Consider the following 41,145-nt stretch of genomic DNA (forward strand, 5'->3'; position numbering starts at 1 on the left):
GTTCGTCGATGGCAAGGCCACCGACATGGTGCAGCAGGCGCTGGAGTTCTGTGGCCAGTTCACCCGTGAGCACGAACAGACCCAGGCTTTCTCCAAGGCCCTGATCGACAACGGCCTGCTGGTCGAGCGCAACGCCACCGTGCGTACCCCGGATGGCCGTGAGTTCAACCTCAATGGTTTCCAGGTCGTCGACGTCGAGAAGTTCGTCGCGCTGCCGGAAGCCACTGTGGTCGAGTGGCATCGCAGTGGTTGGCTGGCGCTGATCCACCAGCACCTGATGTCGCTGGGTCGCTTCAACGACCTGACCCGTCGCCAGGTCGAGCGTCTGGCGGCCTGATCAGGCCCCGGGCATGGCTTCCGCAGCGCGGGAGCCATGCCATTGCTGAAGGACGCGCAACAGGCGTCGCGCATCGGCCCAGTCGGGTGTGGCGTCGCGACCCAGCTCCCACAGGTCGCCCGCCGTGTCCGCCTCTACGGCAGCTCCGTATATCTGCAGGGCCCCCTGAAGCCGGTGCGCGTGATGGCATAGGTCAGTGGCACTGGCGTCATCGATGGCCTGTTCGATCCGCAGCAGCTCGTGGCCGATGTCCGTGATGTAGGCGGCGTCGCCTGCGGCTGTGCCCATTGCGATGGCCTGTCCGGTCGCCGGCAGCTCCAGCGCCCGCAGCAGTGACTCAAGCTGTAGTGGCTTGGTCAGGGTGGCGTCGAACCCTGCTTTCCGGCAGCGCGCCACATGCCGACGATCACGGCGTGCCGACAGCGCGATCAGTCGCAGTGGGGCACGCGCCTGCCTGCGCAACTGCATGGCCAGCGCATAGCCATCCATGTCCCCGAGCCCGATGTCGAGCAGGATCACGCTGCGCGGTCTCACGGCCTGCTCGGCAAGCGCGCTGGCGGCGTCGCCAGACGCGTGTACATCGGCACCCAGGCGGCGCAGCTGCTCGCTGATGACCCGGCGATTGAGGGCGTGGTCCTCCACCAGCAGCAGCTCAACCCCGCCCAGCGGCGTTCCCGCGCCGGCGCTGGCGGTTGACGTGACCTTGGCCTTGGCGGGGCGTACCGGCAGGCGCAGGGTGAAGCGACTGCCGCGCCCGGGGACGCTGTGTACTGACAGGTTGCCGCCCATTGCGCGGGCAAGCGCATGCGCGATCATCAGTCCCAATCCGCTGCCTCCGCGCTCCTTGCCGTCTCCGCCCTGCTGGAATGGCTGGAACAGCACGGTGAGTTGCTCTGCAGTGATGCCGATTCCGCTGTCGATCACATCCAGCATGAGCTCACGAGGGTGGTTGCCTGGCGTCAGTTGAAGGCGCAGCTCGATGCCGCCGACGTCGGTGAACTTGAGTGCGTTTCCCAGCAGGTTGTCGATGATCTGGCGCAGTCCTTCCGGATCGATGGCGACAATGGGGCAGGGCTCGGGGAGGCAGTCGAAGCGAAGCGCCAGCCCGCGCTGCCGAGCCTGGGGACGAATTGCATCCAGCGATTGGCGGCAGAGTCGTGCAATGTCGCAAGGTTCTACGTGCGGCTTGAAGGTGCCGCTGGCCAGGCGTGAGAACTCCAGCGAGCGGTTGAGCAGGTTGCGCAGCGAGGAGCCCGCGGCATGTGCAGCCGCCAGCGCTTCTCGCTGCCCCATGGGCGCCGACGGCTGGCTGAGCAGGTCGATCGAGGCAAGGACTGCCTGGGCCGAATTGCGCACCTCGTGGCTCAACATGCCAATCGCGCGGGCGCGGGCACGGTCTTCAGTACGCAGGCGCCTGTGCCAGGCATGCCACAGGAACGGGGCGACTGCCAATGCGGCAGCCAGGGCCGGCAGCCACTGCGGGGGCAGCTGACGCATCCAGTCCAGGACGTGCTCCAGCGAGGCGGGGGCCGCCTGTTGGGCCCATAGCTGCAACAGGCCGGCATGTTCCTCCAGCGTAATGTCGTGCAATGCCCGCTCGATGCGCTCCAGCAGCTGGCGATCTTCGTGGCGCGCAAGCAGGTGCAGGTCGGTGGAGAAATCGCTGTCGAAAGGCTGCAGGTGCAGGTGCCCGGCGAAATGCCGACGGATCAGGGGCCGCAGGGTCGTTTCCAGGCCGATTGCCAGATCGGCGGTGCCGTTTTCAACAGCTGCCAGCGTGGCGTGCCGATCGGCCAGGTGCAGCAGGCGGACGTGCGGATGGCGCGCGGCCAGCCATTCCGCATACGGCCCCCCTTCGAGCACGGCCAGGACCTGCTGGTCCAGTTCCGTGATATCGCGTGGCAGGCGTTCGCCGCTGCGGCCGGCGAGCATCGTCTTGCCACCGCGGAACGTGCTGGATGCCACCAGGCTGGGGCAGGGTGGCTGCAGGTGGTTGCCAATCACCAGTACCAGATCCGCTTCGCGTCTGCAGACGGCAGCCACCGATGCGCCGGTGCTGGGATGCTGGTGCTCCTGGAACTGCAGCTGCGAACGCCGTGCAACCAGATTGGCGTAGCCATGGGCCAGGCTTGGCAACGTCGTGCCGCCAGCGAGTGCAGCGGGTACCGGGTGCAGCGACGGCGTGGTCGCCACCCGGACTTCGCGCCCCGGCCCCCATTCAAGTGATGACGCATCCTCGGCCGACGCGGCGGGAAGCAGGATGAGCGCCAACAGCAGGAGGGTGGATGTACGCATTCGATCGCGCATCTTCACGGTGATTCCAGCTGCTGCCGCATGGCGTAGATCTCGGCATCGTTGCGCAGCCCGAGCTTGCGCAGGGCCGCAACCTTCTGTGTGCTGACGGTCTTGATGCTGCGATGGCGGCGGAGCGCGATTTCCGAAACGGTCAGGCCCGCCAGCAGGAGCTCCAGTACTTCGCGCTCGTTGCGGCTGAGCTCTTCGCAGTCTCCCGGCAGCGTGCAATCGGGTGGCAGTCGCGGAAGGCCCTGCGATACGCGCACGATTGCGTCCGAGAGCATCGGCAGTGGTTCGGCCTTGCTGACCACGCCACCGACACCAGTGGCGATAAGCTGGTTGATGTGGATCGAGGGTGAAAGGGTCGCAAAAGCGAGCAGGGTGACGCGAGGAAAGTGCTCGCGCAGCAGCGGGGTCAGCTCGGACGCGCTGCGATCGTCGCGGGCCAGGGTCAGATCGATGATCGCGACATCCACCCGCATCTGCTGGAGGCTGTCGATGAGTTCGTCGCTGCGGGCGTGGCTGGCGACGATACGGAAGCGGGCGTCGCGGGAGAGGTGCAGGGCAGTGCCGCGACGGACGACTTCGTGGTCGTCCAGTAGTGCCAGTCGCAGCGGGCGCGGGGCAGGAAGTCCATTCATGCGCAGGGAGGTGATCGGCGCCCATGGGGCGTGATGACCATTCTGGCGCTGCTGTCGCGGCGAACATCGAAATTGCTTGATTTTTGCGAATATTCCTAAGAAGTGATTCGCTGCATCCATCGATTCGGAGCTGTCAATTGATGGGATCGAATGCTACCGGACGGATTGCGGCACGCGCCGCAGTCGGCGGATGTCGTAGCCCATCTCGGCGATGCGCTGCACGGCCTTCTGGTAGTCGCCGTCGGACACCTGCGGCGTACGCGCCATGTACCAGACATAGTCGCGCTTGCTGCGCGCCACGATGGTCTGGCGGTAGTCGTCATCCCGCCAGGCGATCACGTACTCGGCCTGGATCGGCCAGATGAACTGCATGCCCCAGATCGCGCCATTGCCTTCCTTCTCGACACGGCCAATGGGGTGCATCGACTTCTGCGGCGCATCGAAGCTGCCCTTGCGATAGGTGAAGGTGGTCTGGATGCGCCCGTCGGGCTTCAAGGCATAACTTTCCACCGCATCGTAGGCATCGCGTTCGGGCCAGGACGGAATATGGGCGATCACGTACCAGTCGCCCATGAAGCGTGGCACATCCACCGACGGCGCACGCGGAAGCGGCCGGGTGTCGCTGGAGGAGCAGCCCGAGCCGAACAGGCCGACTGCGATCAGCGGAAGCAGCGAGAACATGCGCATGGGGCACCTCAGCGGGGTCGGAACAGATAGTGGGCGACCAGCCACTGCTGGCCGTCGTCGTAGCCGAACAGTTCGGCACATGCCATCCAGAACATCCGCCAGCGCTGCCACCAGACCTTCGCTGCAGCCTGGCCGTAGGTGGCGACCAGCACCGGCATCACTCTCTCGCGGGCTGCATCCTGGTTGGCCAGCCAATGCTCGGCAGTGCGCTGGTAGTGGGTGCCGTCCAGCAACCAGCGTTGATCCAGGCGCAGGTCGCGCTGGAAATGCAGCAGCGTGTCGGCGGCCGGCATCAGGCCGCCGGTGAAGAAGTGGCGGCCCATCCAGTTGTCGCCGCCGTCTGTCTCGAACGGGTACATCAGTGTGCGATGGGCGAAGATGTGCACGAACAACGCGCCATCCGGTTTCAGCCACCGTGCGATGCCTGCCAGCAGGCGCTCGTAGTTGCGTACGTGCTCGAACATCTCCACCGAGACACAGCGGTCGAACCGGGCTGTCGGCAGATCAAGTTGGTTGACGTCACAGGTCAGCACCTCGACGTTGTCCAGGCCGCGCGCCTGGCACTGCGCCATGATGTGCTGGCGTTGGCTGTGCGAGTTGGAGACGGCGGTGATATGCGCCTGCGGGTAGCGTTCGGCCATCCACAGGGTCAGTGAGCCCCAGCCGCAGCCCAGCTCAAGAATCTGCTGGCCATCGGCCAGTCCGGCGCGCTGGCCGTACAGTTCCAGCATGGCGTCCTCCGCCTGGTCCAGCGTTTCGCGCCCGGTGGGGTAGTAGCAGCTGCTGTACTTCAGTCGCTTGCCCAGGCAGGCCTGGAAGAAGGCTGCCGGCACTTCATAGTGTTGGCGGTTGGCTGCGTCGGTATGCAACGCGAGCGGGCTGTCGGCCAGCTCGGCGATGCGCCGGCTGAATCGTGCCGATTGGCCTTCGATGCCACCCTCGCTTTCCTCATGCAGGCGCTGCGCGCACAAGCGGCGGATGCCCGCACGCAGCGCCGCATCGGGGACCAGCCCGCGTTCGGCCCAGGCGATCATCCCGGTTTCCGCATCTTCGGCTGGGTTCAGTGACGGGATCGCGCTCATGCGGAATGCTCCTTGGAAGAACGGGGAAACCAGGGAAAGAACATCGGTGTACTGCGCTGGTAGGCGCGATAGTCGTCGCCGCGGCTGCGCAGTGCCTGCTTCTCGGTGAATGGAATGCCGCTCAGATAGCGCAGGAACACGTACATCAGCAGCGGGCCGGCCCAGGCCAGCCACCACAGTGGCGAGCCGACCGCGAGCAGGACATAAGTGAACCAGTGCAGCCACTCGAAGAAGTAGTTGGGGTGGCGGGAATAGCGCCAGAGTCCGACGCGGCAGGTGCGGCCCCTGTTCGCCGGGTCGGCGCGGAAACGCGCCAGCTGGCGGTCGGCCAGGCTTTCGCCGCCGACGCTCAGCAGCCAGACCAGCGCTGCGGCCACCACCCACAGGGTCAGGCCGGCCCGAGGATTGGCAGCCACCGCCACGAAGGGCAGGGCGAACAGGACGATCAGCAGCGCCTGCGCCATGAAGAAGCCGAAGATCTTGCCCTGGTGGCCGTGCCAGTATTGGCGCAGGTAGCGGTAGCGTCCGTCCTCTTCTTCGTGACGGACCCGGTGCCACAGATGCAGGGCGAGTCGACTGCCCCACAGGCCGCCGAGCACGCCCAGCGCGATCCGCGGCATCACCGCACCGTCGCCCAGCAGCGCCAGCAACAGCGCCGAGGCGCCCACGCCCTTTGCCCAGAGCACATCGACCACGCCGATGTTGTGGTGGCGGCGCTGCCAGGCCCAGCCCCAGCTCATCACCAGTACGGCGTACAGCAGGACCCACATCAGATTGATCATGACGACGCTCCTGCGAAGGGCGGCTGCGGGATGTGCATGCCGCGACGGGCGGTCCGGCACAGCAGGGAAAGCGCAATGCTCCAGCCCGCGCCCAGCACCAGCAGTCCTGGCCATACAGGATCCGCGAACCGCACTGCGTCGAAACCGCGTGCGGCAGACAGATAGGCCAGAGGTGCCAGCAGCAGGCCGAACAGGGCCGGCAGGGCCGGGTGGTGCTGCAGGAAGCGCATCGACGTGGTCAGCGTCATCGCGAACGCCGCCCACAACGCCATGATCCACGGCGGTGGCGCCCAACCCAGTGGGGCCGCCGCGTAGCGCACCGTGCCGCTGGCGGCGGCACTGGCGTCGACCAGCCATGCGCAGGCCAGTGCCAACATCAACAGCCGCAGATCCAGCCGGGGGCGCGGTGAGGTCAACAGCTGGCTGCCGATGTAGAGCGAAGCGGCCAGTAGCGCGGGCCACTGCCAGCCGCGGCCCGCGCCGGCCACGGCACACAGCCAGACCAGCTGGTTGCCGAGCAGATTGGCCCAGAAGCGATGCATGTCAGTGGCTGCCGGTTGCAGCGAAAATGGGCCGGTGGTCCGGACGGGCCAGCAACAGATGCGAGACGCCGATCGAACGTTCCAGGAAGCCACCCTCGCAATAGGCCAGGTAGAATTCCCACAGCCGGCAGAAGCGCGCGTCAAAACCCTGCGCCTGCACTGCCGGCAGCTGGGCCAGGAAACGTTGGCGCCAGGCGCGAAGGGTCAATGCGTAGGAGTGGCCGAAATCCTGCTGGGCGATCAGCTGCAGGTCGCTGGATCGGCTCTTGGCGGCCATGATCGCGTTGATCGATGGGATGAAGCTGCCCGGGAACACATAGCGCTTGATGTAATCGACGCTGCGCCGGGCCTGTTCGTAGCGGTGGTCCTCGATGGTGATGGCCTGCAGCAGGGCAACGCCATCAGGCTTGAGCAGGCGCTGCAGCGTGGCCATGTAGGTGTCCAGGTATTCGGCGCCGATCGCTTCGATCATCTCGATCGACACCAGCTTGTCGAACTGGCCCTGCAGGTCGCGGTAGTCCTGCATCAGCAGCGTGACCTGGTCCTGCAGGCCCGCCTCCCGTACGCGCCGGGCGGCCAGCGCATGCTGTTCCGCAGAGATGGTGGTGGTCGTGACATGGCAGCCATAGTGCCGGGCGGCATGGACCGCGAAACCACCCCAGCCGGTGCCGATTTCCACCACGCGGTCGCCGGGTTTGAGCTGCAGCTGCTGGCAGATGCGGTCCAGCTTGCGCCGCGAGGCCGATTCCAGCGGTTCGGACTCACTGGCGAACAACGCCGACGAGTACATCAGGTCCGGCGACAGGAACAGGGCAAAGAAATCGTTGCCCAGGTCATAGTGCGCGGCGATGTTGCGGCGGCTGCCCTCACGGCTGTTGCGGCGCAGGCGGTTCCAGCCCCGCAGCAGCCAGCCACCCACGCGGGCCGGGCCACGCTCCATGCCGTCCAGCAGGTCGCGATTGCGTACCAGCAGCCGGATCAGTGCCACCAGATCATCACAGTGCCATTCGCCCTGGATGTAGCTTTCACCTGCGCCCACACTGCCTTGCGCTGCAACCTTGCGATAGAACCCTGGGTCATCGATGGTGACGGTGACATGCAGTTCGCCACGGGCATCGCCCAGCCAGACCTCGCCCAATGCGTCACGTACGCACAGGCGACCGTCGCGCATGGGGGCAAGCAGGGCCAGCAGGCGGCGGCGCAGGAGCGCATCCAGGGCGCCGGGGCGCGGCAGGGCGACCAGAGGGGTCATCGAGTTCATCGTGGTTTCTCGGCAAGAGCAGGGTGGTCGTGCACGGGGTTGCGTTTCATCCACAGCCGAAGTGCATGCCAGTGGATGGCGGCCACCACCTGGGTGGTCATCAGCGGATAGCAGGCCAGCACCCGGGCCAGCCCACGGCCGTTCAAGGCATGTCGCTGCATGGCCTGGGTGGCATCAAACTGGCGCACCCCGTCGCGCCAGACCTGCATGTGTACGCGCAGGTCCTGGTCCGGGCGGTTGAAGCGCCAGTCGTAGCGGCAATCCATCGGCATGAACGGCGAGACATGGAAGCGCTTGTCGAACTGCCAGCGCAATGACGCCCCTTCGTGGAGGGCCGTGGCGACCGGCAGCACATAGGCGTGCCGTTCCTTCCAGGGGATATTGGTGATCTCGGCCACGATGCAGTCCAGCGTGCTGCCATCGGCCTGGTAGCAGTAATAGAAGCTGACCGGGTTGAAGACATGCCCGGCGAAGCGGAGATGGGTGAGCAGGCGCACCGGACCGGCTGGCCGGTAGCCAAGCGTGCCCGCAGCGTGATCGCGCACCGCATCGGCCAGCGGCCGGGCGGGATCACCGAAGTAGTCGCTGCGGCGGAACTCGGCCAGGTTGCGGCGATTGACCGACCACAACCAGCGCCCGGCGAACACAGTGTCGAGTTCATCCAGGTCGAGCAGCAGCTGCGCGATGGGGTAACGGAATGCATGCGGATGCGGATGATGCCGGCGATGCATCACCTGCCCGATGTAGAGCGCGCTGGCACTCATGCCGCCACCTCATCCGAGGCGGATACGTTCCGATGTGGAGCGCAGGCCTGCAGGGCATCGACCACGTGGCGGGCACTGCGGATGCCATCCTCGTGGAATCCCCAGCCCCAATAGGCGCCTGCAAACCATGTGTGGCGGCGGCCCTGCAGTTCCGCCCAGCGCTGCTGTGCGCGCACTGCAGCGTGGTCGTGTACCGGGTGCGCGTAATGCAGGGTCCGCAGCACCTTGGCCGGATCGATTGCCTCGCTGCGGTTGAGGGTCACTACCAGGGGGATGTCGCCCGGCAGGCCCTGCAGCAGGTTCATGCAGTAGCTGACCGTGCAGGGCGCCGCGCGATCCTGTGGTACGTGCGCGTTCCAGGCCGCCCACGCCTTGCGGTTGCGCGGCAGCAACGACGCATCGGTATGCAGCACCGCTTCGTTGGACTGATAGCGGATGGCGCCGAGGACCTCACGCTCGACGGTATCTGCGTCGGCAAGCAACGCCAGTGCCTGGTCGCTGTGGCAGGCCAGGATCACTTCGTCGAAGGCCTCCACGCCGGCGCTGCTGTGCACGCGTGCACCCCAGGGCATGCGCTCGACCCTGCTGACCGGGCATTGCAGCCGCTCATGCACGCGCCAGCGGCGACGCAGCGCATCCACGTAGCGCGTCGATCCCCCGCTGACCACCCGCCAGCTTGGCCGCCCGGTCATCTGCAGCATCTGGTGGTTGGCCATGAACTGGGCCAGGTAGCGCGCCGGGAACGCCTGCACGGTGGCCGTCGGCGAGGACCACAGCGCGGAGGCCATCGGCAGCAGGTGCTCGTCGATGAATGCCTCGCCATAGCGCTGGCTGCGCAGGTAATCGCCGAGCGTGGGGCCGTCTTCTTCGGCCAGCAGCAACGGCGCGTCGCGATAGAACCGGCGCAGGTCGGCCAGCATGCCCCAGAAGCGCGGCGATACCAGGTTGCGGCGCTGGCAGAACAGCCCATCCAGCGAGGTGGCGTTGTACTCCACGCCGCTGCGCTCACTGTGCATGGAGAAACTCATCGTGGTCGGTTGCGAGGCCACGCCCAACTCGTCGAACAGCGCCGACAGCAAGGGATAGTGCTGGGGGTTGAAGACGATGAAACCGGTATCCACCGCCATGCCTCGGCCCGCCACCTGCACGTCGTGGGTATGGGTGTGGCCGCCGAGGTAATCGTTGGCCTCGAACAGCGTGACGTCGTGCTGGCCATCCAGCCACCAGGCACTGGCCAGCCCCGCGATACCCGAGCCGATGACCGCGATGCGCATCTCAGTACCTCGCCTTGGCCAGAACCCACTCGGGGATGGGCTTGAGCCCTTTGACCAGGCCCAGCGCCGCCATCGCGCGCAGTCCGTACCAGGTCAGGTCCACCTCCCACCAGCGGAAGCCCTGGCGCACGGTGCCGGGGAAAAAGTGATGGTTGTTGTGCCAGCCCTCACCGAAAGTGAGCAGCGCCAGCCACAGGTTGTTGCGGCTGTCGTCGCGGGTCTCGAAGCGGCGGCGGCCGAAACGGTGGGCCAGCGAATTGATGGTGACGGTGGCGTGGAACAGCACGATGGTGGAGATGAAGAAGCCCCACACCAGCAATTGCGGGCCCGTGGTGTGCAGGCCAGGCGCCCAGCGTTCCAGTGCTGCACCCAATGCATACAGTCCGACGGCCAGCAGCACGGGAATGGCGGTATCGAAACGGTCGAGCCAGCGCAGTTCGGGGAAGCGCGCCAGGTCAGGTACCCGCGACAGATCGGTCGCGAATGCCTCGCGGGTGAGGAACCAGCCCATGTGGCTGCGCCAGAAGCCGCCTTCGCGCGGCGAATGCGGGTCCCGTGGCTGGTCGGCATGCCGATGGTGGTGGCGATGATGGGCGGCCCACCACAGCGGGCCGCGCTGCACGCTGGACGCGCCGATGACTGCGAACACGAACTGCACCGGACGCGATGCCTGGAAGGTGCGGTGCGAGAAGTAGCGGTGATAGAACGCCGTGATGGCGAACATGCGCACGGCGTAGAGCGCCGTGGCCACGACGACCGCCGTCCATGACACGCCCACCCAGATCACCGCGATGCAGGCCAGGTGCATCAGTGCAAAGGGTACCGCGCGCACCCAGTCGATGCGTCCTGGCTGTTCGCCGGTGGTCTCTGTGGCGTTGCTGGTATCCACCCACCGCTGCAACGTACGCAGCAGGCGCCAGCGTCGACGGGGGAGGGGCGCTACAGAGGCCATGGCGGATCTCGGCGGGTGTCGTGTCTTCCTTTACGCAGCAGGGTGCGCAATGGATGCGCCACTTCGAACTGAATTTCGCTTCACCTGGGCGTCACGGCGCAACGCTCGGCCAGGGGCTGCGCCCACGCCTGTTGCCAGTCACCTGCCGGTCGCTCGGCAGCTGGCGAGCGGAAGCGTACCGTCACCTGCGGATAAGTGCCGCGCGCATCGCGCAGATTGCTGGTGCCGCGGAACTCCAGCAGGCGACGGTCGGCCGTGGCGTAGACCAGGACCAGGCGCGGCGCGATGCCGCCGTACCAGGTGTCCAGGCTGACCTCGATGGCCTGGGCGTCGATGCCCTGCCAGCGTACCGGGCCGATGCGCCGCACCTGCACCGGGAAGTAGCGCTGGCGTGCAGGCACCAGGAACGGCAGTGTGATGCGCTCGCCGCGCAGCAGCGCCGGCCAGTGCAGGCGTACTGCGGCATCAAACCCCGCATCGATCACCGCGTCCGCCGGCTGTTCAAGCCGGCGCCTGCGCAGCTCACTGGCGGCATCCTCCTTCCATGCAATCGACACCGAGTCGCCAGCGGCGTCGACCTCGGCGGTCTGGCCGCTGCGGCGGTCCTCCAGCGAATATCCCCGTGCCTGTGGGCGGGCGCTGGCGGGCAGATGCTTGCGGGCGAAGGGTTGGCCATCCGGGCACTGGTACAGCACCCAGCGCTCGGCGCCCTCCGTTGCCTCGCGTCGCCAGTGCACTTCACGGTAGAGGAGGTCGCCCTGCGCGGAGGTGGCCACGCCCTCGCTTCGCAACCAGGGTGCCGCCAGCGCGGCTTGGGGCAGGCACAGCAGCAGCCAGGCAGTGCGCATGGGTCTTCATCCGGAAGAGGAGGGCCCAGGTCATACGGCGGGGGCGGCCGGTTGGATGCGTCGTGCCGTCTGCATCCAATTGCTGCCCCTGCGCGTACAGAGGACAGACCTTCACCCGCCCGCCGCGAACCCGGATGTACCCTGACGCCGCCAGCACACTCCTCAACTTCGATAGCGCACGCACCGTGTCCAGTTCCCAGCAGCCGAGCAGCGAGCCGACGAACTGGGCCGGTGACATGGACGGCGTGGCGCGCCTGCGCGACCGCGACTGTTTCATGCGGATCTATGACTACTTCATGCCGCGGCTGTGCGTGTACCTGCGCGGCCTGGGTGCACCCGACGGCGTCACCGAGGAACTGGCCCAGGAATGCCTGCTGCGCCTGTGGCTGCGGGCCGCCGACTACGATGCAGCCCAAGGCGCCCTCAGTACGTGGCTGTACCGGATTGCGCGAAACCTGCATATCGATCGCATCCGTCGCGAGCGCAGCTGGATGCAGGTGCAGGCAGCGGTGGAGGACGCTGCCACACTGGATGTGATCGAGCGCAGCAGTGCCGAGCAGTTCGCCGACCAGGCACGTCTGCGCCAGCGCATCAACGAACTGCCCGCGGTACAGGCGCGGCTGGTGCGGATGTCCTATTTCGAGGCCAAGAGCCACAGCGAGATCGCAGAGGCGCTGGGCATGCCGCTGGGAACGGTCAAATCGCACCTGCGCCGCGCCTTTCTGCAGCTTCAGGCCAAAGTGGGAGGTGCGCTGTGAATCCGCACCACCATCTGCACGAATCGACCCTGATGAGCTATGCCGCCGGCGCGCTGCCGGCGCCGTTGAGCATCGTCGCCGGTGCCCATCTGGAGCAGTGCCCGCATTGCCGTCAGCGCCTGCGCGACGCCGAAGCGATCGGCTCGGTGCTGCTGGAGCAGACCCAGCCACCTGCAGCGGAGACGCGACGCGAACAACTGCGCGAGGCGATGCTGATGCAGCTGGCCACGGAAGCGCCGGTGCCCATGGCTGGGGTCGCACGTCCCGTGCCGAAGGAGCGCCCTGAGGCCAATCCGGACCATCTGCCTGCATCGCTGCACCCGTACTTCGGCGCCTCGCTCAGCGACCTGCGCTGGCGCTGGATGGCGCCGGGCGTGCACTGCATCCGTGCAGAGCAGATGCCTTCGCTGATCATGCTGAAGATCGCCCCGGGCAAATGCCTGCCCATGCACAGCCATGGCCGCAGCGAGCTGACCCAGATCCTACGGGGTTCGTACAATGATGCGCTGGGGTTGTTCGCGCCGGGCGACGTGGCAGATCTGGACGAAGACGTGGAGCATCAACCGGTGACCGCGCCCGGTGTCCCCTGCATCTGCGTGTCAGCGCTGGATGCGCCGCTGGTGTTCAGTGGCTGGCTGGCGCGGAAGATCCAGCGTTTCGTGAAACTCTAGCGGGGACGACGATGGCCGGGACGGGCGCATTACGGATTCTGTTGACCGGTGCCGCAGGCCTGGTCGGGCAGGGTGTGGCGTTGGCCTGCCAACGCTCACCACAGGTGTCCCGCCTGACAGCGCTGGTCCGCCACCCGGGAAGTCTGAGCGGCGCCGGCAGCGAACTGATCGTTCCGGACTTCCTGCGCATCCAGGACCGGTCGGATGAACTGGCCGGGTTCGATGCCTGCTTCTACTGTGCCGGGGCGCCACCTGTTGGCACGGCAGAGGCCGAGTACCGACGCGTGACCCTGGACACCACCCTGGCGGTGGCCCGTGCCTGGGCGGCTGCGAATCCCGAAGGGTGCTTTCTGTATGTATCCGGTGCCGGCGCGGACCCTCGGAGCCGGCTGATGCCGTTGAGGATCAAGGGCGAGACCGAGGTCGCATTGCACGGCCTGCCGGTGCGCACCGTGATGCTGCGCCCGGGCGGTGTCAGGCCGGTCCCGGGCACCGGCACCCGTCATGCCCTGTTGAAGCCCCTGTACTGGGGCGGTGCGCCGTTGATGAAGCTGGCCAGCGCGATTGCGCCATCGCTGATGACCAGCAATCTGGCTCTCGGTCAGGCGATGATTGCACTGGCCGGCAGGGAGCATCCGCCGGCCACGGTGGAGTGCGCGGACATCAACCGGATCGCCGCTGGCCTAGGCGATCCGGCCTCCTGAGCTCAGTGCGGCGCGGCCTCCAGCGCAGTGCGTACCGCCAGCGCCAGGTCACTTCGCGTAAACGGCTTCGGCAGCAGGGCAACCGCGCGTCCCTGGCTGCCCGCCTGATCGTGGTCACGTGGATAGCCCGACGTGAACAGGACGGCGACTTCCGGCCAGCGTTCGCGGACTTGACGGACCAGCTCCCAGCCCGACATGCCGGGCATCACCACGTCCGAGAACAGCAGGTCCACCCTGGTGTCGGGGCGCTCCAGCAACCGTAGCGCGGAGGGGCCATCGTGGGCTTCCAGCACGCGGTAGCCGAGCAGCCGCAGCGAATCCACCGTGTAGGCGCGGACATCGTCGTTGTCCTCGGCCACCAGAATGGTTTCCTCGCGCGGCGAGTAGTCGGCCAGGCCGGTCTGCGGGGTGCGTGTTTCGCGGGGCAGGGTCAGCGGCGAGCGCGGAAACATCATGGTAATGCTCGTGCCGCCGCCTTCCACCGAATCGATCAGCACGTGGCCGCCGGACTGCTTGACGAACCCATGCACCATCGACAGTCCCAGCCCGGTGCCGCGGCCGACCTGCTTGGTGGTGAAGAACGGTTCGAACACCCGGGCCAGGGTGGCCGCGTCCATGCCATGGCCGTTGTCGCGCACCCGCAACATCACGTACTGGCCTGGTGTTGCATCCGGGAACAGGGCAGCGTAGTCGTGGTCGAGGTGGCTGTTGTCGACCTCGATCACCAACCGCCCGCCGTGCGGCATCGCATCGCGGGCATTCACCGCCAGGTTCAGTACGGAGGCCTCCAGCTGGCTGATGTCGATCTCCACGCACCAGATGTCCTCGGCGCTGCGGATCTCCAGCTGCACCAGCTCACCCAGTGCACGCTGCAGCATGTCGTGCATGTCCAGCAGGCGCTCGTGGAGGTTGGCGGCCTGGCTGTGCAGCGGCTGGCGTCGGGCAAACGCCAGCAGGCGCTGGGTCAGGCTGGCGGCACGCCCGACACCCTTCAGCGCGTTGTCCAGCGCCCGGCTGACCATCGCCCCGGCTTCCCCCGCGCGCTCATTCAGCAGCATGGCGTGCTCGACGTTGCCGGAGATGACCGTCAGGATGTTGTTGAAATCATGCGCGATGCCGCCGGTGAGCTGGCCGACCGCCTCGATCTTCTGTGATTGGCGCGGTGCATGTTCGGCCTGGAGGCGCGCCGTCGTTTCCACGGCCTCGGAGACCACGGCGGTGACCACGCCTTCGGCATCCAGCAGCGGGCGGAACGAAAAATCGAAGCTGCGCGGCCCGGTCGGGAGTTCCAGCTCCAATGAATGCAGCGAACTACGGCCCTGCACGGCTGCACCGACGGCCCGATTGATCAGCGCGCCGATGCCATCGGTTGTGGCGAACCAGAGCGATTCACCGAAGCGTTGGCCAAGCACGTCCTTCTTTTCCGCCAGCACTGCGGCCAGTGACGCGTCATTGGCATCCACCACGCGCCCGGACAGATCCAGCAGCATCTGATGCTGGAAGCTGGATTCGAAGATCGCCTGCAGGCGCCGTTTGCTGGCGCGCAACTCGGCCGTGCGCGCCTGCACCTGCTGCTCGAGCAGCTGGTTGTCCTCGCGCAGGGCCAGCTCGGCCTGTTTCAGCTGCGAGACGTCGCTACCCAGGCAGATGTAGCCGGCCACGCTGCCGTCGGCCGCATGCTCCGGTACGCAGTCCATCTGCACGAATCGTGATTGGCCGCTGCGGTGCACCAGTTCGACCTGGAAGCTGGTGCGCTCGCCCTGCAGTACCCGTTCCAGGCTCGGCAGGGCGTGTTCGAAGGCGGAAATGCCGCTGACCTCGCGCGCTGTCCGGCCCAGCAACTCGGCCAGGCTGAATCCATGCCAGTCCAGGAACGCCTTGTTGGCGAACCGGTAGCGATGCGCGTTGTCGAGCTGGGCGATCAGCGCGGGTACGGCGTCGGTCACCTGCTGCAGCTGCGCCTGGCTCTCATTCAGCGCAGCCTGCGCATGAAGCAGCTGGTTGCGCTCATGGGCTTCCTGGCGGGCGCGGCGAATCGCATCCGGCAGGCGCTGCAGGCGCTGCTTGACTACATAGTCGCGCGCGCCACGGGTCAGCGCCTGCACCGCCAGCTCTTCGGTCAGCGTGCCGGAGACGAAGATGAAAGGGGTCTGCGGAGTCCGCTCGCGTGCCAGTGCGAGGGCCGCATCGCCATCGAATCCGGGCAGCACGTGGTCGGCGAGGATCACGTCGAACGCACGGCTGTCGATGGCCTCGATGAACGCGTTGCGGGTCCACAGGCGCTCGGCCTCGAATTCCAGGCCGGCACGCCGCAGCTGTGCGGTGATCAGCTCCGCATCAAGCGCGCTGTCCTCCAGCATGAGGATGCGCAGGCGCTCGCTGCGGCGCGATCCATCACGCATTGTTGTGCTGCCCCGAGCCATTGGGCCGATGCGGTGGTGGCTGGTTGGTGATGCCCCAGAACATGCCCAGCCCCTGGATGGCGTCGAAGAATTCCTTGAAGTCGACCGGCTTGACCACGAAGGCATTCACGCCCAGTTCGTAACTGCGCACGAGATCCTGTTCTTCGCGCGAGGAGGTCAACATCACCACCGGCGTGCTGCTCAGCTGCGGGTCGCCACGCACCTGTTCCAGCACCTCCAGGCCATTGACCTTGGGCAGCTTCAGGTCCAGCAGCACCACCACCGGGCCGCCGTGCATGGCGCCGGCGAACTTGCCTTCGCAGCGCAGGTAATCCAGCGCTTCGGCGCCGTCGCGTACATGGATGACATCGTTCAACAGCTGGCAGCGCGCAAGCGCGGCCATCGTCAGCTCTGCATCCTTGGGGCTGTCCTCTACCAGGAGGATCGGCCGCAGGTCCCTCATGGGTGTTCTCCTGTGAAGCGGGGTAGGGTGAAATGGATCGTGGCGCCCTTGCCGGGCTCGCCCTCGGCCCAGGTACGGCCGCCATGGCGGCCGATGATGCGGCGGACATTGGCCAGGCCGATGCCGGTGCCTTCGAACTCTTCGACGTGGTGCAGGCGCTGGAACACGCCGAACAGCTTGTCCACGTAGCGCATGTCGAAGCCGCAGCCGTTGTCGCGCACGAAAAAGTGGTCTTCGTCGTCGCTGCGGTCATGCCCAATCTCGATCATCGCGTGCTCGCGCTCGCGGGTGAACTTGATTGCGTTGGCCAGCACGTTCTGCCAGACCAGGCGCAGCATCGTCGGATCGGCTTCGACCTCCGGCAGCGGTGCGAGCGTCCATTGCACGTCGCGGCCGGCGTAGTCCAGGGCCAGGCTCCGGCGCACATCCTCGGCCAGCGCGGCCATGTCCAGCCGCACACGCCCCAGCGTGGAGCGCCCCATCTGCGAGAAGCCGAGCAGGTCATCCACCAGTGTTCCGGCGGACTTGGCCGATTCCACGATCGTGTCCAGGAAGCGGCGCTCGGTCTCGTTGAGGCGTTCGCCGGCGGAGCTGCCCAGCAACTCGGAATAGCCCACGATGTGGCGGAAGGGCGCGCGCAAGTCGTGGCTGACGGAGTAGGAAAACGCTTCGAGTTCCTTGTTGCTGCGAAGCAACTGCTCGTTCAGTTCGGCCATTTCCTCGGCCTTGCGCAACACGATATCGACGATGGCCGTGCGCATCTCGTGTGCCGCGTCGCAGTCAGCGTCACTCCACGGCAGGCTGCGTTGCTGCACGGTCTCCTTCCAGGCCTCGAACGAGTTGCGCGGGGAAAGCGCCACACCCGGTGCTGCTTCCTTGCGGGGATCGCCACCCCAGCGCACAGTGCGCACCACTTCCGGGCGGAACCACATCAGGTAACTGTCATGCAGCTGCGAAATGGACACCGCCAGCAGGCCGCTGGCTACGTCGGCCAGGTGTGCGGCAGGCGACCAGTCGGCTGCCAGGTGATCGGAGCAGTAGGTTTCCTGGCCGGCCTGCTGCGTGGCCAGCCAATTCGCCAGGGCCAGCACGTCGCTGGCGGAAGGGCACTGGCCAACACGCAGGCAATCGCCTTTGTGCACGATCGCCGCGCCGGCCGCGCCTGTCAGCGACAGCAGGCTGGCCTCGTCCTGGCGCAGGGCCGCCATGAAGTCTTCGTCGCCGGCCATGCGACCCAGTAGCTTGACCAGTATGGAACGACGGGCCACGCGCTCTTCGATCGCACGCGCACGCTCCTTGAGGGCAATCTGCAGCGACAGGATCTGGCCCATGAATTCGCAGGCAGTGCGCACGTGGTAGGGCAGGCGGCGTGGCTGCACGGTGTGGCAGGACACCAGGCCCCACAGCCGGCCTTCATGCACCAGCGATACCGACATCGACGCGCCGGTCCCCATGTTGCGCATGTAGTGCAGGTGCACCGGCGAGACGCTGCGCAGCACCGCCATGCTCAGGTCGGTGGGCGGCGCGTCGCGATGCTCTTCGGCCCGCATCAACGGGGCAGGGGTGTAGTTGTTGTCCGCGATCAGGCGCACCCGGTTGCGGCGGTAGAGTTCGCGGGCCTGGGCGGGAATGTCCGATTCAGGAAAACGCAGGTCCAGGTACGAGGGCAACAGGCCATTGCCTTCCTCGGCCACCACGATGCCATTCCAGCCGGCGTCGAACTGGTAGACCAGGGTGCGGTCGAAGCCGGTGAGCCGGCGCATGTGCGCGGCGGCCAGCTGGCACAGGTCTTCCACCGTTGCGGCCGATTCGATGCCCGTCATGAGCTCTCGGATGGCCGGATACAGTTCTTCAAGAGAACCGGGCTGGCCTGCGACTGGCGCTTCCAGCTCTACAAGGAGGTCGGTGGCGGAGCGATGCACCAGCAGCTGATGCCGGCCGTGGCCATCCAGGTGAACGGCGCCCACGTGCACACTGCTGCCGATGGTGGCCTTCTGGAGCAGTACCTGGAACGGGGCCAGCACGCCGCCGAGCACCTCGCTGACGTGCTGGAGCAGCGGCTCACCGAACTGCTGCAGCACACTCGGCTGACTGATGGCACGCTCGCGCACCCGCAGTGACTGCGGCTCCAGCACAAGGAGCACACCGTAGGGCTGGATCGCGCCGGGTGTGTGGATCGGTTCGCGCGCGCAACGGGATAGCGCAAGGTCGGGCATGGACTGGGCAGAGGGCATCAACGGCGGGACTCATGATTCATGGATGGCTGGAAGGACCCAGTGCTACATCCGGCTTGCAGGAATGGTGAAGCAAAAGCGTGCCTTCGACTACCGCCGGGTGCGCATGAAAAGCATTTCATTCAAACCTGAATTCTTCATCTACGCAGCGACGGACGAACTGGAAGCCATCCATCGCACCGCGACAAGCATGCGCTTGCTCGTCCTTGTTCAGTGCCGCAGCATCGATGGCTTCGCGCTGACGTCGCCAGTACTCGGCAACCCCCAGCTCGGAAGGGCGCAGGTGGTGGGCACCATGCCCGGCGTGCAGCCGCAATGCCGCCGCCGCCTTCAACAGCACCGCCGCCCCAAGGGTGGAGCCTTCTGCCACGTAGCGCCAGCCCAGAGCGGTGGCTGGAGAGGCCACCTGCAACTGCGGGTGCCACGTGTGCAGGGTTGGTGCGCACGCCCCCAGGTCCCGCAGGTCCGCCTCGATCAGCGATAATCTGGCTGCGCCCCCGTCGGGGTTCTGGTAAAGCGGCGCAAGGCTTGCATGGAACTGCCACTGCACGCGCAGGAAGGCCAGATAGCGCTCGCGCGAGGCGAAGATGCGCTGTTCCAGCAAATGCTGATCGAGGCGGCCGTGAATGCTGCGGGTGTGTTCCTTCAGCATCAGGCTGAGAGGGACGGTATGAGGGCGGGTTGGGATGGGCACGGACATCGGCAGGCACCCTAGCAGAATCGTGCCCGCCGGCGTGTAGAGGTTTCGCAGCCGGTGCATATGGGCTGCACACCGGCTCGACAGGGGGTGACCTAGGGTTGGTCTACCTTCAACAGTTGCCACGCCCGTGAACCTGCAGACGCTGCCACCCCTCCCGTATCGCATGCTGCCCGACAGCTGCCAGTTTGAATTGCTGGATGTTGATGCCCTGCAGGATCCCGCCAGCGGTCGCCTGCTGCATCTGTACTCGCTGGTGGCTCGTTGCCTTTCCTGTGAGACGGTGTTCAAGGCAGAGGAAGGCCAGGGGCTGGTGAGCCATTCTTCTGCCAGAGTGGTGCGCTGCCCCACGGGCTGCGGCCAGCAGGCCTTCAAGCCGTCCCTGCTGAGGGCGTGGTGTCCGCACGCGATTGCCAAGGCCTGATTGGCGTGCGTAGCCGTCACAGCAGCGCGGGGTTGGCCTGCCAGACTGAGTAGTTCAGCGCGCAGGCAAACGAGATCCAAGCCAGATAGGGCAGCAGCAATATCGCCGCAACGCGATTGACGCGCGCAAACGTGACGACCGTGGCGCACACCAGTGCAATCAGTAGAAGAATGTCAGCGAACGCGACGGCGCCAAGTTTCCAGCCGAAGAACAGCCAGCTCCATAGTGCGTTGGCGGCCAGTTGCAGCAGATAGAGCAGAAGCGCCGGTTGAGCGCCGCGCCAGCCGCGCTCGCGCCATACCCGCCAGGCCGCCACCGCCATCAAGGCATAGAGCAGCGTCCACACCGGACCGAAGACACCTGCCGGCGGTGCCCACGCGGGCAGGTCAAGCGAGGCATAGAAGGCGGCCGCCGACGAAGACGCCCACGCGCCCAGCGCGGCCGCAGCGAAAGTAATGGCCAACCAGCCCAGAAACCCGAAAATCTGTGTGCCACGCTTCATCCACAAACCGCTCCATGCTCCGTATGCGATGCATACGCATGAAGGCGTCATCTGGATGCAGGCGTGCCGGTTTCAGTCTGAAGACCCGCCAGTGCCTGCTGGCAGAAGGGAAGGGCGCTCGTCAAACCACTCGCGTGCCTTGGCCAGGTGCCACTGGCGCTGCCCGCCGTCCAGTTCGATGCCCGCACCCAACAGCCCCCAGCGCAGATAAAGGTCACCGCGCTTGCGCTGTTCCAACAGGTCCAACCGCGCGCGCACCGACAGCCGATCATTCTCGGCCTGCAGGCCATCGATCACCAGATGGCCCGGGCGCCAGCGCAGCCTGGCCTGCGCATCCACCTGGCCTGAATCCAGCAGCGACAGGGTCCAGCGCGGATAGTCCGTGCGTTCCGCGAATAGCGCCAGCAGGGGCCGCGCATCGCTGAGTGTCAGCTCGGTGGTGGCATCCACCTGGAAGGGCGATTGCGCGTCGATGCGGCCGCGCTTGAAGGCCACGCGACCTTTCCACGCGGTCGAGCGTTGGGTGCCGGTCACCTGCACGTTGCGCAGCTCGACCGTGGTGCCGGACAGATCGAAGTGACGCTGGTTGAAGTCGCCCCGGCGCAGCGTTGCGTCCACATCCACATCGCCGCCCATGTCCAGTCCTGCGACTCTGGCGCTGGTGTTGCGCCCGTGCAGGCGGGCCGTGCCATGGCCAACGCGGCCATCGGTATCGAGCGTGGCATCACCGCTGAGTGAGCCGGTGCCGCGCAGCAGGCGCACCTGTTCTGAACCCAGATAGCGGTTGTAGGCGGACAGGTCCGGAATGGTGGCGTCGCTGAAGCTCAGGCGCGCGCGCACCCCCTTGCGCAGTTCCTGCAGGCGTCCGTCGCCGGTGAGGTCCAACGCCAGATCGCGGCCGTCGAACAGCCGAACGGCCTTGGTATCGGTGGGACGCGCGGTGAAGCGGGGCAGGCGGACGGCAAGCAGCGCCTGGCTGGGGTCGCCGCCCTTCAGTTCCCCATGCGCGCTGGCGGTACCGGCAAGCCGGACGCCGGCGACCTCGGCGACTGCTTCGGCAGAGGGAATGTCCACCGTGCTGCCTTCGCTCAGCTCGCCATTGCGCAGCCGCAGGTCGGCCTTCAGCGTGCCGCCACCGTCCAGTTGCAGCCACGGCTTGCGGACGAACAGGGCAGGGATCCAGTTGAGCGAGGTGAACGTCCATTCGCCGCGCACCGTGCCGGAACTTCGCTCCAGCAACTGCGCCGGATCCTGGAAGGGAATGTCACGACCGGTGACGTGCAGGTCCGCATCCACTTCGCTGCCCGAGCCGGGTCGGGCTGGCAGGCGTGCCTGCAGGCGCAGGTCATTGGCCACATTGAGCTGAAGGGCCAGCACGCCGCGATCGGGAGCGCCGTCCCCAAGATAGAGCGGCACCTGCCATAGAGCGTGGTCGCCGGGCTGCAGCTGGCCGGCGATCAGGTGTGCCGAGAGCTGCAGGTGGCCCGGCACCGGTGCGCTGGAGATCTTCGGGGTGGTGGCATCCGTATCCATGCGCAGGCCCTGGCTGCGTGCATCAACATCCAGCTGGGCATGCAGTATCTTCAGTTTGGCGAGCCCAGGTGCCTGGTCCCGGTAATGGCGCGGGTAGCTGAAGCGTGCCGCCAGGTTCATGTCACCCAGCAGCTGCACGCCATCGAAGCTGGTGTCCGCCCCCTTGAACGTGACGGTTGAATCCAGCAGTTCCGAAGGACCGCCGCGTAGCTGCTTGACGAAGCCGACCGTGCCCTGACCCTTGCCGATGATCAGCAGCTTGCCGAAACGGGCGCTGCGGATGCTGTCGCTGTGGATGGCATCGAAACGCAGCGTCCAGCCCTGGTCGCTGCGCGGGGGCGGCGGGATGGCCTCTTCAACACGGCTGATCTCGGCCGATACGCCCGTGGCCTGCAGACGCGGAACCCGCACTTCGCGCTGGAACAGCGGCAGGACTGCCAGCCTGGCGCTTGCCCGGTCGGCATGCAGCACGTAGACGGTGTGGTTGACGTGGCCGCGCATGTGCACGTTCCAGGCGATCACGTGGCCGGGCAGCAAGGTGACGGCTGGGCCGGTAGTCATCACGAACTTGTGCGGCTTGCGGTTGGTGACCTGGTCGAACAGCGGGGTGTTGAGGAAGATGTTGCCCACCAGGAGGTAGGCAACATACAAGCCCAGCAGGATGTAGATGGCAATGCGCCATCGCCGGGGCAGGTGATGTGCGGGCGCAGGAGGAGGGGACATGTACCACTCGAACAACGAGGACCCCCGCACTATTGCGAAGTGAGCGGCGGCAGCATGTGAAGCCGCCGCGCCGCGCAGGTTCGCCGTGACCTGCCACGCTAAATCAATTGCAACCCATCGGGATGGAACCGGGTTTCATACAATCCATCCGGCACCTATCCGATATCCAAGGAAGACACTGTGAGACAACGCGTCATCGTATGCCCGCTGATCCAGAACCAGGGCGCCTACCTGCTGTGCCGCATGCCGTTGGATCGTGGTGCATTTCCAGGCCAATGGGCACTGTCCGGTGGCGGGCTGGAGCCCGACGAACGCATCGAGGAAGGCCTGCGCCGGGAGATCCGCGAAGAGCTGGGGCACGCGCTGCAGATCGGTGCCGTTCAACCGTGGACCTTCCGCGACGACATCCGCACCAAGCTCTATCCGGACGGTTCCAGCGAGCAGATCCACATGATCTACCTGATCTTCGACTGCGAAGCACTGAATCGTGACGTTACGATCAACGAGGAGTTTGATGCCCATGCCTGGGTAGAACCGAAGGATCTGGGTGCGTACGACCTCAATGCGGCGACCCGAATCACGCTTCTGGCGAAGGGGCTGCTTTCGAACTAGTGCAGGAAGAGGCACCGGGTCTATATCGAGGGCCTGCGCCAGCGGACTGCCATAGGCTATTAACGTGACGCGTCACGCCGGACGGAAATCACGTTCCTGTCAGGGCAAGTGACCGGCCGATGCGATTGGAGGCGGGAGAACGATGAAGGTCCTACTTTGGGCACCCATTGCTCTATTTGCCTTCGCTACGCCGCCGTCCTTCGGGATGCTTTGAACATAATATACATTATGCGAAAAAGTGGTAGTTATTGAGGTGTTGCGTTGAGAAGGCCTTCTAGGCCTACTTGACCGCAACAGTGACGTGATAAATGGTACAAATCATGCTGCTCTCTCCAAGAGTTCCTTGTGCTTAGACTGCTGAATGATCCTCAAGTCCCGAGCTCACTCCGAGGCGCATTGATTGTCGATGATCGCTACAGGCTGCCGCGCTACTGGGCCAGCGTCTGGACATCGATGTCGAGTTCTGAGCTTGCCGCATCCACTCAGGTCAAGCGGCTACGCTATGTGGAGAACCTCTACGCCCACGCAGACAGCCTATTTGGAACCAGTTCTCTAGACGATGCATTGGGCGACCTGGATGACGTACGGCTTGCCGAGATTCTTGAGTCTTGGTTCATATCCATTCGAAACCAAGCCTACGTAGGGTCCGCCGACGAGACACGTTGGAGAACCGGGTTGTCCTTCGTCACGGCCGTAGTCACTTGGCTGTCGAAGACAACCCTGCCAACGGATCGATTACGGCATATCGAGGGTCGGCTGCATCGCCTGTCCAATCTCTATGGGCAGCTACATGTGCGAAAGAGCAAGCACGCGAGCCAGATCCGTTCACTGCCGGCCAGCGTGGTTGAAGTGTTATACGAAATGTTGGACCCAGCATCTGCGACCAACCCATTCCCCAGAACGCATACCAGGTGGCTAACCTTCGTGGCCTTCTTGTTGATGCTTCACCAGGGCCTCCGGCGCGGTGAGCTGATGCTCCTCACGGCGGATGTTGTCAAAAGCGGATTCGATGATCGTCAACAACGACCCCGGCACTGGTTGAACGTGTCGGAAAGCAAGTATTCCGATGACGAGGTTGATCCACGGTATTCGCGACCCAGCATTAAATCTGCGGATTCCGTTCGTCAACTGCCAGTGAGCAACACGATTGCTGCGTTGGTGCAAACCTACGTCGAGAACTATCGAGGAAAGCCAAGTCACGCCTTCCTGTTGAACACGCAGCAGAACACGCCGTTGTCAACGGAGTCTTTGACGAAGATGTTCGCAAAGATCTCCGTGAGCCTCCCACGCGCTGCCCTTAAAGAGCTAACGGACAGAAATCAGAAGACGACCATAACACCCCACGATCTGCGTCATACATGCGCCGTGGTAAGACTGAATCAGCTGCTGCAGCAGGGTGATCCAATGGAAGAAGCGCTCCAGAAGCTCAGGGCGTTTTTTGGTTGGTCCAGAGAGTCACAGATGCCAGTTCGCTATGCCCGGGCAGTGTTTGAAGATCGTCTCTCGTCAGTCTGGAACGACGCGTTAGACGAGAGAGTTTCCGTTCTAAGAGCGATCCCCTCCTAGGTCTCGCTTGGAGCGCGACATGGCTAGAAATGAAAATATTCAATGGCAGCTGGAAGCTGGGGCTTGCGAAATAGTTGCTCAACTACCGTCGTTGCCTCCGGTGATTCGGTACTACGACGATTTCGACGGAAAGCAACGATCAATTCGAGATCCAGCCAATGCCAGATGTTTTGCGGTTCATATCGATGGCCGGGTTGTGAAAGTTGGCTTTGATCATCTGTCCGAGCAACTCGCCTTGTTGATAAAACACGTCTTCTTGTACCTCCTGGGTGAAGGCCTGGCTCCATCGTCGGCAAGCAAGTACGCCCGTGGCAGCAAGGCAATCGGCGAGGCAGAAATCGTCAGGTTGTTGGGGGTAGCACCAACAGGAATAGGATCATTCTGGGCGACATTTTTTGCACGCGACCTGCCGGCGGAAGCGTACGCGTGCGCGAAATCTATCCTGCGACTGCTATGCAAATATCGACTCAACCAATGGGCTGACTCCTATCACGGTGTGATATCCGCCCTGCCCCTTCCCTTCAACGACAAGTACGCCGTCGTCCGGTCTGGCGAAGCGTTTCTCTCGGTGGATGATGAAGCGGCGGTAGTTCGTTTTTTGGACGAAGCGGCAATCCAGGCCAAAGCGTCGTCGCTGACCCTCGAAGATGTGCAAGACGCAGCGATGCTGCTGTGTGCGTACCAGTTCGGGATGCGACCGGTTCAGATCGCAATGCTCACGTTTCGTGACGTCAAAGTTCGTCACGAATCCGTCGACATGTTCGCTTCCGTCCACATCACATTCCGCATGGCGAAACAGCGGAGTTCTAGTGCCGCCAAGCCGCTGCTTAGACGAGTAAAACGCGAGTGGACACCTCTTTTCGTCGAGATCGAACGGCGCTTTCAGGTTGATGGCGATGACGCGGGCGCTAGGGTGTTCGGCGCCACATCCGCAAATGAAGCAAGTCGTCGCATCAGCTCCCTACTCCGCGATCTGCTCGAGCTTGGCGCGACTGCCGTCAATCTACGACATACAGCCGCTCAACGCCTCGTTGACGCCGGCGCAAGCCAAGAGGAACTGGCCGAGTTCCTTGGGCACTCGGATATGACGACTGCGCTCGTGTACTACGAAACATCGGCCAACCAGGCTGAGCGGGTGAACAAAGCCCTGGGAATCTCCGAGATCTATCAGCGCGTGGCTCGCATTGCCCACAATCGTTTTATCGGTCCAGAAGAACTCGCGCAATTGAAAGAGTCCCAGCAGATTGGCGGAGCGCCACATGGTGTTCCGATCGCGGGGATCGGTGGGTGCACCTCCGGGCAGGCTGCGTGTCCCTACAACCCGATCTTGTCCTGCTACGGCTGCAGGAAGTTCATGCCGATTCACGACGTTCAGATGCACTCGAGAGTTCTAGCCGACTTTCGGGATGTGGCGCGGTTTTTCCACGACTCGTCTCGTGGCGACGCGGTTTCGCCGGCCTATCTACAGCTTGAACGGACGATCGCAGAGGTTCAGGCAGTGGTGGTTGAGCTCGAAGGTACGCCGTCTTGAATCCCCACTTCGCCGCTTTCATCAAGCTCGGAATGGAACTGGCCGCGACGCATGGGGTTCCTTGGGGAATTCCTCTGGACCAGAGCGGCACGGCGATCAAAGGGTACGACTGGGACCTCACTGCGCTTGCAGGAGGCGTTGCACCTAAGCATCGCTTGCGCCACTTCAGTTCGGAACCTTCGGCACTTGATGCGCTCAACGCAGCCCACTCTTCGAACGGGCTACCGGTTCTGCATGCGCGCACTTTTTCGCTCGCATGGCAAGACCTCATCAAAGCTGCCGTCATGGAACAGCTGTTTGTTCGCCGCAACTCGTTCGGTCACATCGCCAACAATGTGGCACGCCCCTTGCGCGTGATCGCTACATGCGCGGGGGACGCTGAGCCGTGGAGTGTCACCGTCGACGAGATGGCTCTCGCGGTTCGCACCGGCAACAGCATCCAGGCGTCGGGCAAGCTTGGCGACTTGATCGCGGGTCTGACCAAGGTGGTGTTTGATGCCAACCATTTGGCCGATGTGGGGCCGCTCTACCCTGCCCTCGCCGCCGCACGTCTCCAGCCTAGAGCCACTCGGCGGTCCAAATTTCTCAATTCTCAAGCGGAGATTCGGCACAACCTGGAAGATCGCAAGCGCGCTGAGCGCCTACCAGAACGTCGCGCGTTCTGGGAGTTGGTCCGGATCGTTATGACCGAGCAGCCCCTGACCTTCATGGACGAACTGCGCTTTGCGGCCATTCGCATCATGATCTTGACGGGCTTCCGAATTGGTGAGGCCACGCTCCTCCCCGCTGAGTGGCGGACGGACCGGCACTATTACGACTCGAAGCAGCGGCCTGCAGGGGAGCTAGGTGGCTACTCCAAATCGCTCATGATTCGGCACTTCGCCGAAAAGCAGCAGGCAAAGAATGCAGATAGCAAGGTGCTAGTCGCCAAGACTCACTACGTTCCCCAGATGTTCGAGGAGATCGTGAGCGAGACCCTGACCCGTGCTGAGGCAATCACAAATCCGCTACGAAGCACGCTGAGGAAGCAAACTGAAACAGGGCGCGTTCTGCCAGACTTTGCGCTCGGTGAGCTGGTGCCGACCACGCAAATCTACTCTCGCCTTTCCGGAAACGCCTTCTGGCTAGACCTGGCCGAGGACAAGAAACAGTATTGGATGCAGAAGTGCCGTCAAAACTATTCCGCTGATTGCTTCGACGAGCTCCAGAAAGTTCAAGAGAGCTTGAATGCCAGTCTTCAAGGTGAAATGAGTGCGACCGCTCGCATGTACTTTCGCCGGATGGCGGGATTCGAGGGCAAAGATGGTGGCGCATTGGTGCTGAGAGACGTCGAAGGCAGGGCGGTCTCACCCAACGGCAAGCGCGACATGAGCAAGGTCTTCGTAAGAATCGGAGATCTTGAAAGTTACCTTCGTGTCGCGGCCAGCTCAAAGTTGCCGGACACCGAGCTTTTCAGTCTGACCGATCGCAGCTTTGCTTCCTGGGAATTCCTTTTCCTGCATCCGAAACGGTCCCTAGCCGAGGAGCGAAACAATGGGGTCTGCGATGTCACCCGATACATCTCCGTTGGTCGGCCCGATACAAGCTTGGTCAATCTTTCCCTCGGCGAGCAGAAGTCCCGCGACACGCTTTTCAAACGGTATGGGCAATCTGACGACGACAAGGACCTGGTACTCACCTCCCATACCCTGCGTCACCTACAGAACACCGAGCTTTTCCGTCTCGGCGTAGCCGACACCGTCATCTCCAAACGCTTCAATCGCCGCAGCGTGGCCCAAAGCTACGAGTACGATCATCGCAGCTTGGCGGAAGAGTTGGATCAACTCGAACTGCCTCCAGACGTGGAAATGGCACTCGGCGAGAAAGCCAGCACTGTCGCGAAGATGATCCAATCCGGCAAAGCCAGTGGTCCAATCGTGGATGCGTTCAAGAAGATCCAGAGCGCGGAGGGTGACACCGCAGCGTTCGAGTTTCTGAAGGTCGAAGCCGATGGCTTTCACGCGACTCCATACGGACATTGCTTGAACAGCTTCACTGTCGATCCGTGTCCAAAGCATCTGGAGTGCTTCTCCGGCTGCCGTCATCTGTCGGCAACCAACTTGCCGGAGAACCGCCGTCACCTGCGGACGCTCGAACTCAAGTTGGCCGCGGCTGTCGAGATCGCAGAAGCCAGGCCATCAAAGAGCATCGGCCGCACGAACCAGATTCAACATGCCAAGGTCAGACTTGACGGCGTGCGCACGCTCCTGGCGACCAAGGAAGGCGATAAGCCATTCCCTGATGGTCCCGACCTCTCTCTTCCTCGCCGCAGCGGAGTCATGGATGGATAACGACAGCTTGCAACAAGCCACACGCGATTGCGATCCGGAAATGCGCCGAGTGCTGGACGACCTGCTATCGCGCGACGAGGACATCACCGCGCGGGCGGTTGCACGCTTGCATCCGCAAATCAAAGCCGCATCATCGATCACCCGCAGCAAAGAACGCAGCCGCATGCTTGCGCAGTATCAGGAGCGGCAAGCCGAATTCCGTCGTTGGCGAGGCAGGCCTGGAAAGCTCTCTGGTGATGCCGCGGCCAGCGCCCTGGCAGATCGCGATGTGCGCATCGCCGAGCTTGAATCGCAGGTCGCTCTGCTCACGGCATCCCACGTCGCGATGATCCGCGCAGTAGGCGAACTGGGCGGCTTCAGCAAGTGGGCACAGTTCTATGAATCGTACAGCGGCTCAAGGGACCAGCTGGCGCAGCTGGGCGCGCTGCCAGAAGCAACGGTGGAGTCACTTCCGCAGCGCAGGCCAAAGTAATCGGCGATGCTTCGACCGCGGTGCGGAAGCGTGTGATTCACGCGAATCTATTGAGGAGTAACCACTGAGCGGGCGCCAATTCCTCAAGCGCGTAGACCGCGCCGTTGGGCAGCGGCAGGCCAGTCTGGAAACGCCGGAAGCGGCGCATGTCATCACTGGTGTCTGCGCCGAACCCCAACAGCTTCCACGCCACCATGCCGATCCAGATGCCGTGACCGAAGCAGACCGTTCCGTCGGGTAGCAGCGGGAGCCGGTCGGTCATGAACGCGGATACTCGGCTCGCGAACTGCCCGAAGCTTTCGGCCTGCTCGCCCATCTGCTTTGTGGGATCACCCTCTTTCCAGAACGCATCGGCGATCGGGCGCCGTTGGTCTTGGTCCATGCCGGCGATCAACACCGGGTCGATCATGTCGAATTCCTGCAGCAACGGCTCCTGCTCGATCTTGACCTGCCTTCGCTTGGCGTAAGGCTCGGCGGTGTCCAGCGCCCTGATAAAGGGCGAGGCAAGAATCCTGGGGGGGCTGAGCTGGCAACCGAGCCGATAGCGCCTCTGCCTGCTTGCGCCCCGCTTCTGTTAGTGGAATCAAGGCATGGGGCATGGTGATGCCACCCGCATTGGAGACACTTTCTCCGTGGCGTACCAGATAGATGGAGCGATGCATCAAATTCGCAGCCCTGCCATTGTTAGTCCGCCTCCAGCACCTGCGGCACGTAGATGCGGCGCAACGGCAGCAGGCCCTTGTGGCGTGAATCGAACTGCTCGTAGTGGGCGAAGATCAGGTCCACCAGTTCATCTCCGTCGATCAGGCGCAGGTTGCCCTTGCCCTGTTCGAAATTACGGCAGGACGGGCTGTAGCTGCCCAGGGTCACGAACAGCCCGTATTCGCCGTGGGACAGCTTGCCGTACAGCGCCGACACGTCCTTGTCGGTCACGGTGTTGGGGCTGCTCTTGACCTGCACCTTGATGATGGGCGGCTCGATGCCCAGGTGGTCCTTGTGGGCGATCACGTCCACGCTGGGCTCGTTCACACGGGTCTTGCGCGCGTGGTAGCCCATGCACTGCAGCAGGTGCACCACGAAATCCTCCAGCGGCAGGCCCTTCAATTCCTGCGCCAGGCGCTTGAGCACGAAGTCGCGGGTGGTGTCTTCCATGTCATCGGTGACCAGGCTCACCGAATGGTCCTGGTCCACCGGCAACGGAGGTGCGGACTTGCCGCCCACCGCCGCGCGGAATTCGTCGGCATAGCTCTTGACCTGGAACAGGCTGAGCGCCGAGCCGATTTCGTACAGCGCGCCCTGGGTGAACTGCAGGCGCGGCACGTGGCTCAGCCATTGCACGCTGCGGCGGTGCGGGTACCCGTGGGTGGCATCGGCCACATGCTGGTACGGGCCAGTGACGCGGCCAATGTGTACCTGCTTGTCCTGCTTGGAGGGGTACACCACCAGGTCACCGGCCTTCATCTCGTGCAGGAACCGGTAGGGAATGCCGGACACCGTGGCAATGCCGCCCTTCTTCGCATCCGGGTAGGCCTGCACATAGCACTGCCGGAAGGCGTCGCGGTCGGCTGCCAGTACGGACAGGTCGCCCATGGCGTCCCAGCCGATGGCAATGCAGCCTTGCTTCAGGAACAAGGCATCGGCATCGCCGGTGCGGCCTGCGTGGATGCCCCACACCACTTCATTCATAGGAATGTCCTTGTGGGGGTCAGCCGTCTTCACGGATATCCAGCGGTGGCAGCGCAGCGACGATCTTCTGCGTTTCCAGGCTGACGGTGACCACGCGCTGGAACAGTTCCAGCGGGTACTTCGGGTTGCCCATGGTTTCGATGGCCCAGTCGTTGGCGTCGTTGACGATGCCGCTGGCCTTGTCCACGCGCAGGGCCTGGCGTTCCATCACCCAATCCAGCGCGGCCTTGCCGTTGACGATGTAGCCCCATGCGGTTTCGGGAATGTCGCGCAGTGTGATTTTCCCGTTGTAGATCACGGTGCCGCGGTCGTTGACGGACTTGCCGGTGTCCGGGTCTTTCTTCTTGGCGAACTTCATCTTCTCGACGCGGTAGTCGGCATCCAACAGCTTGCCCTTGGTCTCGATGGTGAGCGGGTACTTGTCCACCGTTTCGTAGTTCAGGTGCAGCGCGGCGAGGTCGCGGCCGGCGCGGCTGAAATGCCAGAAATCCTGTGCCGTGCGCACACGCGGGATGCGCGGCAGCTCCTTGCTCAGGTTGTCGGCATAGCGTTCGCGGTAGTCGGGGGAATGCAGCAGGCCGTAGATGTAATAGAACAGGTCTTCCTTGCTGATCGTCTCGCCCGGATAGGCGGACTGGAAATGCGCGAGGCCGGCATCGGTGATGGCCTCGCGTCGGCGTGGGCCATCATTGGGAATGCTCGCGAACAGGCCGTCATCGGATTGTTGGGCGGCTTCATCGTAGAGATAGAGCGGAAAACACTGGCCCTTCTCAATGGTGTCAAGGGACGGTATATGGCCAGAAATAATCGCGGAAAATCCAGATCGTGCTCCAGCTCCGCTTAGCTGAATTACTACGTTTTTTGCAGCAGCATCTGGGAAGATGCGCGGCATCTGCAGCACCATCTCGTTGAAAGTCCGATTGAAGTACAGCCATTGTTTGGTGAACGGGCGATACAGGCTGGGAACGATGCACTCGGCATCGAATGTGTAGGTGCGATTCTTGGTCAAGTTCTGCTTGAGCGCGCGAGTCCAACTGATGCGGAGTGGGTCGCTGTCAATGAATCCGTCCACGCGCTCCTGCCGCGCCTTGGTGTCCAGTCCAATATGCGCGGCATCGAAGCGCGCCACTTCGGCGTTGTAGAAGCCGATCATGTTGCGCATGTTTTCCGCAAGCTTGGCCTTGCTATGGCTGTAGGCCCAGGCATCTCGGTTGGTGGCCACGCCTAGCGAGAAGTTGTCGAACATCTTGGACGCGTCGCCCTTCTTGTCGCCCAGCGAGATGAAACGCCCGAAGCTGTCATCGCGCTGCTTCAGCCAGTCGCCATGCGCATCCGGGATGATGTGCTGCCATTCCTGTTCGGGAATACCGTCGACGCTGGCATAGGCTTCTATCCTGCCCAGCTTCTCATCGCGGCTTAGATCGTCACCAATATCGTGGTAGTAGACGTGACCACGCTGATTGGCTTCAGGATTTCTGATCAGAAGTGAGATGGCAATGCCCGCCATGCTGCCGCTTCCGAAAATGTTCTGACCTTCCTTCGCTTGTCCTTTGCTCAGCATGTTCTTGCGGATATCGCCGCGGAGATTGAATACATGCAGGCTGGAGAACTCGGCCACTAAGCAGCGCCGCACCCCGTCCATGGCGGCCTTCTCTAGATAGCCACCATTGGTGACGAAACCGATGATGCCGGCATTGCCGATGCGGTCGCTGGCCCAGCGGATGGCACGGACGTAGCTGTCGTAAAGCCCCTTGGACAACGCCGCGCCTGAGCGTGCGGCATAGGTTTCCGCGATGCGTGCATCCAACGCCGGATAGCCGATGTTCTGATTGTTGTCGTTTTGGCTGCCTTGTCCGATCGAATACGGCGGATTGCCTACAATCACGCGAATGTCGAGCGTCTTCTGCCGCCTGCGCCGCTGGCTGTTGTCCACCAGCAGCGCATCGACCAGATCCTCCTTCTCGTACATCTGGAAGGTGTCGGTCAGGCAGATACCCTCGAAGGGCACGTAGTCGCCGCCGGCGATGCCGTGATACGTGGCCTCGATATTGATCGCGGCGATGTAGTAGGCCAGCAGCACAAGTTCGTTGGCGTGGATCTCGTGCCGGTACTTGTGATCCAGCTCTTCCGGCTTGATCAGGCCGGACTGCAGCAGACGGGTGATGAAGGTGCCGGTGCCGGTGAAGGGGTCGAGGATGTGCACGCCATTGCTGCCGAGGGTCTGCCCGAACTCCTGCTCCAGCAAGTGATTCACGCTGTGCAGGATGAAGTCCACCACTTCCACCGGGGTGTAGACGATACCCAGGCGCTCGGTCATCTTCGGGAAGGCGTTGCGGAAAAACTTGTCGTACAGCTCGACCACGATCTTCTGCTTGCCGGCGGCGCTGTTGATGCCTTCGGCGCGCAGCTTCACGCTGTCGTAGAACGCCTGCAGGGTGTCGGCTTCCTTCTCCAGGTGCAGTTCGTCGAGTACGTCGAGCACGGCCTGCATCGCCTTGGACATCGGGTTGTGGCTGGCGAAGCTGTAGTCGGCGAACAGCGCGTCGAACACCGGCTTGGTGATCAGGTGCTGGGCCAGCATCTCGATGATCTCGGCGTCCGAGACCTTGTCGTTGAGGTCGTCGCGCAGTTCGTTGGCGAAGGCGCTGAAGGCTTCGCGGGCCTTGGCCTGACTGGGGTCTTCCAGCAGCGCCTTGATACGGTCGATGTGGGTCTGCGCGATTTTGGCGATGTCGTTGGCCCAGTCCTCCCAATGGTGGCGGTTGCCGCACTTCTCGACCACTTTGGCGTAGAGCGCGCGCTCGACTTCGCCGATCTCGAACTCGAATTCGCTTTGCACTTCGGCTTCGTAGCCGGGCTGGGCTTCACCGATACTGTGCCTGCTCTTGGCTTTGGCCGCCTTGCGGGCATTGCCGTCCAGCAGCCGCGCGGTCTTGCGCTGCACCGTGTCGGCGACGGCGACGACTTCCATCCGGCTGCGGTCCGGGCCGACGAGGTCGAGCTTGTTGACCATCGCGTCGAAGCGGTCGTCATGGCTGCGCAACGCCTGCAGCACCTGCCAGACCACTGCATAGGTGCGGTTATCGTTCAGCGCTTCGTGCGGCTCGATGCCGGCAGGGATCACCACCGGCAGCACCACGTAGCCGCGCTGCTTGCCCGGGGCATTGCGCATCACCCGGCCGGCCGACTGCACCACGTCCACCTGCGAGTTGCGCGGAGTGAGGAACAGCACCGCGTCCAGCGCCGGCACGTCCACGCCTTCGGAAAGGCAGCGCACGTTGCTCAGCACGCGACAGGTGTCCGGTGGCGTGGGTGCCTTGAGCCAGTCAAGCTTCGCTTCCTTCTCGCCGGCGTTCATGCTGCCGTCGACGTGCTTGGCCTCGCAGGTCATGCGCGCGGCGTCTTCGATGTCCTCGGCGTCCTGGTAGGCGTCCACGACCGCCTTGAACATGTCGGCGATTTCCTTCGAGCTGACCTTGTGGGTCTTGCCACCCCGGCTGGGCTCGATGACCTGGCAGAACGCGACCGCGCGCTTCATCGGTTCTGCGCTTTCGCCGGCACCCTCGTGGATGCCGAGCTTGGCCAGCGCCTTCCAGCAGCCGACGATCTTGGCGGCATCGTCCACGCGCAGGCTGTTGTTCTCGTCCTTCAGCAGAGTCTGGAGGCGGCGATTGATGTGGCTTTCCTCGACTGCCAGCACGATGACCTTGTAGTCGACCAGCAGGCCGCGCTTGACGGCTTCCGAGAAGGTGATGACGAACAGCTGTTTGCCGTACCAGGCCTCGTTGTCCATCGAGTACAGCGCCACGTTGTCGCGCTCGGCCACGGCCTTGGCCTCGTTGCCGTAGATTCGCGGGGTGGCGGTCATGTACAGGCGCTTGCCGGCGCGGATGTAGGCGGCGTCGTGCACGCGCACGAAGGCGGATTCGTCGTCGCCTTCGAAGGTGGCGCCGGTGGTGCGGTGGGCCTCGTCGCAGACGATCAGGTCAAAATCGGCCAGCCCCTGCTGCTGGGCGTCGTGGATGACCTCGATGGAGTGGTAGGTGCTAAACACCACGGTCATGTGCGCGTTGTCGCTGCGCGCGGCGACACCTTTGGCCAGTGCGCGGGCGTCGGTGGTGGCCGGGTAGCGCAGTTCGTGGGCGAGGGTCTGGACGGCGTCGTCCTCCTTGCGGCCCTTCTTCTTGCCGACGTCGCTGTCGGAACACACCGCGAAACTGTGCAGGGGAATCGCGCTTTCCTGGGTCCACTCGGTCAGCGTCTGCTGCAGCAGCGACAGGCTGGGCACCAGGAACAGCACGCGGCCGCCCTTGCCAGCCATGCTTTCCGCGATCTTGAGACTGGTGAAGGTCTTGCCGGTGCCGCAGGCCATGATCAGCTTGCCGCGGTCTGCGTCCTGCAGCCCGGCGGTGACCGCCTTGAGCGCGGATTGCTGGTGCGGGCGCAGGGATTTCTTCGCCTTCAGCGCGACCGGGGCGTTGGGCTGGAAGCGCGACCAGTCGATCTGGCTGGCTTCGAGATCGTGCAGGGTGATCTTGCTGACCGGCGGCTGCTGGTCGATCAGCGCGTTTTCGGCATTGTCGGACCAGTGGTCGGTGCTGGAAACGATGACCCGGTGCGCGAATGGCTTGCGGCCCGAGGCGGTGAAGAAGCTGTCGATGTCCTTCTTCTGCAGCCGGTAGTCCGGGTCGTAAAACTTGCACTGGATGGCGTGGATCGCGCCGGTTCCGGCTTCCTCGGCGACCAGGTCAATGCCGTCATCCTTCGCGCTGAAGCCGTGGGCGGGCGCCCAGTCGGACCAGGTCCAGACCTTGGCATACAGGTCGCGGTAGGTGGCCTCGTTGCGCAGGTAGGCCAGGATCAATTCTTCGAAGTAGGTGCCCTTCTCGCGCTCGGTCATCGAGGACTGGCGCAGGGTGTCGAGCAGAGTCTCAAGTACGGTCACAGATTCCGGATCCTGGCAAAACGGTGAATCGAAGGAAGAAAGGGGGCGACAGGACTCCCACGCCATTTGAAATCAATGACATTCATGGCATCGCGTGCCCCCTCCAGACCTCGATTCTAGGTGCCGCCGGCTCAAAGGGCGACAAGCGAGGATGATCGGTCACCGGAATCGTTGCCCGGATCCACGTAGGCGACCGGGTGCCAGCCACCGGCGGGCGGTGGAAGGACTTCGCACTCGCCCCTGGGCGCCGGCAGTTGTCGGATGACCCGGGCGGACTCCAGCCTGTCGACGAAGTCGTTGACGGGCGTGTAGAAGTTCGGAATCCGCTCGTTCTCTTCGTCGGTGAAAACCCAGTAAGCCAGCCCTCTCTTGGCGAACCCTGCGCGCTGGGCCTCGGCGCGGGCGGCGTACTGGGTGACGAAGAGCCTGTACAGCGCCCTCTCTGGGTAGAAGCTACGCCGGACCCACGCGGCGACGTCCCTCTGGTTGAAGCGATCACCCGGGGACCGCTTTGCCACGAAGTGGTCATGGGCCAGGAGCTGCCAAAGAACCGGGTCCACTCCGAAGATCCAGGCATCTTCATGGGCTCGAAGGCAGGCGGACCGAATCGCCGCTGGCACGGCGTCCAGGAGCTCGCTGACGCGGTCTTCCGCGCTGACCCGATACTCGCGCAGGATCCGCTCGATCCGCTCAGGCGAGGTCAGTTCCATGAGATGGCCCAGGTCCTCAGCGTGTCTCGCACGCTCCTGGCGGTGCATGTAGGCCTTCCGGCCCTCCTTGTCCCTGGTCTCCTGGGCCTCGCGTTCCTTGCGGGCCTGGGCCGCCTTGGCCATCTGCTCCCGCAGCTGTGCGATCTGCTGGTTCCTCGCCGCAACCTGCTCGTCCAGTTCCTGCTTGGAAGCCCCCCACTCCGCTACCGCCTCGGGACAGGAGATCCAACTGCGATTGGCAGCGTCATCGAGCACGGCGTGCTCGAAGGCGGCCAGGTCGTGGGGAGTGTCGCGGTGCAGCTGGGACAGGTCGATCTCGACCATCCTCCGGCCCTGCGCCTGGACGCGCGCCGCCTTGATGTCGCCAACGGCATGGGTCACGCGGATCTCGATCAGCAACTCGCCCACCTCATCCCGGGCAACGACATCGGGCTTGTAGCTGCCCAGCGATCGCTCGATCTCGATGTCGCGCAACGACATGCTGCGGCTCGGCTGGTCGACCTTCCGCCCCCAGTGGAGCCGGCCATCGTCGTCACGGGCATGCGGCGGGTTGGGCATGTCGATCGGGTCGCCGGTCCAGGCCGGGATCACCAGCCGCTGGTGGTCTGCGATCAGCTGCTTGGCCCGTTCGTGAATTCCGGTTTCACGACCCGTCTGGCAGCCGGTGTCAGTCAGGTGGGCGAAGTGGGGGCGCTTGCGGCGACTCTCCTTGGCCTTGGCCGACAGCGGGGCATGGCACCCCGGGCAGATGCAGCCGCACGCATTGCCTTTGGACACCTCGCTGGGGGCCCAGACACGGCCATCCTTCAGGCCAAACGGGACGCGGAACCCGCCACGCCGCGCCAGCGGGTTGCCCGACGGATTGCGAAGTGAGAACGGCTCTGGGATGGTGTCCATGGCGCTTTCCTTGATCGGAGGGAAAGCAGAAATTCGCGGCAGGCCATGGACGCAAACAGATCTAAACCCGCCCAAACGGGTAATCCACAGGTTGAATCCCTCCAATTGGCGCTTGAATGGCTGGATCGGGAGGGGGGACAGCAGCGCAATGCCCGGGTCCTTCGGGAGGTCATGGACACGACCCTGACCGCCATCTCGCGCGGCGAGCCGCCCCCCGAGACGGACACCACTACCCTTCGGCGCTCTTTCAGCAGTTGGAAGGAACTGGCGATGGCCAGTCCAAGGTATTCCGGGCGGCCGAGCTGGGGAACTGGTGGGAATCGCGACAGGAACAGCTTCGACAGCGGTGCGCTCAGGCAGGCTCTGCCCTTACCCCTTACCTCGTGGTCAAGAAAGGGGGCGGCCGTGGCCTGCCCTCTCGGCTGTCTTTCGATTTCCGCCCGACGCCCGAAGCGGAGCCCGAGGAGGACGTCGCGCCACCAGAGGCCGATCCGACCAAGATCCGCTACCAGATGGATCCAGCCAAGCCAGCGCTATGGCTCCGGCTGTTGGTGGGCAGCCGGCCATTCCCGGTGCAGTCCTGGCGCGGCTACGTGCTTATCGGAACCGCGGCCTTGAACATGGTGCTCATCGGACTCGTCTGGTTCTGGCTGTACACCTCATGGAGCCGTGGCCACGCGGTGACCACCGCGACACTGGCCCAGCTCGGCCTGGTGATGCTGGTGACGGCCGGGCTCTGGTGGTTGTTGCGGCCGGTGATCCTTCTGCCCACACAGCGGGTAACCATAGCGGAGCCCTCGTTCCTGGCGCTGAGCGAGCTCTACGGTCAGCTCCGCACCATGCCGGCGCCAGGTCGAAAGTTGAAGTCCCGAGAGTTCTCCGTCGTGCGCCACTGGGGCACGTGCCCGATCTGCTCGGCCGAGGTGGATCTGGATTACGGACGGGCCGCGTTTCCTGACCGATTGGTTGGTCGCTGCCATGATGCGCCGCTGGAGCACGTGTTCTCGTTTGACCCGGTGCGCCTTGTCGGGCGGTCATTGCTTAACGCGCAAGATGCAGGCTGAAGGAGTGGGCTCAGCCGCCCTACCCCGATAAACGTCCCCTAATCGCGTATGGCTGCATCATGTGGCAGATGGCCTAATCGGTACATCGGCCACATACGGTGTCGATACTTGACAGCCGCCCAGTGTCCATCCGGTTGGCATCTTTCCGTATACCACCCCGATCCAACGGCCACCGTCTACCGGATGCAGATGAAGCTCGTTGGACCATTGGACAGGGAATCATTTGGATCCTGGCTGCCCATCTTCCATCCTCCCATTTCGCGGCGCGGGGCCGGGCCAAAGCCCTCGCTCGAACGCAGGATTCAAGAACTGGGACAAAGCTTCGATCTGCTCGCCAGACAATGAAGCCCGCACTTCCTTGGCTATGCGTGCGCGCTGCTGCTCCGGCAGTTCTTGTGGCGCACTAGCGTCGTCCGGATCGGGCTGACCGGTTCCGGCACGTTGCAGCGGCATCGCTGCGCGAGCCAAGTCGTTTAGCAGGAAATGTAACACCTCGTCCTCTACTCGGCATTCCGCAAGGACACGCTCGCGGATGTAGTCAGCGAGTGATCGGCCTTCTATGCGGGCGGACTCGACAAGCTTGCGCTTCTCCTCGGAGGTAAAAGCGACCCTCACGGATTCGTTCCGAACGTCAGGCATTCACGTCTCCCGACTCATCGTCCGACTGGAAGGCGCGCACTGCCGGTTCGGCCGTCACTTGCTTGTGGCAGTTGACTGCTCGACCTGCTTCACCAGATCGCGCTTCTGCGTCTTGCTGAGATCATTCCAGCGTAGGAGCAGCTTGGCCAACATTTCGTCCTCGGTGTACAAGAACGCAGCAGGGACATTCAAGGCTTCCGCAAGCTTCTTCGCCATCTCGGCGCGAGGCTCATGCACGCCGCGTTCGTACTGGTTGACGCGAGGGCTCGCCACTTCAGGCTCCATACCGGCCAAAACGCCAAGCTGAGCCTGGGAAAAACCCGCGCGCTTGCGGGCTTCGGCCAGTCTCCGGGCAAAGATCGGACGCGAGGTGTCGGACACTGGGCCCCCTACGGTTGGAACCATAGGATGGCGCAAGCGTCCACGCTTTCACACTAAGATATACTTAGTATCCGGTCAAGTCTTCAAGGATCCAACTGCTTCATGGGCCTCTATCTGGTCGCACATGAGCACGGCATAGCCCTCGAGGTCCCGATCTCGGAGTCGGACGAGCGCGCCCTCGTTCGTCAATGGGCCCGGTTGCGAGAGGCGACCGCGCGTGAGCGATTCAACATTAGGCTTGGCAAGCACTTGACCAGCGCACTGTCTGAAGCCTTGGACTGGGACATAAAAGCACCAACTGATGCCCAGATGGCTCTGGCATCGGTGCTTGCCCAAAAACTAGCTACGGATGTGCCGCCCGGGGCATTGTCCTCCCGGTTGGAGATGTCACTCTTCATCGACAAGGCGTCTGCTCGCCTCCGCGACGGCTGACCGTGCGCTCGGAGGCACTTCTAGAACGGTGCCGAGCCTAAGCGCATCAGATTCTCAGCAAGTTGCTGCTCTGCTTCCGCGGGCTGCACTGCCCACACAGCACTCAATCCGAGTACGGCGAACGACGCCTCCCACGGAAGAATAGAGCGGCCATCAAATTGCGCAAACGGACCATCGGATTCGGTGAGCACCCTCTCCCTTGGCATGCGATCCACCAGAGCGCGTCCCTTTGAACTGCCTAGCATCGCTGGGCCCACACTGAACCAGCATCCCTGCTCCACCGCCTTGTCGACCTCTTTCGCCGTACCACTGAACCAATGAAGGATAGGAATTCCAGCGCTCGGATGCCCTGCCAGCCGACTCAGAACGTCTTTGCTAGCGCGGCGGCTGTGTAACGAGAGGATCTTGCCCCCTGCATTGGAGCAGGGGTTCTACCCCGAAATCACGGACGCTTGTGAAAGAGCTTGGAACTCCCGATCGCGCCTGGCGACTCTTCGCCGCATCCTCGGGTTATGGAACCGCTCGACGTATTCGAACACATCAGTCTTCGCTGCATCGAGTGTCAGGTACTTCGTGCGGTAGATCCGCTCGCGCTTGAGCACGCCGAAAAACCCTTCGCAGGCCGCGTTGTCGCCGCAGTGTCCCACCGCGCTCATCGAACAGACCAGGCCGTTTCTCGACAGATACCGCTGGTAGTCGCCGCTTCGGAATTGACTGCCGCGATCGGAATGCAGGATCACCGGCTCCGCGCCTTGCCGCTGCCATACCGCCATCTGCACCGCCCGGATCACCATGTGCCGGTCCTGCCTGTGGTGCATCGACCAACCCACCACGCGCTGGTCGAACAAATCCAGCACGATGCATAGATACAGCTTGCCTTGTCCTGTTTTGATCTCAGTGATGTCGGTGACCCATTTGGTCTCCGGCTCCAGTGCGGTGAAGTCCCGCTCCAGCAGGTTGCGCACGCCCGGAGGCGTGAGCGCCGGCCGTCCGCGCTGACCGCGCCGCTTCGGGCGCGGCCAGCCCTGCAAACCCTCGGCCGCCATCAGTCGCGCCACGCGGTTCAAGCTGGCCGACTCGCCCTGATCGACCAGGTCTTCGTGCATGCGACCGGCGCCGAGAGTGCCACGGCTGTCCTCGTGCATCTCGCGGATTCGCGCGGCTGACCTGCCCCCACTGGCCATACCAGTGATTACTGATAAAGCCCGGGGTTGAAGGTTACTGCGTTGTCGGCTTGTTGTGCTCGGTGGTTGGCAGCGAACTGGGCAGGCGGGATTCGACCGCAGCTGCTGTGTGGTCGCACC

Annotated in this window: 35 protein-coding genes and 2 pseudogenes (1 of these 37 only partly in view); 12 read left to right on the plus strand and 25 right to left on the minus strand. The window is 63.9% G+C overall.

Annotation, left to right across the window (positions count from 1 at the left end; genetic code table 11):
• On the plus strand, positions 1-337 hold the 3' portion of the coding sequence (locus tag AC5P7E_RS18220) for a SapC family protein (protein ID WP_012480151.1). It extends 419 nt beyond the left edge of the window; only the last 337 of its 756 coding nucleotides appear in the window; the start codon falls outside the window, past its left edge; it ends in the stop codon at positions 335-337.
• Here AC5P7E_RS18220 and AC5P7E_RS18225 read toward each other — a convergent pair whose 3' ends face one another.
• The 11 genes from AC5P7E_RS18225 to AC5P7E_RS18275 form a co-directional block, all read right to left on the minus strand.
• A complete protein-coding gene (locus tag AC5P7E_RS18225) occupies positions 338-2,644 on the minus strand; it encodes an ATP-binding protein (protein WP_114618414.1) in 2,307 nt (768 codons plus the stop codon). It abuts the gene before it with no gap.
• 2 nt (positions 2,645-2,646) lie between these two features.
• On the minus strand, positions 2,647-3,393 hold the full coding sequence (locus AC5P7E_RS18230; RefSeq protein ID WP_329761727.1) for a response regulator transcription factor: 747 nt from the start codon (positions 3,391-3,393) through the stop codon (positions 2,647-2,649).
• Between the two features lie 33 nt (positions 3,394-3,426).
• Positions 3,427-3,960, minus strand: coding sequence for a lipocalin family protein (locus AC5P7E_RS18235; protein WP_005413302.1), 534 nt, complete (start codon positions 3,958-3,960; stop codon positions 3,427-3,429).
• Positions 3,961-3,968: 8 nt separating this feature from the next.
• Positions 3,969-5,042 carry an SAM-dependent methyltransferase gene (locus tag AC5P7E_RS18240; protein WP_062607015.1) on the minus strand — a complete coding sequence of 358 codons (1,074 nt, stop codon included), beginning with the start codon at positions 5,040-5,042 and terminating at the stop codon, positions 3,969-3,971.
• A complete protein-coding gene (locus AC5P7E_RS18245; protein WP_100438522.1) occupies positions 5,039-5,824 on the minus strand; it encodes a DUF1295 domain-containing protein in 786 nt (261 codons plus the stop codon). Before AC5P7E_RS18245 ends, AC5P7E_RS18240 begins: the two co-directional genes overlap by 4 nt.
• A complete protein-coding gene (locus AC5P7E_RS18250) occupies positions 5,821-6,366 on the minus strand; it encodes a DUF2878 domain-containing protein (RefSeq protein WP_099473148.1) in 546 nt (181 codons plus the stop codon). The genes AC5P7E_RS18245 and AC5P7E_RS18250 overlap by 4 nt, the downstream gene beginning before the upstream one ends.
• 1 nt (position 6,367) lies before the next feature.
• The gene (locus tag AC5P7E_RS18255) at positions 6,368-7,627 is read right to left on the minus strand and encodes an SAM-dependent methyltransferase (protein ID WP_114618413.1); all 1,260 of its coding nucleotides are present in this window, start codon (positions 7,625-7,627) and stop codon (positions 6,368-6,370) included.
• Positions 7,624-8,391, minus strand: a complete 768-nt coding sequence (locus AC5P7E_RS18260) for a DUF1365 domain-containing protein (protein ID WP_043033538.1) — start codon at positions 8,389-8,391, stop codon at positions 7,624-7,626. The genes AC5P7E_RS18255 and AC5P7E_RS18260 overlap by 4 nt, the downstream gene beginning before the upstream one ends.
• The gene (locus tag AC5P7E_RS18265) at positions 8,388-9,665 is read right to left on the minus strand and encodes an NAD(P)/FAD-dependent oxidoreductase (RefSeq protein WP_099473155.1); all 1,278 of its coding nucleotides are present in this window, start codon (positions 9,663-9,665) and stop codon (positions 8,388-8,390) included. The genes AC5P7E_RS18260 and AC5P7E_RS18265 overlap by 4 nt, the downstream gene beginning before the upstream one ends.
• 1 nt (position 9,666) lies before the next feature.
• Positions 9,667-10,617, minus strand: coding sequence for an acyl-CoA desaturase (locus tag AC5P7E_RS18270; protein ID WP_111189797.1), 951 nt, complete (start codon positions 10,615-10,617; stop codon positions 9,667-9,669).
• 80 nt (positions 10,618-10,697) lie between these two features.
• Complete coding sequence (locus AC5P7E_RS18275) at positions 10,698-11,465, minus strand: hypothetical protein (RefSeq protein WP_114618412.1); 768 nt, start codon at positions 11,463-11,465, stop codon at positions 10,698-10,700.
• A 134-nt stretch (positions 11,466-11,599) separates the two neighbouring features.
• Between AC5P7E_RS18275 and AC5P7E_RS18280 the strand changes: the two genes are divergently transcribed.
• Genes AC5P7E_RS18280 through AC5P7E_RS18290 form a run of 3 tightly spaced genes read left to right on the plus strand, consistent with a single transcriptional unit; the run spans position 11,600 to position 13,598 of the window.
• Positions 11,600-12,223 carry a sigma-70 family RNA polymerase sigma factor gene (locus tag AC5P7E_RS18280; RefSeq protein WP_012480160.1) on the plus strand — a complete coding sequence of 208 codons (624 nt, stop codon included), beginning with the start codon at positions 11,600-11,602 and terminating at the stop codon, positions 12,221-12,223.
• Positions 12,220-12,894, plus strand: coding sequence for a ChrR family anti-sigma-E factor (locus AC5P7E_RS18285; RefSeq protein ID WP_005413310.1), 675 nt, complete (start codon positions 12,220-12,222; stop codon positions 12,892-12,894). Before AC5P7E_RS18280 ends, AC5P7E_RS18285 begins: the two co-directional genes overlap by 4 nt.
• Positions 12,895-12,905: 11 nt before the next feature.
• The gene (locus AC5P7E_RS18290; protein ID WP_005409631.1) at positions 12,906-13,598 is read left to right on the plus strand and encodes a Rossmann-fold NAD(P)-binding domain-containing protein; all 693 of its coding nucleotides are present in this window, start codon (positions 12,906-12,908) and stop codon (positions 13,596-13,598) included.
• Between the two features lie 2 nt (positions 13,599-13,600).
• Here the strand turns inward: AC5P7E_RS18290 and AC5P7E_RS18295 are convergent, their stop codons facing one another.
• The 4 genes from AC5P7E_RS18295 to AC5P7E_RS18310 form a co-directional block, all read right to left on the minus strand.
• Complete coding sequence (locus tag AC5P7E_RS18295) at positions 13,601-16,000, minus strand: response regulator (protein WP_329761726.1); 2,400 nt, start codon at positions 15,998-16,000, stop codon at positions 13,601-13,603.
• Complete coding sequence (locus AC5P7E_RS18300; protein ID WP_005409633.1) at positions 15,993-16,463, minus strand: response regulator; 471 nt, start codon at positions 16,461-16,463, stop codon at positions 15,993-15,995. Before AC5P7E_RS18300 ends, AC5P7E_RS18295 begins: the two co-directional genes overlap by 8 nt.
• Positions 16,460-18,697 carry an ATP-binding protein gene (locus tag AC5P7E_RS18305; RefSeq protein WP_329761725.1) on the minus strand — a complete coding sequence of 746 codons (2,238 nt, stop codon included), beginning with the start codon at positions 18,695-18,697 and terminating at the stop codon, positions 16,460-16,462. Before AC5P7E_RS18305 ends, AC5P7E_RS18300 begins: the two co-directional genes overlap by 4 nt.
• Before the next feature lie 118 nt (positions 18,698-18,815).
• Positions 18,816-19,397, minus strand: coding sequence for a biliverdin-producing heme oxygenase (locus AC5P7E_RS18310; RefSeq protein ID WP_162792517.1), 582 nt, complete (start codon positions 19,395-19,397; stop codon positions 18,816-18,818).
• 127 nt (positions 19,398-19,524) lie between these two features.
• Here AC5P7E_RS18310 and AC5P7E_RS18315 point away from each other — a divergent pair, with 127 nt between their 5' ends.
• Positions 19,525-19,818 carry a hypothetical protein gene (locus AC5P7E_RS18315; protein WP_099485314.1) on the plus strand — a complete coding sequence of 98 codons (294 nt, stop codon included), beginning with the start codon at positions 19,525-19,527 and terminating at the stop codon, positions 19,816-19,818.
• A gap of 16 nt (positions 19,819-19,834) precedes the next feature.
• Here AC5P7E_RS18315 and AC5P7E_RS18320 read toward each other — a convergent pair whose 3' ends face one another.
• Both AC5P7E_RS18320 and AC5P7E_RS18325 read right to left on the minus strand, forming a co-directional pair.
• On the minus strand, positions 19,835-20,320 hold the full coding sequence (locus AC5P7E_RS18320) for a TspO/MBR family protein (protein WP_099485313.1): 486 nt from the start codon (positions 20,318-20,320) through the stop codon (positions 19,835-19,837).
• Positions 20,321-20,392: 72 nt separating this feature from the next.
• Entirely contained in the window at positions 20,393-22,576 is a 2,184-nt protein-coding gene (locus AC5P7E_RS18325) for an AsmA family protein (RefSeq protein WP_114618432.1), read from the minus strand.
• 180 nt (positions 22,577-22,756) lie between these two features.
• Here AC5P7E_RS18325 and nudI point away from each other — a divergent pair, with 180 nt between their 5' ends.
• From nudI to AC5P7E_RS18350, 5 genes are all read left to right on the plus strand, one after another.
• A complete protein-coding gene (gene nudI / locus AC5P7E_RS18330; protein WP_062607032.1) occupies positions 22,757-23,188 on the plus strand; it encodes a nucleoside triphosphatase NudI in 432 nt (143 codons plus the stop codon).
• Positions 23,189-23,533: 345 nt separating this feature from the next.
• Positions 23,534-24,754 carry a site-specific integrase gene (locus AC5P7E_RS18335; protein WP_032960048.1) on the plus strand — a complete coding sequence of 407 codons (1,221 nt, stop codon included), beginning with the start codon at positions 23,534-23,536 and terminating at the stop codon, positions 24,752-24,754.
• Positions 24,755-24,773: 19 nt separating this feature from the next.
• Positions 24,774-26,285: a site-specific integrase gene (locus tag AC5P7E_RS18340; RefSeq protein WP_049449467.1), complete on the plus strand. Its 1,512-nt coding sequence runs from the start codon at positions 24,774-24,776 to the stop codon at positions 26,283-26,285.
• The gene (locus AC5P7E_RS18345) at positions 26,282-28,615 is read left to right on the plus strand and encodes a hypothetical protein (RefSeq protein WP_032965863.1); all 2,334 of its coding nucleotides are present in this window, start codon (positions 26,282-26,284) and stop codon (positions 28,613-28,615) included. The genes AC5P7E_RS18340 and AC5P7E_RS18345 overlap by 4 nt, the downstream gene beginning before the upstream one ends.
• A complete protein-coding gene (locus AC5P7E_RS18350) occupies positions 28,608-29,087 on the plus strand; it encodes a hypothetical protein (RefSeq protein ID WP_005409644.1) in 480 nt (159 codons plus the stop codon). Before AC5P7E_RS18345 ends, AC5P7E_RS18350 begins: the two co-directional genes overlap by 8 nt.
• A gap of 37 nt (positions 29,088-29,124) precedes the next feature.
• Here AC5P7E_RS18350 and AC5P7E_RS18355 read toward each other — a convergent pair.
• The 4 genes and pseudogenes from AC5P7E_RS18355 to AC5P7E_RS18370 all read right to left on the minus strand — a co-directional run bounded on the left by AC5P7E_RS18355 (position 29,125) and on the right by AC5P7E_RS18370 (position 37,325).
• Positions 29,125-29,749: pseudogene (locus AC5P7E_RS18355) on the minus strand (histidine phosphatase family protein).
• A 22-nt stretch (positions 29,750-29,771) separates the two neighbouring features.
• Positions 29,772-30,773, minus strand: a complete 1,002-nt coding sequence (locus AC5P7E_RS18360; protein WP_005409646.1) for a restriction endonuclease — start codon at positions 30,771-30,773, stop codon at positions 29,772-29,774.
• A gap of 19 nt (positions 30,774-30,792) precedes the next feature.
• Positions 30,793-35,718: a DEAD/DEAH box helicase gene (locus AC5P7E_RS18365; protein WP_495222861.1), complete on the minus strand. Its 4,926-nt coding sequence runs from the start codon at positions 35,716-35,718 to the stop codon at positions 30,793-30,795.
• 131 nt (positions 35,719-35,849) lie between these two features.
• The gene (locus AC5P7E_RS18370; protein ID WP_049439816.1) at positions 35,850-37,325 is read right to left on the minus strand and encodes a competence protein CoiA family protein; all 1,476 of its coding nucleotides are present in this window, start codon (positions 37,323-37,325) and stop codon (positions 35,850-35,852) included.
• Between the two features lie 383 nt (positions 37,326-37,708).
• Between AC5P7E_RS18370 and AC5P7E_RS18375 the strand changes: the two genes are divergently transcribed.
• Positions 37,709-38,389: a hypothetical protein gene (locus tag AC5P7E_RS18375; protein ID WP_005409649.1), complete on the plus strand. Its 681-nt coding sequence runs from the start codon at positions 37,709-37,711 to the stop codon at positions 38,387-38,389.
• 219 nt (positions 38,390-38,608) lie between these two features.
• Here the strand turns inward: AC5P7E_RS18375 and AC5P7E_RS18380 are convergent, their stop codons facing one another.
• Together AC5P7E_RS18380 and AC5P7E_RS18385 are read right to left on the minus strand one after the other, a co-directional pair.
• Entirely contained in the window at positions 38,609-39,028 is a 420-nt protein-coding gene (locus AC5P7E_RS18380) for a plasmid mobilization protein (protein WP_005409650.1), read from the minus strand.
• Between the two features lie 54 nt (positions 39,029-39,082).
• On the minus strand, positions 39,083-39,409 hold the full coding sequence (locus tag AC5P7E_RS18385; protein WP_005409651.1) for a helix-turn-helix domain-containing protein: 327 nt from the start codon (positions 39,407-39,409) through the stop codon (positions 39,083-39,085).
• Positions 39,410-39,511: 102 nt separating this feature from the next.
• On the opposite strand from AC5P7E_RS18385, the gene AC5P7E_RS18390 reads away from it, so the two are divergent.
• Positions 39,512-39,841 (plus strand): hypothetical protein, encoded by a 330-nt coding sequence (locus AC5P7E_RS18390; RefSeq protein WP_049439812.1) that lies wholly within the window; start codon positions 39,512-39,514, stop codon positions 39,839-39,841.
• A gap of 20 nt (positions 39,842-39,861) precedes the next feature.
• Here the strand turns inward: AC5P7E_RS18390 and AC5P7E_RS18395 are convergent, their stop codons facing one another.
• Positions 39,862-40,245, minus strand: a complete 384-nt coding sequence (locus tag AC5P7E_RS18395) for a TatD family hydrolase (RefSeq protein WP_080052373.1) — start codon at positions 40,243-40,245, stop codon at positions 39,862-39,864.
• Between the two features lie 27 nt (positions 40,246-40,272).
• Positions 40,273-41,010 (minus strand): annotated as a pseudogene (locus AC5P7E_RS18400) (IS3 family transposase); the annotation flags it as partial.
• Between the last annotated feature and the right edge of the window lie 135 nt (positions 41,011-41,145).

Source organism: Stenotrophomonas sp. YJH_SMC_25, from assembly GCF_059369595.1.

What these genes read in the sequence shown, in the direction of transcription:
- AC5P7E_RS18390 (WP_049439812.1), top strand. Translation starts at nt 39,512, where the DNA reads ATGGGCCTCTATCTGGTCGCACATGAGCACGGCATAGCCCTCGAGGTC.
- AC5P7E_RS18350 (WP_005409644.1), top strand. Translation starts at nt 28,608, where the DNA reads ATGGATAACGACAGCTTGCAACAAGCCACACGCGATTGCGATCCGGAA.
- AC5P7E_RS18305 (WP_329761725.1), bottom strand. Translation starts at nt 18,697, where the DNA reads ATGCCCTCTGCCCAGTCCATGCCCGACCTTGCGCTATCCCGTTGCGCG.
- AC5P7E_RS18255 (WP_114618413.1), bottom strand. Translation starts at nt 7,627, where the DNA reads ATGAACTCGATGACCCCTCTGGTCGCCCTGCCGCGCCCCGGCGCCCTG.
- AC5P7E_RS18320 (WP_099485313.1), bottom strand. Translation starts at nt 20,320, where the DNA reads ATGAAGCGTGGCACACAGATTTTCGGGTTTCTGGGCTGGTTGGCCATT.
- AC5P7E_RS18290 (WP_005409631.1), top strand. Translation starts at nt 12,906, where the DNA reads ATGGCCGGGACGGGCGCATTACGGATTCTGTTGACCGGTGCCGCAGGC.
- AC5P7E_RS18340 (WP_049449467.1), top strand. Translation starts at nt 24,774, where the DNA reads ATGGCTAGAAATGAAAATATTCAATGGCAGCTGGAAGCTGGGGCTTGC.
- AC5P7E_RS18300 (WP_005409633.1), bottom strand. Translation starts at nt 16,463, where the DNA reads ATGAGGGACCTGCGGCCGATCCTCCTGGTAGAGGACAGCCCCAAGGAT.
- AC5P7E_RS18360 (WP_005409646.1), bottom strand. Translation starts at nt 30,773, where the DNA reads ATGAATGAAGTGGTGTGGGGCATCCACGCAGGCCGCACCGGCGATGCC.
- AC5P7E_RS18275 (WP_114618412.1), bottom strand. Translation starts at nt 11,465, where the DNA reads ATGCGCACTGCCTGGCTGCTGCTGTGCCTGCCCCAAGCCGCGCTGGCG.
- AC5P7E_RS18260 (WP_043033538.1), bottom strand. Translation starts at nt 8,391, where the DNA reads ATGAGTGCCAGCGCGCTCTACATCGGGCAGGTGATGCATCGCCGGCAT.
- AC5P7E_RS18325 (WP_114618432.1), bottom strand. Translation starts at nt 22,576, where the DNA reads ATGTCCCCTCCTCCTGCGCCCGCACATCACCTGCCCCGGCGATGGCGC.
- AC5P7E_RS18270 (WP_111189797.1), bottom strand. Translation starts at nt 10,617, where the DNA reads ATGGCCTCTGTAGCGCCCCTCCCCCGTCGACGCTGGCGCCTGCTGCGT.
- AC5P7E_RS18380 (WP_005409650.1), bottom strand. Translation starts at nt 39,028, where the DNA reads ATGCCTGACGTTCGGAACGAATCCGTGAGGGTCGCTTTTACCTCCGAG.
- AC5P7E_RS18250 (WP_099473148.1), bottom strand. Translation starts at nt 6,366, where the DNA reads ATGCATCGCTTCTGGGCCAATCTGCTCGGCAACCAGCTGGTCTGGCTG.
- AC5P7E_RS18295 (WP_329761726.1), bottom strand. Translation starts at nt 16,000, where the DNA reads ATGCGTGATGGATCGCGCCGCAGCGAGCGCCTGCGCATCCTCATGCTG.
- AC5P7E_RS18245 (WP_100438522.1), bottom strand. Translation starts at nt 5,824, where the DNA reads ATGATCAATCTGATGTGGGTCCTGCTGTACGCCGTACTGGTGATGAGC.
- AC5P7E_RS18310 (WP_162792517.1), bottom strand. Translation starts at nt 19,397, where the DNA reads ATGTCCGTGCCCATCCCAACCCGCCCTCATACCGTCCCTCTCAGCCTG.
- AC5P7E_RS18240 (WP_062607015.1), bottom strand. Translation starts at nt 5,042, where the DNA reads ATGAGCGCGATCCCGTCACTGAACCCAGCCGAAGATGCGGAAACCGGG.
- AC5P7E_RS18280 (WP_012480160.1), top strand. Translation starts at nt 11,600, where the DNA reads ATGTACCCTGACGCCGCCAGCACACTCCTCAACTTCGATAGCGCACGC.
- AC5P7E_RS18370 (WP_049439816.1), bottom strand. Translation starts at nt 37,325, where the DNA reads ATGGACACCATCCCAGAGCCGTTCTCACTTCGCAATCCGTCGGGCAAC.
- AC5P7E_RS18265 (WP_099473155.1), bottom strand. Translation starts at nt 9,665, where the DNA reads ATGCGCATCGCGGTCATCGGCTCGGGTATCGCGGGGCTGGCCAGTGCC.
- AC5P7E_RS18225 (WP_114618414.1), bottom strand. Translation starts at nt 2,644, where the DNA reads ATGCGCGATCGAATGCGTACATCCACCCTCCTGCTGTTGGCGCTCATC.
- AC5P7E_RS18230 (WP_329761727.1), bottom strand. Translation starts at nt 3,393, where the DNA reads ATGGATGCAGCGAATCACTTCTTAGGAATATTCGCAAAAATCAAGCAA.
- AC5P7E_RS18235 (WP_005413302.1), bottom strand. Translation starts at nt 3,960, where the DNA reads ATGCGCATGTTCTCGCTGCTTCCGCTGATCGCAGTCGGCCTGTTCGGC.